Annotated in this window: 40 protein-coding genes and 1 pseudogene (1 of these 41 cut by a window edge); 35 read left to right on the top strand and 6 right to left on the bottom strand. The window is 59.9% G+C overall.

Going from position 1 to position 57671, the window contains the following annotated elements; translation table 11 throughout:
* The 3 genes from hxlA to VQ071_RS13410 all read left to right on the top strand — a co-directional run.
* Positions 1-589, top strand: the 3' portion of a protein-coding gene (hxlA, locus tag VQ071_RS13420) for a 3-hexulose-6-phosphate synthase (RefSeq protein ID WP_340514517.1). It extends 44 nt beyond the left edge of the window; the window shows 589 of its 633 coding nt (coding positions 45-633); its start codon lies off the left edge, out of view; its stop codon occupies positions 587-589.
* Between the two features lie 4 nt (positions 590-593).
* Positions 594-1151: a 6-phospho-3-hexuloisomerase gene (gene hxlB / locus VQ071_RS13415; RefSeq protein ID WP_340514516.1), complete on the top strand. Its 558-nt coding sequence runs from the start codon at positions 594-596 to the stop codon at positions 1149-1151.
* 136 nt (positions 1152-1287) lie between these two features.
* A complete protein-coding gene (locus VQ071_RS13410; protein WP_340514514.1) occupies positions 1288-1680 on the top strand; it encodes a winged helix-turn-helix transcriptional regulator in 393 nt (130 codons plus the stop codon).
* A 19-nt stretch (positions 1681-1699) separates the two neighbouring features.
* Here the strand turns inward: VQ071_RS13410 and VQ071_RS13405 are convergent, their stop codons facing one another.
* Positions 1700-2617 carry a LysR family transcriptional regulator gene (locus VQ071_RS13405; RefSeq protein ID WP_340514513.1) on the bottom strand — a complete coding sequence of 306 codons (918 nt, stop codon included), beginning with the start codon at positions 2615-2617 and terminating at the stop codon, positions 1700-1702.
* Between the two features lie 123 nt (positions 2618-2740).
* On the opposite strand from VQ071_RS13405, the gene VQ071_RS13400 reads away from it, so the two are divergent.
* The 6 genes from VQ071_RS13400 (at position 2741) to VQ071_RS13375 (ending at position 18478) form a co-directional block, all read left to right on the top strand.
* A complete protein-coding gene (locus tag VQ071_RS13400; RefSeq protein ID WP_340514512.1) occupies positions 2741-4000 on the top strand; it encodes an amidohydrolase family protein in 1260 nt (419 codons plus the stop codon).
* Positions 3993-5216, top strand: a complete 1224-nt coding sequence (locus VQ071_RS13395; RefSeq protein WP_340514511.1) for an amidohydrolase — start codon at positions 3993-3995, stop codon at positions 5214-5216. The genes VQ071_RS13400 and VQ071_RS13395 overlap by 8 nt, the downstream gene beginning before the upstream one ends.
* Positions 5217-5538: 322 nt before the next feature.
* Positions 5539-6693, top strand: a complete 1155-nt coding sequence (locus VQ071_RS13390) for a response regulator (RefSeq protein ID WP_340514510.1) — start codon at positions 5539-5541, stop codon at positions 6691-6693.
* Positions 6690-9749 (top strand): ATP-binding protein, encoded by a 3060-nt coding sequence (locus VQ071_RS13385; RefSeq protein WP_340514509.1) that lies wholly within the window; start codon positions 6690-6692, stop codon positions 9747-9749. The genes VQ071_RS13390 and VQ071_RS13385 overlap by 4 nt, the downstream gene beginning before the upstream one ends.
* 177 nt (positions 9750-9926) lie before the next feature.
* A complete protein-coding gene (locus VQ071_RS13380; protein WP_340514508.1) occupies positions 9927-17804 on the top strand; it encodes an S-layer homology domain-containing protein in 7878 nt (2625 codons plus the stop codon).
* Positions 17805-17893: 89 nt separating this feature from the next.
* Complete coding sequence (locus VQ071_RS13375; RefSeq protein WP_340514507.1) at positions 17894-18478, top strand: histidine phosphatase family protein; 585 nt, start codon at positions 17894-17896, stop codon at positions 18476-18478.
* A 30-nt stretch (positions 18479-18508) separates the two neighbouring features.
* Here VQ071_RS13375 and VQ071_RS13370 read toward each other — a convergent pair whose 3' ends face one another.
* Complete coding sequence (locus VQ071_RS13370; RefSeq protein ID WP_340514506.1) at positions 18509-18685, bottom strand: hypothetical protein; 177 nt, start codon at positions 18683-18685, stop codon at positions 18509-18511.
* Between the two features lie 136 nt (positions 18686-18821).
* Between VQ071_RS13370 and spoIIP the strand changes: the two genes are divergently transcribed.
* The 8 genes and pseudogenes from spoIIP to VQ071_RS13330 form a co-directional block, all read left to right on the top strand.
* Positions 18822-20024, top strand: a complete 1203-nt coding sequence (gene spoIIP / locus VQ071_RS13365; RefSeq protein WP_340514505.1) for a stage II sporulation protein P — start codon at positions 18822-18824, stop codon at positions 20022-20024.
* Positions 20025-20236: 212 nt separating this feature from the next.
* Entirely contained in the window at positions 20237-21793 is a 1557-nt protein-coding gene (locus VQ071_RS13360) for a response regulator transcription factor (protein ID WP_340514504.1), read from the top strand.
* Positions 21790-23493: a cache domain-containing sensor histidine kinase gene (locus VQ071_RS13355; protein ID WP_340514503.1), complete on the top strand. Its 1704-nt coding sequence runs from the start codon at positions 21790-21792 to the stop codon at positions 23491-23493. Before VQ071_RS13360 ends, VQ071_RS13355 begins: the two co-directional genes overlap by 4 nt.
* 1046 nt (positions 23494-24539) lie before the next feature.
* Positions 24540-27734: a polysaccharide lyase family 8 super-sandwich domain-containing protein gene (locus VQ071_RS13350; protein ID WP_340514502.1), complete on the top strand. Its 3195-nt coding sequence runs from the start codon at positions 24540-24542 to the stop codon at positions 27732-27734.
* 164 nt (positions 27735-27898) lie between these two features.
* Positions 27899-28861 (top strand): ABC transporter permease, encoded by a 963-nt coding sequence (locus tag VQ071_RS13345; protein ID WP_340514501.1) that lies wholly within the window; start codon positions 27899-27901, stop codon positions 28859-28861.
* Positions 28855-29715: a carbohydrate ABC transporter permease gene (locus VQ071_RS13340; RefSeq protein ID WP_340514500.1), complete on the top strand. Its 861-nt coding sequence runs from the start codon at positions 28855-28857 to the stop codon at positions 29713-29715. The genes VQ071_RS13345 and VQ071_RS13340 overlap by 7 nt, the downstream gene beginning before the upstream one ends.
* Before the next feature lie 32 nt (positions 29716-29747).
* Entirely contained in the window at positions 29748-31298 is a 1551-nt protein-coding gene (locus VQ071_RS13335; protein WP_340514499.1) for an extracellular solute-binding protein, read from the top strand.
* A 42-nt stretch (positions 31299-31340) separates the two neighbouring features.
* Positions 31341-32741: pseudogene (locus VQ071_RS13330) on the top strand (FAD-dependent oxidoreductase); the annotation flags it as partial.
* 402 nt (positions 32742-33143) lie between these two features.
* On the opposite strand, the gene VQ071_RS13325 reads toward VQ071_RS13330, so the two are convergent.
* Positions 33144-34223: a nitroreductase family protein gene (locus VQ071_RS13325; RefSeq protein WP_340514498.1), complete on the bottom strand. Its 1080-nt coding sequence runs from the start codon at positions 34221-34223 to the stop codon at positions 33144-33146.
* A 172-nt stretch (positions 34224-34395) separates the two neighbouring features.
* Between VQ071_RS13325 and VQ071_RS13320 the strand changes: the two genes are divergently transcribed.
* The 3 genes from VQ071_RS13320 to VQ071_RS13310 all read left to right on the top strand — a co-directional run bounded on the left by VQ071_RS13320 (position 34396) and on the right by VQ071_RS13310 (position 36081).
* Positions 34396-34920 carry a MarR family transcriptional regulator gene (locus tag VQ071_RS13320; protein WP_340514497.1) on the top strand — a complete coding sequence of 175 codons (525 nt, stop codon included), beginning with the start codon at positions 34396-34398 and terminating at the stop codon, positions 34918-34920.
* A gap of 424 nt (positions 34921-35344) precedes the next feature.
* The gene (locus VQ071_RS13315) at positions 35345-35749 is read left to right on the top strand and encodes an alpha/beta fold hydrolase (RefSeq protein ID WP_340514496.1); all 405 of its coding nucleotides are present in this window, start codon (positions 35345-35347) and stop codon (positions 35747-35749) included.
* A gap of 86 nt (positions 35750-35835) precedes the next feature.
* Positions 35836-36081, top strand: a complete 246-nt coding sequence (locus VQ071_RS13310) for a hypothetical protein (protein WP_340514495.1) — start codon at positions 35836-35838, stop codon at positions 36079-36081.
* Between the two features lie 298 nt (positions 36082-36379).
* On the opposite strand, the gene VQ071_RS13305 is transcribed toward VQ071_RS13310, so the two are convergent.
* A complete protein-coding gene (locus tag VQ071_RS13305; RefSeq protein ID WP_340514494.1) occupies positions 36380-36865 on the bottom strand; it encodes a GyrI-like domain-containing protein in 486 nt (161 codons plus the stop codon).
* A 97-nt stretch (positions 36866-36962) separates the two neighbouring features.
* Between VQ071_RS13305 and VQ071_RS13300 the strand changes: the two genes are divergently transcribed.
* Entirely contained in the window at positions 36963-37883 is a 921-nt protein-coding gene (locus VQ071_RS13300; protein ID WP_340514493.1) for a helix-turn-helix transcriptional regulator, read from the top strand.
* A gap of 81 nt (positions 37884-37964) precedes the next feature.
* Complete coding sequence (rpmG, locus tag VQ071_RS13295) at positions 37965-38114, top strand: 50S ribosomal protein L33 (protein WP_340514491.1); 150 nt, start codon at positions 37965-37967, stop codon at positions 38112-38114.
* Between the two features lie 37 nt (positions 38115-38151).
* Here rpmG and VQ071_RS13290 read toward each other — a convergent pair whose 3' ends face one another.
* Positions 38152-38508 (bottom strand): hypothetical protein, encoded by a 357-nt coding sequence (locus VQ071_RS13290; RefSeq protein ID WP_340514489.1) that lies wholly within the window; start codon positions 38506-38508, stop codon positions 38152-38154.
* Here VQ071_RS13290 and VQ071_RS13285 point away from each other — a divergent pair.
* Positions 38507-39322 (top strand): AAA family ATPase, encoded by an 816-nt coding sequence (locus VQ071_RS13285; RefSeq protein WP_340514488.1) that lies wholly within the window; start codon positions 38507-38509, stop codon positions 39320-39322. The two genes, VQ071_RS13290 and VQ071_RS13285, sit on opposite strands and share 2 nt — an antisense overlap.
* Before the next feature lie 60 nt (positions 39323-39382).
* Positions 39383-39856, top strand: a complete 474-nt coding sequence (locus VQ071_RS13280) for a hypothetical protein (protein WP_340514487.1) — start codon at positions 39383-39385, stop codon at positions 39854-39856.
* A 31-nt stretch (positions 39857-39887) separates the two neighbouring features.
* On the opposite strand, the gene VQ071_RS13275 is transcribed toward VQ071_RS13280, so the two are convergent.
* Positions 39888-40685 (bottom strand): Nif3-like dinuclear metal center hexameric protein, encoded by a 798-nt coding sequence (locus VQ071_RS13275; protein WP_340514486.1) that lies wholly within the window; start codon positions 40683-40685, stop codon positions 39888-39890.
* 1173 nt (positions 40686-41858) lie between these two features.
* On the opposite strand from VQ071_RS13275, the gene VQ071_RS13270 reads away from it, so the two are divergent.
* The 11 genes from VQ071_RS13270 to VQ071_RS13220 all read left to right on the top strand — a co-directional run bounded on the left by VQ071_RS13270 (position 41859) and on the right by VQ071_RS13220 (position 57554).
* Positions 41859-43445 (top strand): response regulator transcription factor, encoded by a 1587-nt coding sequence (locus tag VQ071_RS13270; RefSeq protein WP_340514485.1) that lies wholly within the window; start codon positions 41859-41861, stop codon positions 43443-43445.
* A gap of 16 nt (positions 43446-43461) precedes the next feature.
* On the top strand, positions 43462-45231 hold the full coding sequence (locus VQ071_RS13265; RefSeq protein WP_340514484.1) for a sensor histidine kinase: 1770 nt from the start codon (positions 43462-43464) through the stop codon (positions 45229-45231).
* Positions 45232-45393: 162 nt separating this feature from the next.
* Positions 45394-46287: a cation diffusion facilitator family transporter gene (locus VQ071_RS13260; protein WP_340514483.1), complete on the top strand. Its 894-nt coding sequence runs from the start codon at positions 45394-45396 to the stop codon at positions 46285-46287.
* A gap of 183 nt (positions 46288-46470) precedes the next feature.
* Positions 46471-48192, top strand: coding sequence for an ABC transporter substrate-binding protein (locus tag VQ071_RS13255; protein WP_445293291.1), 1722 nt, complete (start codon positions 46471-46473; stop codon positions 48190-48192).
* Positions 48193-48296: 104 nt separating this feature from the next.
* Positions 48297-49271, top strand: coding sequence for an ABC transporter permease (locus VQ071_RS13250; protein WP_340514482.1), 975 nt, complete (start codon positions 48297-48299; stop codon positions 49269-49271).
* A gap of 15 nt (positions 49272-49286) precedes the next feature.
* Complete coding sequence (locus VQ071_RS13245; RefSeq protein WP_340514481.1) at positions 49287-50222, top strand: carbohydrate ABC transporter permease; 936 nt, start codon at positions 49287-49289, stop codon at positions 50220-50222.
* A gap of 58 nt (positions 50223-50280) precedes the next feature.
* Positions 50281-51435, top strand: a complete 1155-nt coding sequence (locus VQ071_RS13240; RefSeq protein WP_340514604.1) for a glycosyl hydrolase family 8 — start codon at positions 50281-50283, stop codon at positions 51433-51435.
* Between the two features lie 757 nt (positions 51436-52192).
* On the top strand, positions 52193-54385 hold the full coding sequence (locus VQ071_RS13235) for an alpha-glucuronidase family glycosyl hydrolase (protein ID WP_340514480.1): 2193 nt from the start codon (positions 52193-52195) through the stop codon (positions 54383-54385).
* Positions 54386-54641: 256 nt separating this feature from the next.
* Positions 54642-55229, top strand: coding sequence for a TetR/AcrR family transcriptional regulator (locus VQ071_RS13230; RefSeq protein ID WP_340514602.1), 588 nt, complete (start codon positions 54642-54644; stop codon positions 55227-55229).
* Between the two features lie 74 nt (positions 55230-55303).
* A complete protein-coding gene (locus VQ071_RS13225; protein ID WP_340514479.1) occupies positions 55304-56506 on the top strand; it encodes an MFS transporter in 1203 nt (400 codons plus the stop codon).
* 124 nt (positions 56507-56630) lie between these two features.
* Complete coding sequence (locus VQ071_RS13220; protein ID WP_340514478.1) at positions 56631-57554, top strand: hypothetical protein; 924 nt, start codon at positions 56631-56633, stop codon at positions 57552-57554.
* Positions 57555-57671: the final 117 nt, after the last annotated feature.

Genomic DNA, 57671 nt, shown 5'->3' with positions numbered 1-57671 from the left:
GAAGCAAGTCGTCGCGGAAGTGGCGGAGTATATAGACGTTGTGGAGATCGGCACGCCTGTCGTCATCAACGAGGGGCTCAGAGCGGTCAAGGAAATCAAGGCGGCATTCCCGTCGCTGCGCGTATTGGCCGATCTGAAAATTATGGACGCAGGCGGCTATGAGGTCATGAAAGCATCCGAGGCGGGAGCGGATATCATCACCGTGCTGGGCGCGTCGGACGATTCGACGATCCGGGGCGCCGTCGAGGAAGCGCGGAAGCAAAACAAAAAAATTATGGTCGATATGATCAATGTGAAGGACATTGAAGGCCGGGCCCAAGAGATCGATGCGCTTGGCGTGGATTACATCTGCGTCCACTCCGGCTACGACCATCAGGCGGCAGGCAAAAACTCCTTCGAGGAGCTGACGGCGATCAAACGTGTCGTCAAACAAGCCAAAACGGCGATTGCGGGCGGCATCAAGCTGGACACGCTGCCGGAAGTCATCAAAGCCCAGCCCGATCTCGTCATTGTCGGCGGCGGCATTACCGGCGAGGCGGACAAGAAGGCCGCAGCGGCCGAGATGAAACGATTGGTCAGCCTGGCCTGACCGCATGGCAGCGATCAACTATGCCGCCGAGATCGTCAAGGAGCTCCAGCGGTCCGCAGCGCTAATCGCCGACGCGGAAGCCGGGACATTGGCCGACCTCCTGCTGCAAGCGAACCGTGTATTTGTCGTCGGCGCAGGAAGATCGGGGCTGATGGGACGGGCATTCGCCATGCGGCTGATGCATGCGGGGATCAGCGCTTATGTGGTCGGCGAGACGATCACGCCCGGCATCGACCAGGGCGATGTCCTGATCGTCGGGACGGGCTCGGGGGAGACGAGAAGCCTGATCCCGATGGCCCAACAGGCGAAAAGTCTCGGCGCATCACTCGTGGCCGTCACCATCGCGCCCGAATCGACGATCGGGAGACTGGCGGACGCGGTAGTGAAGCTGCCGGGCTCGCCTAAGGCTCAGGCAAGCGGCAGCTCTGCGTCGATTCAGCCGATGGCTTCGCTGTTCGAACAGACGCTGCTGATCTTTTACGACGCCGTCATCCTCAGCCTGATGGACAGACAGGGGCAAGATGCCGACCGGATGTACGGCAGGCATGCCAACCTGGAATAAGTCTCCTCGCCGGCCGTATGCCTGACCTGGTCCCCGCCGTTTATGGCGGGGGCTTTTCTTTAGTTTCCAAATGGCAGGTATAAACTTTTACATCCTGTAGTCTCTCATTGTATACTGTCGGGAGGAGGGGATGACGATGGCGACGGAGATCAAAGATCGGATCGACTTGACGACGATCAACTGCGAGAAGGAATTGACGCTGGCCGTAATCGGAGGCAAGTGGAAATTAATCATTTTGTGGCATCTCGGTCTGGAAGGGACCAAACGGTTCAGCGAGCTGAAAAAGTTGATTCCCCACATTACGCAAAAAATGCTGACCAATCAGCTGCGCGAGCTGGAGGAAGATCAGCTGGTCTTCCGCAAAGTGTACCCCGTCGTCCCGCCCCGGGTAGAATATACGTTGACGGAGCATGGCGAGAGTCTCATTCCCGTATTGAAGATGATGTACAATTGGGGCAAAAGCTACGGAGAACAGGTCATCTGGAAAGAAGGCCGACCGGGCTCCGAAGCCGCCACCGCAGACGCGTGACCGTCGCGTTCAGCCAACGCTAATTTTTTTCCTCACGCGCACGTCGCTGCATGTACGTTCCTTCTTTCCTGAACAGGTCGATAAAGTTCCGGGCCGTGTTGGACAGGCGATGATTTTTGAGCCAGATCAGCCCGAGCGGGGAAGACATCCCGACGGCCGGCGCGATTTTGTACGCCTGAACGGGGAACTTCCGGTACTGGTGAAGCAGCGACTCCGGAACGATCGACGAACAGAAGTCAGTCGCCACCAGCTCCATCAGCAGCGCGATGTCCGAGCATTCGCCCGCCATAGGCGGATGCAGACCGAGCCTGGAGTAGGCTTCCAGGATCGCATAATGCACGCCCAACCCCTGTGTGCTCGGCAGCAGGAGCCGCTCGTTCATCAGGTCCGCGAGTGTCACCCCATCGTGTCCGAACCGTTGACGGCTCCGGGAAGCGATCCAATAAAACGGTTCGGTGTACAGATGGACGACGGAGAAGTCGTCCAGTTCCAGCGGCAGCCGTACGAATGCGAATTCGATGGCCCGGTCGCGGACCAGCCGGCACAGGTGAGCGGACTCGTTTTGCTGAATTTTGTAGGTCACCTTCGGATAACGCTGCTGGAATCGATGCAAAATATCGGACAAGTCGGCAACCGAGAACGTATTGACCCCCATCGTTAACCGGCCGTTCACGCCGTCTCCGACTTCCTTCACCTCCATTTTCGCCTCCTGCATCAACTGATCCATTTGCAGCGCATAGGCGTACAACGTTTTTCCCGCATCCGTGACTTCCATGGATTTGCCGCTTCTCTCGACCAGCAGCGTGCCGAGCTCCTCCTCCATGGCCTTCAACTGCTGGCTTAACGGCGGCTGGGACAGATGCAGTCTCCTCGCCGCGGCCGATATGCTTTTCTCCTCCACAATCGCGATAAAATAGCGCAGCTGCTTGATATCCATCGTGACAGACGCTCCTTCTCATATATACGGAAATCATATGGATCGCTTATTTTTAATATATTTTTCGTTTGGCTTCCTTCATGTTAGCATACTTGTTAAGCATGCGGCGAAGGAGGAACTGAAATGGCGGAAAAGGCTTGCTGGTTGACGAATGTACGGCTGGAAACCGGCTATCGGTACGACAACGGCACCGTAGCCGGGACAGAGACGGCGCTGTTCCATATACAGATCGCAGACGGGAAAATAAGCGATATCGTTCCCGCGGACGAGCCGCTGGAGACGAATGTGCCCAGGCGGGATGCGAATGGGGCGCTTATGCTGCCCGCGTTCCGCGATATGCATATTCATCTGGATAAAACCTACTATGGCGGCCCGTGGAAGGCGCCGACGATTGCCGCGAGGGGCATATGGACGAGGCTGGAGGAGGAGCGGAAGCTGCTGCCGCGCTTGCTGCCCGTTGCCAGGGAGCGGGCGGAGAGGCTGCTGGAGTTGCTCATTCAGGCCGGCTCGACCCGTATCCGCACACATTGCAATGTCGATCCTATCGTCGGACTTAAAAATCTGGAGGCTACGCTTCAGGCCGCAGAAACCTATAAAGGAAGGGCTGCGGTCGAAATCGTGGCTTTTCCGCAGCATGGGCTGCTGCGCAGCCAATCCGTATCGCTCGTAAGGGAAGCGCTGCGGAGCGGGGCCGGCATCGTCGGGGGCGTCGATCCCGCAACCGTGGACGGCAATATCGAGAAGTCGCTGCACACGGTCATGGAGCTTGCGGTGGCTGCGGATGCGGACATCGATCTTCATATCCACGATCCGGGCCAGCTCGGCATTTTTACCTTTCAGCGATTGGCCGCGTTGACGGAGGAGGCCGGTTGGCAGGGCAGAGTCAACATCAGTCATGCGCTGGCATTGGCCGATATTCCGCCCGAAGAGGCAGGCCGGGTTGCGGAGCTGCTGGCGCGTCAGGGGATTACGATCACCTCCTCCGTGCCGCTCGGGAAGACCATTCCGATCCCGCTCTTGTCCGACAAGGGGCTGCGGATATCTCTCGGCGACGACAGCATCACGGATCACTGGTCTCCGTTCGGCAAAGGCGACAGCCTTGAAAAAGCGGGCATCCTGGCGGAGCGGTTCGGCCTCAGGGACGAACGTTCCCTCGGGCAAGCTCTGCGGTATATTACGGGCGGCGTAACCCCATTAGATCCGCAAGGGCGGCGCTTGTGGCCGAATGCCGGAGACGATGCCGATCTCGTCCTCGTTGCTGCCAGCTGCTCCGCCGAAGCGGTCGCCCGCAGAGCCGGGCGGGTCGCGGTATTTTTTCAGGGGAATCAAGTGGCCGGAGAGCTTGGAGCGCAGCATGCAGAGAGGATGAGATTCGTTGAATAAAACCTACTGGTTAACCAATGTCCTGCTGGAAACGGGATATCAAGTGGAAAACGGTATGATCGCGGGTACTCGGACCGAATGCCGTCATCTCCTGATACAGGACGGGAAGGTGGCGAAGATCGTCCCGGCAGTAGAACCCGTGTCGGATGAACATTCAGTCCTGGATGCGAAAAAGCTGCTGGCGCTGCCTTCATTCGTCGAACAGCATTGTCATCTGGACAAAACGCTGCTTGGCGATCGCTGGCGCGCGACAACACCGGCCGGCAGCATCTTTGAGCGGCTGGAGATCGAGAAGCAAGTGCTGTCTGCTGTATCGACGCCGACGCAAATGCGTGCGGAGCGGCTGCTCGATATTTATTCGAGGTCGGGCGTCACGCATGTGCGCACGCATGTCGATGTGTATCCGGAGGTCGGCTTGGACAACCTGGAGCAGGTGAAGCGGGCGCTGCAGACGTTCGAAGGGAAGCTGTCCTCCGAGATCGTTGCTTTCCCGCAGCACGGTTTGTTGCGATCCAAGTCGAAGCAGCTGGTCAGGGAAGCCCTTCGCCAAGGCGCGAGTCTTGTCGGCGGCGTCGATCCGGCCACGGTGGACGGCGATCCCGAAGCTTCCCTGCAGGAGATGGTGGAGCTCGCCGTAGCAGGCAATGCGGGCATCGACCTGCACTTGCACGACGCCGACCATCTCGGCATCTTTACGATCAAGCGATTGGCTCAGCTGACGATAGAAGCCGGCTTGCAAGGCAAGGTTGCCGTCAGCCATGCCTTCGCGCTGGGGGACATCTCGCAGGCGCAGGCGGAAGACATGGGAGCGCTGCTGGCGGATGCAGGCGTCGCAATCATTACCAGCGTACCGATCAACCGAAGGTTTCCGCCGGTCGGCCTGCTGCGCAGGAAGGGGGTCGCGGTCGCCGTCGGCTGCGACAATATTATGGATGTGTGGTCGCCCTTCGGCAACGGGGACATACTGGAACGCGCCGGACGTCTGGCCGAATTGTCGGGATGGGCCGATGAGCGGGCGTTAGCCCGGACACTGCCCTTCATCACCGGCGGCACAATGCCGTTGGACGAGGATGGCGAAGTCGCGTGGCCCAAGGTCGGAGACGATGCGGATATGGTACTCGTCGAAGCTTCATGCTCGGCCGAAGCGGTCGCGAGAAGATCGAAGCGTGCCGCTACGATGTTCAGAGGCGGGATCGCAGCGGGGACAATTGAATAGCAGCGAATGGGGGACGCGCACTGTGCGTCTCTTTTTGTTATGCCGGCCGGGCATTCGAGATTGCACGAGGGGCTTGCCGTCAAGCTGGCGGACCTGCATCGGGCGGAGCAGCCGTCCGTATAGTCCGATCGGGCCGTGCCAGGAGCATTGCAATACGAGCCGCTATGAAGATGTATACTGAAGCTTGCTGCCGGATTGACCGGGGAGCAAGCTTTCTTTTTCGAATTCGACAAAAATAAAAGAAATCATGCCTGATTGTCGAAATAGTATGTATACGAGCCTGAAGTGGTTGTCTATTAAAGTGAAGAGGAGCCTGGCCACGATGATTCGAGTGCTGCTCGTGGACGATGAAGAAGATGCGTTGGATCTGCTGGAGATATTGCTCGGCCAGATCGGGGGCGTCGAGGTTGTCGGCAGATACGTTAATCCGATGCAAGCGATCGACGCCGCAGCGCATACGGCTGTCGATGCGGTGCTGCTGGACAATCAGATGCCGGGCATGAAAGGGACGGAAGTCGCGAGAGCGATCCGGCAAACATCGCCGCACATTCCCGTTGTATTCACGACGGCATATGCGGAGTATGCGGTGGAAGCGTTCGAGATTCAGTCGACCGACTATCTGCTCAAGCCGGTCACGAAGGAGAGATTGCAGCATGCGGTCGATCGCATCGAGCAGTCGCTGGCCGCATCGTCGATGAAGGCGTTCCGGCATACGGACGCTCCCTTCGCGATCCGGTGTCTGGGCGGGTTCCATATCCAATCGCCGGACCACAGTCATTCCATGACTTGGAGAACGAAGAAGGAAAGAGAGCTTTGCGCGTATCTCGTCCACCACGAGGGAAGGCCCGTGAACACCGCATCGATCATCGAAGCGCTGTGGCCCGGATACGACCTGAACAAAGCCAAGACGTATTTGTATACTTGCTTGTCCTACTTGAGAAAAAGCCTGGCCGACTATGGCATCCCGATTCAGATCCATAAAACCGATCAAGGCTTCATTGCCGCGTGCGACGGATTGACGGCCGACGTGTCGGCATTCGAGCGTATGCTGCGCGCCGCGGTGTCAGAGGCCCACACGGATCATCGGCAATACGACCGGCTGAACCGGTTGTTCAAGGGCGAATATATGGAAGCCTGCGATTACGGCTGGGCTGCTCCCAGGCAGCTGGAGATCAAGGCTGCGTATATTCGCGCGCTTCGGGGATGGCATGCTTATTTTCATAGCCGGGGCCATGCGGCGCTCGCCGTCGACAGCATCCAGCGCATCCTGACGCTGGCGCCGGATTCGGAGGCGGACGGCCGCGAGCTGATCCAGCTGCATATGGCGGCGGGCAACCGCAATGAGGCGCTGCGCGTCTATCTCCAGCTGGAGCAAGCGGTGCGGGTCCAGTTGGGCGCGGAGCTGGAGGAGGAGACGGTCCGTCTGATCCGGCAATCGATTCATCCTGCAGAACGGCTGGCACGAGGCGTCCGATGAGAAAAAAATGGGCTGCCGTCGTCGTCACCTTTTCCATCCTTTTCGCCACCTATGGCTTGATGTTTGCCTACATTTCCAGTCAACGGCATCAGACGCCGATCGCGGTCAGCGGAGCGCTGGATCTGACTTCCTGGTCGTTCGCGCAGGACGGAGTCGTGCCGCTGGACGGAGAGTGGGAGTTTTATCCGGGCCGGCTGCTGACGCACGAAGACTTTGTGCGCTCCGCCGCTGTCTCGTCCGCGACGTCCATCCAAGTGCCCGGCACGTGGTCGAGCCGGATGAAGACGATCGGGATGGCCACATATCGTCTGCGGCTGCATCTGGGCGATACCGCCGAGAAGATGTACGGGTTAAAAACGGCGTCCGTGCAAATCTCGAATCGGCTCATCGTCAACGGAGAGACGGTCGGCTCCAGCGGGAATCCGGCGGACAAGCGGGATTACTTCGCGCTGAACAAGCCCTATGTGAGTTATTTCAAGCTGCAGCCGGGCTGGAACGAGCTTCTCTTCCAAGTTGCCAACTACGACTTTACCGGCGGCAGCGGGATCAACGACTCCGTTTTTCTGGGGACGTCCGAGCAAATCGCGGGGCTAAGGGACCGGGCGCTGACGCACGACTGGGTGACCGTTACCGCCTTTCTCATCATGGGCCTCTACTTCGTCGGGCTGTACGCGCAGCGCAAGCACGATCGTTCTCTGCTCGTATTCGGCTTGATGTGCATGTGCATCGCTATGTTCACGAGCACCAGAGGCGAGCGGGTGCTGTTCGATGCGGTCGGCGAGATGCCGTTCTGGCTTTACCTGCGCCTGCAGATGATCTCGGCGCTCGGGGGCGGCTTCGGTTTTTGCCTGTACGTGTACACCGCCTTCCGTCCGTTTTGCTCCAGAAGGCTTGTCCGCAGCACCTTGATCGCCGGATGGACGCTCGCTCTCCTGTATTTGGGCTTTGCGACCGAGATGTCGACGATGCTGTCCGTGCTGCTGCGGCAGCTGACGACGCTGTACGTTCTCTTCTCGCTGCTGTATGCCACCTACATATTCGTATTGGCCGCCCTGCACAAGGTCGAGGGGAGCCGGTACTTGCTGCTGGCGGCGATCGCCCTGAACGTACTGACGTTGAAGCAGAACATGAACATCTACTTCGGCGTGGAGGTGTATACGCTCGCGCCGTTCGAGCCGTTCCTCGTACTATTGATGCTGGCGCTGCTCATGTCGCTCCGGTTTTCGAACGCTTTCCGCAAGATCGAGGACCTGTCGGGGCAGCTGCTTAGAGCGGACAAGATGAAGGACGACTTCCTGCTGCGGACGTCTCATGAGTTCAAGTCGCCGCTTCACGGCGTGATGAACATCTCCCGGTCCTTGCTCGAGGATGCCGCACATCCGCCGACGCCGGGCCAACGGGAGAAGATCGAGTTGATCGGCGGGATTACAAGCAGGCTGTCGCAGCTTGTGTACGATATTCTGGATTTCTCGAAGCTCAAGCAGGGCGAGCTCCGCATCGAGCCCGCACCGACGGACGTACGGTCGGCCGTGGAGGTCCAGGTGCGCATCTACGCTTATCAGTGCTTCGAACGTCACATACAGCTGTCGAACCAAGTACCTCCCGGTCTGTCCGCAGCGCTCGCCGACGAGATACGGCTGAGCCAGATCATCGGCAATCTGCTGGACAATGCGGTCAAGCATACGGAGAACGGCAGCATCGTCGTGACGGCGGCGGAGCAGGGCGGCATGATCGAAGTGACCGTACGCGATACGGGAGAAGGCATCGACCCGGGCGACCTTCCCTACATATTCGAGCCGTTCAAATCGAGCGACAGCGCGGCACGGCGCGGCTTCGGACTGGGATTGTCCATCGCGAAGCAGCTGGTCGAGCTGCAGGGAGGCACGCTCAGAGCGGATTCGACGCGAGGGGGCGGCTCGGCGTTCGCCTTCACGCTGCCGGTCGCGGATCGGGGCAAGGAAGCGAGAGCGGTCCGTACGGACGACCGGATCACGCCCAAGCAGACCGAATATTCATTTGTCACGCCCTACGATTCGAATCGTCAGGGGGAGCATACCGTGCTGATCGTCGACGATCAATTCGTCAATCTGAGAGTGCTGCTGGACGCGCTTCAATCGCTCGACTACCGGGTGATCGCGGTCAAGAACGGGTACGAGGCGCTGGCGCAGATCGACGGACCGAACCGGATCGACCTCGTCATTCTCGATCTCATGATGCCGGGCATGTCGGGCTACGAGGTGTGCCAGGAGATCCGCAAGCGCTACTCGCTCCTTGAATTGCCCGTGCTGATGGTGACGGCGGCGATCCAGCCCAAGGACAAGGTAGTGGCCTTCCAGGCGGGGGCCAACGACTACTTGCCCAAGCCCTTCGATATCGAGGAGATGAAGGCGCGGATCGGCAGCCTGCTGGCGATGAAGGCGTCGCTCGCCAAAGCGATTCATCTCGAGGTGGCCTTTTTGCAATCGCAGATCAAGCCGCATTTTTTGTACAATGTGCTCAACAGCATCGTGGCCTTGAGCTACACGGATGTGGAGCGGTCGCGCAAAATGATCACGGATCTGGCCGATTACCTGCGCGGCAGCTTCCGGTTCAGCAATGCGGAGGGGCGCATCCCGTTCGACGAGGAGTATCAGCTGATCCGGGCGTATGTCGATATCGAGCAGGCGCGATTCAAAAATCGGATCCGGTTCGAGACCGGCATCGCAGAAGCCGCGTTCGGACTGCGAATACCGCCCCTCTTGCTGCAGCCGCTCGTGGAGAATGCGATCCGTCACGGCATCGGCGACCGCATCGAGGGCGGTACGGTGAATTTCTCGGCGATCGAGGCGGATGGAGAGTGGCGGTTTGTCGTCGCGGACGACGGTGTCGGCATCGAGCCGGATCGGTTGGATGGGCTGCTGGAGCGCCCGCAATCGGACGGGCCGCAGGGCGTCGGCTTGCTCAATATCAGCAAACGATTGAAGCATGAGTACGGGGTGCAATTGGAGGTGCAAAGCGATCCGGGCGCCGGAACGAAGGTAACGGTGCGAATCCCGGCTTCGTCGATGGTATCTTAGGCTCCGAGCCCATATAGACGCAACGAAGGTTCTCGCCTGACGATGGCGGGAGCCTTTTTTGCATGGAGTAAATTGTCGTTTTTTAAGGTTTCTTTAAGGTGCCGTCAGCTATGCTGATCTCATTCGAAGAACGGATGAAACTCACATATGAAGGCAGTGCCGAGAGGAGAAATAAAGATGCGTGTCTATCGTAAATTCAGTCTGATCGCAATATGCTTGCTGGTGTGCAGCGCGGCGATCGGGTGGCCGGCGGGCAGGGCCGCGGCAGCGGGCGCCTTGAAGTGGGAAAATGTGCATGCGCCGATTCACAACGCATACACCAATATCGTTGGTTTGACCTCCGTCACGTATGGGGACGGGAAATATGTGGCGGTCGGAGAAAGTGCTACGATAACGACTTCTACGGATGGTGTAACGTGGACGGGCGTTATTCATAACTTGAGTGTCACCGAGAAGTTGGTAAGTGTCGCATACGGCAACAATATGTACGTCGCAATCGGCACATCCGGCGCCGTCGTGTATTCGAGCAATGCGCTGAGCTGGACAAAAGTCAGTACGGGCATATCCGGCGGGCTGTACGAAATCCAATATCTGAACGGGAAGTTCTGGGCGACAGGCGCGAACGGATTGCTGATGTCCTCCGATAACGGCACGACATGGACGAAGAACAACGCGATCTACATTAAAGCATCGACGGCGGAGCTCACGAGCATCGGCTATGGCGGGGGCAAATATATCGTAGGCGACATTGCCGGAAAGGTGTACGAATCGACGGACGGAGGAGCGACCTGGAGCGGCGCCAAGTCCATACTGACGAATACGGCCAATATTGCCTCCATCCGGATGATGAACGGACAATTTTTCGTTACGACAGGCTCAACCAACAGCTATCGCTCTGCGGACGGTACGAGCTGGACCAGCATCGGAACGACGGATTCGATCATCGATTCGGACTATGGCAACGGCAAGTACGTATTGATGGGCTACGGAGAAAATGTGTATACGTCCACCGACGGAATCGCGTTCACGAAGCAAATCCGCAATGGCACCAGCACGACGAGAGACGTGGTGTTCGGCGACGGCAAATTCGTCGCGGTCGGCGACGGCGGCATCATTGCGTACTCCACGGACGGCATCGCCTGGACGGTAGCGACGCCGCTTATTCTCGACATGCTCGAGAACAATGGTCTGTATGTAGCCGTCGTCGTCAACAACAACAGTTTATTTTCGGCTTCGGGTGCCATCATGACCTCCAGCGACCTGCGTCATTGGACCGTACGCTTGAATACGGTCTCCGGCGTCAGCTTCTCAAGCATCGCATACAGCGGGCAGAAGTATGTAGCCGTCGGCAAAGGGGGCAAGATCTATACTTCCCTCGACGCCTATTCCTGGAGTCCGGCAACGCCGGTCACGACGGAGGATCTGAGCGGCGTCGATTATGTGAACGGCCGCTTCATGGCGGGGAGCACCAAAGGCACTTATCTGACCTCCACCGACGGCAGCGTCTGGGTCAAGAAGACGTTCCCTTCGCAACTAAGCAACTCTACGATCAAATCGTTTGCTTATGGCAACGGCGTGTATATCGCAGTAGGCACCCGCACCATTGTGTCGCAAGTAGCTTATCAAATGGCCTACTCAACGGACGGAGTGAACTGGACGGCGGTCTCGATGCCCGGCATCAGCGTCAATCTGAACGATGTCGTATACGGAGACAATCTATTCGTCGCAGTAGGCAGCAACTCGTATATATTTTCTTCTCCCGACGGACTGACCTGGACTGAACGTAAGACGACGTCCGGCATAGATCTGACGACAGTCGCTTACGGTGCCGGATATTATGTCGCCGCAGGCTATCGGAATACGATATTGTCTTCTCCCAACGGACAGACATGGACGGCGGAGAGTCCGTCCGTGTCCGTCTATGTGACGAATGCGCTGCATGACGGCAGCCGGTTCGTCATGTCCGGATACAGCGCCACGATTATGACCGCCAGCACCAGTCCGCCGTCGTTCACGAGCCAGCCGACGGACAAGTCGGTTCAGGCGGGGGAGAGCACCAGTCTGGAAGCCCAGGTCACGGGTGCGTGGACGTATCAATGGCAGGTGAAGCAAGCGCCGTCGACGACATTCGTCCCGATCAGCAACAACGGGACATACAGCGGGGCTACGACCGCGACGCTGAGCATTAACGCGGCGACGGCAGGCATGAACGGCAATCAGTATCGTCTCGTGACGAAAGGAGCTATATCGTCGGAGACGATCTCGGACGTTGCGACGCTGTCGGTAGCGGCGCCCGTTGCTGTGCCGGGCGCACCGACAGGCGTGACGGCGACGGCCGGAGACGGCCGGGCGGAGATCGGCTTCACGGCGCCTGCCAGCGACGGGGGCAGCGCGATCACGCTGTACACGGTCACGGCCAGCCCGGGCGGAGCGACAGCTACGGGAACGGCGAGTCCGATCACGGTGACCGGCCTGACGAACGGAACCGCGTATACGTTCACGGTAACAGCGAAGAACGCTGCGGGCGACTCGGCGGCATCCGCGGCGTCTGCAGGCGTAACGCCGGCAGCGCCGGAGGCGACGCCTGCGGCGGAGATCGACTATGTCGGCGAGAAGCTGACGGGTCTGGTGCCGGGTGAAGCGTACACCGTGAACGGCACGAGCGCGACGGCGGACGCGAGCGGCAAGCTGGCGCTGGAAGGCAGCTGGATCGGCACGACGCTGTCGATCGTGAAGAAGGGTAACGGCACGAATCTGGCCGACTCGGCTGCGCAGTCGCTCGCGGTACCGTCGCGGGCAGCGGCGCCGACGGGCGTGGGCAAGACGGACGAGTCGTATCCGGGTGCGGGCGACGGCACGCTGACGGGCGTGACGAATGAGCTGGAGTACAAGCTCAACAGTGATAGCGGATGGACGAGCATCACCGGCACAAAGGTAGAGAATCTGCTGCCTGGTACGTACGAGGTACGAACGAAGGCGACTGCGACGACGTTCGCAACAGTGTCGGTCACGGTGACGATCGCAAGCGTGGCTGCGACACCGGAAACGACGCCGGCGGCGGAGGTCGACTATGTCGGCGAGAAGCTGACGGGTCTGGTGCCGAATGGCAAGTACACGGTGAACGGCATGAGCGCGACAGCGGATGCGAGCGGCAAGCTGGCGCTGGAAGGCAGCTGGATCGGCACGACGCTGTCGATCGTGAAGAAGGGCAACGGCACGAATCTCGCCGACTCGGCTTTGCAGTCGCTGGCGGTACCGTCGCGAGCAGCGGCGCCGACGGGTGTGGGCAAGACGGACGAGTCGTATCCGGGCGCGGGCGACGGCACGCTGACGGGTGTGACGAATGAGCTGGAGTACAAGCTCAGCGCCGATAGCGGATGGACGAGCATCACCGGCACAAAGGTGGAGAATCTGCTGCCTGGTACGTACGAGGTACGAACGAAGGCGACTGCGACGACGTTCGCAACAGTGTCGGTCACGGTGACGATCGCAAGCGTGGCTGCGACACCGGAAACGACGCCGGCGGCGGAGGTCGACTACGTCGGCGAGAAGCTGACGGGTCTGGTGCCGAATGGCAAGTACACGGTGAACGGCATGAGCGCGACAGCGGATGCGAGCGGCAAGCTGGCGCTGGAAGGCAGCTGGATCGGCACGACGCTGTCGATCGTGAAGAAGGGCAACGGCACGAATCTCGCCGACTCGGCTTTGCAGTCGCTGGCGGTACCGTCGCGAGCAGCGGCGCCGACGGGTGTGGGCAAGACGGACGAGTCGTATCCGGGCGCGGGCGACGGCACGCTGACGGGTGTGACGAATGAGCTGGAGTACAAGCTCAGCAGCGATAGCGGATGGACGAGCATCACCGGCACAAAGATAGAGAATCTGCTGCCTGGTACGTACGAGGTACGAACGAAGGCGACTGCGACGACGTTCGCAACAGTGTCGGTCACGGTGACGATCGCAAGCGTGGCTGCGACGCCAGAAGTGACGCCTGCGGCGGAGATCGACTATGTCGGCGAGAAGCTGACGGGGCTGACGCCGAATGGCAAGTACACGGTGAACGGCGCGAGCGCGACGGCGAACGCGAGTGGCGAGCTGGCGCTGGAAGGCAGCTGGATCGGCACGACGCTGGCGATCGTGAAGAAGGGCAACGGCACGAACCTGGCCGACTCGGCTGCGCAGTCGCTCGCGGTACCGTCGCGGGCAGCGGCGCCGACAGGCGTAAACCATACGGACGAGTCGTATCCTGGCGCGGGCGATGGCACGCTGACGGGTGTGACGGATGAGCTGGAGTACAAGCTCAGCAGCGATAGCGGATGGACGAGCATCACCGGCACAAAGATAGAGAATCTGCTGCCTGGTACGTACGAGGTACGAACGAAGGCGACTGCGACGACGTTCGCAACAGTGTCGGTCACGGTGACGATCGCAAGCGTGGCTGCGACACCGGAAGTGACGCCTGCGGCGGAGATCGACTATGTCGGCGAGAAGCTGACGGGGCTGACGCCGAATGGCAAGTACACCGTGAACGGCGCGAGCGCGACGGCGAACGCGAGTGGCGAGCTGGCGCTGGAAGGCAGCTGGATCGGCACGACGCTGGCGATCGTGAAGAAGGGCAACGGCACGAACCTGGCCGACTCGGCTGCGCAGTCGCTCGCGGTACCGTCGCGGGCAGCGGCGCCGACAGGCGTAAACCATACGGACGAGTCGTATCCTGGCGCGGGCGATGGCACGCTGACGGGTGTGACGAATGAGCTGGAGTACAAGCTCAACAGTGATAGTACGTGGACGAGCATCACCGGCACGACGGTGGCAAATCTGCTGCCTGGCACATACGAAGTGCGAACGAAGGCGACTGCGACGACGTTCGCAACAGCGTCGGTCACGGTGACGATCGCAAGCGTGGCTGCGACCCCGGAAACGACGCCTGCGGCGGAGATCGACTATGTCGGCGAGAAGCTGACAGGGCTGACGCCGAATGGCAAGTACACCGTGAACGGCACGAGCGCGACGGCGGACGCGAGGGGCGAGTTGGCGCTGGAAGGCAGCTGGATCGGCACGACGCTGGCGATCGTGAAGAAGGGCAACGGCACGAACCTGGCTGACTCGGCTGCGCAATCGCTCGCGGTACCGTCACGGGCAGCGGCGCCGACAGGCGTAAACCATACGGACGAGTCGTATCCAGGCGCGGGCGATGGCACGCTGACGGGTGTGACGAATGAGCTGGAGTACAAGCTCAACAGTGATAGTACGTGGACGAGCATCACCGGCACGACGGTGGCAAATCTGCTGCCTGGCACATACGAAGTGCGAACGAAGGCGACTGCGACGACGTTCGCAACAGCGTCGGTCACGGTGACGATCGCAAGCGTGGCTGCGACCCCGGAAACGACGCCTGCGGCGGAGATCGACTATGTCGGCGAGAAGCTGACAGGGCTGACGCCGAATGGCAAGTACACCGTGAACGGCACGAGCGCGACGGCGAACGCGAGCGGCGAGCTGGCGCTGGAAGGCAGCTGGATCGGCACGACGCTGTCGATCGTGAAGAAGGGTAACGGCACGAATCTGGCCGACTCGGCTGCGCAGTCGCTCGCGGTACCGTCGCGAGCAACAGCACCGACGGGTGTAAACCATACGGACGTGTCGTATCCGGGCGCGGGCAACGGCACGCTGACGGGTGTGACGAGCGAGATGGAATACAAGCTCAGCGCCGATAGCGGATGGACGAGCATCACCGGCACGACGGTGGCGAATCTGCTGCCTGGCACATACGAAGTGCGCACTAAAGCGACTGCGACGACGTTCGCAACGGAGTCCGTGACGGTGACATTGTCGGGAACACCGGCGACACCGGAAGTAACGCCGACGGCGGAGATCGACTACGTCGGCGAGAAGCTGACGGGTCTGACACCGAATGGCAAGTACACGGTGAACGGCACGAGCGCGACGGCGAACGCGAGCGGCGAGCTGGCGCTGGAAGGCAGCTGGATCGGCACGACGCTGTCGATCGTGAAGAAGGGTAACGGCACGAATCTGGCCGACTCGGCTGCGCAGTCGCTCGCGGTACCGTCGCGAGCAACAGCACCGACGGGTGTAAACCATACGGACGAGTCGTATCCGGGCGCGGGCGACGGCACGCTGACGGGTGTGACGAGCGAGATGGAATACAAGCTCAGCGCCGATAGCGGATGGACGAGCATCACCGGCACGACGGTGGCGAATCTGCTGCCTGGCACATACGAAGTGCGCACTAAAGCGACTGCGACGACATTCGCAACGGAGTCCGTGACGGTGACATTGTCGGGAACACCGGCGACACCAGAAGTGATGCCGACGGCGGAGATCGACTACGTCGGCGAGAAGCTGACGGGTCTGACGCCGAATGGCAAGTACACGGTGAACGGCACGATCGCGACGGCGGACGGCAGCGGCGAACTGGCGCTGGCCGGCGATTGGATCGGCCAGACGTTGTCCATCGTCAAGCAGGGCAACGGCAAGACGACGGCCGATTCGTCGGCACAGTCGCTCGTCGTTGCATCCCGTCCTGCGGCGCCTGAAGTCGCGGCGGACGATGTCAACAATGCGATCCTTCATCTTGATATGACGATGGAATACGCAATGGATGGGGGACCGTTCGTCAGGTATGACGGTGCGAGCTTGCCGGATCTGTCCGGCGCGCATACGGTCAAGGTCAGATTGGCAGCCACAGGCTCGCGGCCGGCCGGGGCGACGGTTACGATCAGCTTTACCACGAATCCGGTGAATCCGTCGTATCCGAACGATGTGACGATCCCGGCCAATACGGAGCAAGCGGTAGAGGTATGGGTGAACGGCAAGGCGGAGAATGCGGGCAAGGCCTCGACCAGTGAAGTCGAGGGCATCAAGACAACCCGAATCGCCGTCGATCCCGACCGATTGCAGCGCAAGCTGGAGGCGGAAGGCCGGCATGCCGTCGTGACGATTCCAGTGCGGTCGAGCTCGGACGTCATTGTCGGAGAATTGGGCGCCCAAACCGTCAAAAACATGCAAGAACTCGAGGCTACGCTCGTTATTCAGACGGACAGAGGCAGCTACACGCTGCCAAGCCGCCAGATCAACCTCGACGATGTGGCCAGGCAGCTGGGCGGACAATCGAAGCTTGCGGACATCACAATCGAAGTGACGATCGCGGAGACGACGAATCCGATGCAACAGTTGGCGGCCAGAGCGGCAGCGGATCGCGGATTTACCGTCATTGCTCCGCCAGTCGACTTCAAGGTCGCCGGCACCTATGGCGGGAAGACGATCGAGATCACTCGGTTCACCGCATACGTACAACGCACCGTCGCGCTGCCGCAGGGTATCGACCCGTCCAAGATCACGACCGGCGTTGTCGTGGAAGCGGACGGCAGCGTCAGGCATGTGCCGACTCAGGTTCAGATTGTCGACGGAGTGTACTACGCTGTCATCAACAGCCTGACCAACAGCACGTACGGCGTAATCTGGAATTCGTTGGCGTTTGCGGACATGGAGCGGCATTGGGCACAGGGCGCCGTTAACGACATGGCATCGCGTCTTGTTGTCAATGGCATCAGCGAGACGAGCTTCAATCCCGATGCGGACGTTACGCGTGCGGAATTCGCGGCGATCATCGTGCGCGGACTCGGGTTGAAATTGAACGACGGTGCCAATCCATTCAATGACGTAACGTCCGGCTCCTGGTATGAAGGTGCGATCCGGACAGCGGCAGCGTACGGATTGATTGCCGGCTTTGCGGACGGCACATTCCGCCCGAACGAGAAGCTCACGCGGGAGCAGGCGATGACGATGCTGTCCAGAGCGATGGAAGTTACCGGACTGACAGACAAGCTGGCCGCTTCGCCGGCGGATGCGACGCTTCAAATGTTCGAGGATGCGGGAGGCGTATCCGCATGGGCGCGCAGCGGCGTGTCATACAGCGTGCAGGCGGGCATCGTGAGCGGTAGAAGCGCGCATAAGCTTGCGCCGAAGGCAAACATGACCCGCGCCGAAGTTGCGGCGATTGTGCAGAGACTTTTGCAGCAATCCGGTCTGATTTAATAGAGCGAACGGCTCGCAAGCCTGGCACAGCGTTCCGGTCTATGCCATACTAAAATCCAAGTTATTCTTCCTACGGGGGAGGAGCTCGGATGAAAAACTTATATATCGTGCGGCATTGCAAGGCGGAAGGGCAGGAGCCTGACGCCAGGCTGACCGAGTCGGGCATGCGACAGGCGGAGATGCTGGCTGCATTTCTGATCGGCCAAGAGATTGATTATATCGTCTCTAGCCCGTACGAGCGGGCTTGCCGCACGATCGCGCCATTGGCCGAACAGATCGGCATGGAGGTTGTATTGGACGACCGCTTGAGTGAGCGGGTCTTGTCGAGCGGGAGCGATCCGGATTGGCGCGATCGGCTTCGCCACACATTCGATGATCTGGATATTTGCTATGAAGGCGGAGAGTCCAGCCGTGCGGCGATGAGCCGCGCGATTCGCGTCGTCCTGGAGGCGCTGGAGCGCGACAAACAAAACATTGTGCTGGTCTCGCACGGCAACCTCATAGCGCTTCTGCTCAAGCATTTCGACGACCGCATCGGGTTTGAGGAATGGGAGGCTTTATCCAACCCGGATGTTTTCCATCTCGCATTCCCGACAGAAGCACAGCCCACAATTCAGAGAATATGGACGGACGGGTCCGAGCAGATCCCCCGCAGAGACATTGAGCTTTTTTAAGCAGAGAGGCAGACAGCCTCTCTTTTTTTGTTAACGGTAGAGACGTATCATGTCCCCAAGAAACTGCCGGAAAGCTTCTGCATAGGAAGGAGGCGCGACCACTTTGAGTGTGCCGTAGCCGCCGCCGGCGCCATGGATCGCATAGATCGCTATATTCGACAAGGCGAGCGTCTCCATATCGCGAAGCCGGATACCTTGCCGCCGCACCCTCCGCCCTGCCTCCCCGCCTGCGCTTCGAAAATTGGCGAGCAAGGCAGGAATCTGGGGACGCATGTCGAACAGAAAGATGACGAACCGGCATCCAGCCGCTCGTCATTTTCAATAAAAGGGAGGACCTGTATTGTTGCGTCATACGATCGGAAGCGCGGCCATCAGCGCTTGTCTGCTGCTCGGCTCGGCCGAGGCGGCTGCCGGGCAAACGGCTGCCCCTTCGGTGAAGGCAAGTGCGGTACAAAGCGGCAAAACGTATGTCCAGAGCACCGTTGACCGGCTGAACGTACGGACGGCGCCCAAGCTGACGGCATCGGTCATCCAGATGATCGGCAAAAGCGGCAGCTACGAGGTAGTGGACAAGCAGGACGAGTGGTTTAAAATCAAACTTTCAGCGAAGCAGACGGGTTGGGTATTCGCCGATTATATGAAGCAGACGACGGTTGACGCCAAGCCGGCGGTCGTGAAGACGAGTGCCGCGTCTGCGGTCGTTAAGATTACGGACGTGACGAATCTGCGCAAAAGCCCCAGCACCGAAGCGGATATCGTCGGCAAGGCGCAGCCGGGGCAGAACTATTCCATCCTGGGCAAGGAAGGGGACTGGTATCGCGTCTCGCTCGGCGCGAAGGGGACGGCCTATGTAGCGGCTTGGGTCGTGTCGACGAACGACGCTTCGGGAACGAAGGTGCAGGCGCCGGCGAGCGGGCGTCAGGTGTACATCTACCATACGCACAACCGGGAGTCCTGGAAAAATGTAGCCACGCAGACGAACGGCTCCTCGATCGACGACCCCAAGATCAACATCACGCTGGTCGGGGATCGGCTGGGGACGGCGCTGCAGAAAAGAGGCGTCTCGGCTCTCGTGGCGGACGACGATATTACGGAGCGGCTCGCGTTGAACAACCTCGGTTTCTCGCAATCGTACACCGAATCTCGCAAGATTGTGCAGACGGCGATGAAGACGAATGAGTCGCTGGGCTACTTTTTCGATATTCATAGGGACGGGGACGTGCCGCGCAAGCAAACGACGGTCACGCTGGGAGGCAAGACGTATGCTCGGGTGCTGTTCGTCATCGGCATGGGCAATGCGGACTACAAGGCCAACAAGCAGTTCGCGGAGGCGCTGCACGAGCGGCTGGACAAAAAATATCCCGGCCTGTCGCGGGGCGTATTGATGAAGGACAAGGCGCATGGAGACGGGGAATACAATCAATCGCTGTCCCCGCGCAGCATGCTGCTGGAGGTCGGCGGCGCCAACAATACGCTGCAGGAGTCGCTGAACACGGCCGACGCGTTCGCCGATATATTCGCCGCTTATACCGGGACGGAGGTATAAGAAGGCATAGCAGGCGGGATTCATCCGCCCGTCATTCGAGAGCCATGAGCAGCCTTTCGCGGAGAGGGGCGTCATGGCTCTTTGCCATGCACTAAAGGAACAGGGGGAAACCTTGTGTTTTCCCTGTTTTCATTTTCCCGCCGCTCGATTAAGATGAAAGCAATATCTATGGAAAATGTGGCGTCGAATCTAGCGAAGAGGACGTGGCATCCATGAATGTAATGCTCATCGAGGATGAACCCGACGCGCTTGTGGGCATGACCCGGATCGCAGCCGGACTGAACCGGCCCGATCTCACTTTGCATACGGCGGACAACGCGGAGAGCGCCATGCAGATCATCCATGCCCTGCAGCCGGAGCTTATCGTGACGGATATCATGCTGCCGAGGATGACGGGGCTGGAATTGATGGAGAGTGTCGTGGACGAAGACGGCTACAAGCCCAAGGTGATCGTCGTCAGCGGATTCAACGATTTCGAATACGCGCGCCAGAGCATCCGGCTCGGCGCGTTCGACTATTTGCTCAAGCCATTCCGTACCGAGGACTTCAAGGAGCGGATCGAGAAGGCCATCGACATGGTGCTGCTGGAAAAAAAGCTGGCGGCCGAAAACTCGAAGCAGCAGTCGCTCGCGGAGAGAGGCAATCATGCGCTGCGGAACGAATATCTCATCGAGTTCTGCACCCGCCCGACGCGCTTGGAGGAGCATCTCTATCAGCGTCTTCAATTCTGGCAGCTCGCGTGGCTCGCGGAAGCGCCGTATACGGTCATGCTCATGGACGTCAAAGGATACCCGGACGGCAAGCCCCTCCACCGGGATCATGCCCTGCAGACGTTCGCGATCGGGAACATCGTGAGCGAGCTGGCCGACGCCCGACCGCCATCCGTCCTGCTGAAGGATCCCAAAAACAGATGGATGCTCATCACGGCCTCCGACCAGCCCGAGCAGATGGCCAAGGATGCGGTGGCATCCGTCGGCAGCTATCAGCGGATCACGCTTGCCGTCGGCATCAGCGCCAGGATGGAGCGCTTCGATCAACTCCACGAAGCATACGCCCAGGCGCAGCGTGCCTATCAAATTCACTCGCTGTCGGACGAGGCGCCGATGCATTACGAGACTCCCGCGGCCTCTGCCGCCATAGCTGCCGACTCCATTCCCGAAGCGATCGCCGCCTTGATTGTCAGAGGGGACAAAGAGACGCTCAAGGACGCCGTAGCGACGTATTTCCGGCAGGCGGTCCTGCAGGGCGCGCACTCTTACAGTCATGAAGAAGTCGTCCGAATCCTGCTCGGCTTCCTCTCCCGCATTCATCTGGCGCTCAAGGATGCCGAAGGCTGGCAGCTCGAAGAGGTGCCCATGCGGGTATGGGAGGATCTCGACGAGTGCCGCACGTTAGACCAGTATTCGAACGTTCTCCAGCAGTACGTGCCGACCCTCTGCCGCAGGACGACGCACAATGCGCTCATCGCCAGGGCGATTCGAATCATTACGGAGCACTATGCGGAGGATCTGACGCTCCAGGCGATCGCCGAGCGCCTGTCCATGCACCCGGTATGGCTCAGCCAATCCTTCAAGCGGGAGACCGGGCAGACGTATATGGATTTTCTGACGGAGACGCGGCTCGCGCACGCTCGGCGTCTGCTGACCGAGAGCTCGATGAAAATATACGAAATCGCCGAAGCCGTCGGGTACCGCGATCTGCAGCATTTCGGAAATATCTTCAAAAAGCGCGTAGGCTTGACACCGAAGGAGTTCCGATACGGGAAATGAAGTGGACGCGAATCGCCGCGGGCGACCTATTCCGGAAAATGATCCTGCTCATGTGCCTCTCCGTGCTCGTGCCTTTGGGCGCGCTCGGCTACTTGTCGTACGAGCAGTCCAAAAAGCAAATCGGGTTCGTGACAACGCAATTTCTCGAAGACAATCTGCGGGTTAACGCCAAGGGAGTCGACGATTTTCTCCAGGGCGTGGAACGGCAATCCGAGAGCATCATCGGCTCCGGCGAGCTGCAGTCTTTTCTGCGGCAGCCGGAGCCGTCGGTCTATACGGAGGAGCTCACCTTCATTAACCGGATGAACGCCTTGACCGCCCGGCTGAAGGGACCTTACGAGCTCTACATCAGGCCGAAAAGCCTGAAAGCTTATCCCAACTATCGGAATCTGATGGGCCTGTCCCGCATCGATCCCGAGTCCGCTTATTTCGAGGAGGCGCTGACGAGGAACGGCCAGGGCAAATGGGTTCATCTATGGGACGAGCGGATTCGGCAGCCCGTTCATCTCTACGTGCGGGCCATCCGTTCGCTCGACGACTTCGAGCCGATCGGCATCATGGCGATCCGCGTGCCCGAATATCTCGTGCGAACCGAGCTGATCCCGCCGTCTTCCTTCAAAAACTATCGCTTCGTCATGGTCGACGACCGCAATCGCATCATCTCGCAACCATACGAAGGGGCGTATCTTGAGCCGTATCGACCGATCGAAGGCTGGTCCAGCGCGGAGATCGCCCTCCAGGACGGGGGGAAGCTGATCGCGATGCTGCCCGAGCGCGACTTGACCGGCAACATCGGACGCATCAAAAGCTTCACGATCGCCACCGTCATCGCAAGCTTCCTCGTCATTGCCTTGTTCGTGGCCATCGTCATCCGCAACTTCACGCTGCCGATCATGCAGCTGGTCAAGCATATGAAGCAGGTGCGCAAAGGGCTGCTGGAGCCTTTCCGCTTGCCACGTGCGCGCGACGACGAGATCGGCCAGCTGGTGAACGGGTACAATCGAATGACCCGGGATATGTCGGACCTGCTGGATGCGACCAAGCGGATGGAGTCGGACAAACGGCAGCTTGAGATGCAGTCGCTCATTCATCAGATCAACCCGCACTTTTTCTACAACACGCTGGACTCGATCAAATGGAGCGCGGAGCGGGCAAATGTGCCCGATATCGCCGAGATGGTGACGAAGCTCGCCAATCTGCTTCGCTTCAGCCTGAACAACGGCGAAGAGCGGACGACCGTGGGGCGCGAGATCGAGCATGCCAGAAGCTACATGGAGATCGAGCTGCTGAGGAGCAAGCGATCGTTCCAGTTTTTTGTGCAGGCGGATCCGGACGTGCTCGGTCTGGGGCTCATCAAGCTGATCCTGCAGCCGCTTGTGGAAAATGCGGTGAAGCACGGGATGAACCGCATGCCCGAAGGCAAAGGCAAGATCCGGCTGACCGTCAGACGATCCGGCGCGAGCTTGATCTTCGTCGTCGAGGACAACGGACCGGGCGCAGGCGAGCGTCAGGATATCGAGGAGGACGCCGGCATGCCGAGAGAGCGCCGTTCGGCCGAGTTCGGCCATGGCATCGGGCTGTCCAACGTCCACAAGCGGATTCAGCTCCACTTCGGCGAGCCGTACGGAATCGAGATCGAGCAGGGGAGGACGGAGGGCTTCCGGATCTCGATCCGCGTGCCGGTTCAGGAGAGCCGGTAGCGCGCGTCGCGATCGGGCGGACGGACGAGCGGACGAGGCGGACGGGCGAGTGAGCTGACGAGCAGACGGATGGGCGATCGGGCGGACGAGGCGGACGAGCGGACGAGCAGACGGACGGCGGGCGGATGAGCTGGCGAGCTGACGAGCAGACGGACGGACGGGCGGACGAGGCGAACGGACGAGCGGACGAGGCGGACGAGCAGACGGACGGACGGGCGAGCTGACGAGGCGGACGGGCGAGCGGACGAGCAGACGGACGGACGGACGGACGGACGAGGCGGACGGGCGGGCGGACGGACGAGGCGGACGGGCGGGCGGACGAGCGGACGAGGCGGACGGGCGAGCAGACGGACGGGCGGGCGGACGAGCGGACGAGGCGGACGGGCGGGCGAGCGGACGAGCAGACGGACGGGCGGACGAGCTGACGGGCGGACGGACGAACGAGCGGATGAGCAGACGGGCGAGCTGATGGGCGGACGAACGAGCGGATGAGCAGACGGGCGAGCAGACGGACGGGCGGACGAGGCGAACGGACGAGCGGACGAGGCGGACGGGCGAATGAGCAGACGGACGGACGAGTGAGCGAGTGAGCCAGCCAGCAAGCAAGCAAGCGAGCGATGCCCTCCACCCGGGCGAACCGGGGGTTCCTAGAAGCTGGGCGATTCGCGGGCAGGTGAGCCCACATTCGGCCTGGCGAAGCTTTTCGGTGGCTTGCAGGCCCCAAAGCCTGCATTTATACATGTATTTTTGGCCGGCTAACGGTGCCTGATGAAATACCTGCAAATGTGCAGGTAAATGCAAGTTGCAAGCCGGAATTTCGGCAGATGGCGTAAAATAACTGCGTTTTTGCAGTTATTCCGTTTAAAATGGCCGACATCGGCGGAAATAGATGTATATTTGCAGGCATTTGCCGCAAAGGAACGAAGTCGATAAAAATCCAATGCCAAACCTGAATATTGTCCTGTTCATCTCCGAAATGCCAACGGCTACGATGAGAATGCAATCCTGGATTGCCACATCAATCATCGGAACGGAGGCAAGGAATGATGAAAAGAAGGACATGGCTGGGCCTGCTGCTCGCAGTCGCAATGATCGCGAGTCTGTGGCAGGCGCCGGGGCAGCAAGCGCACGCATCCGGCGAGTACGATCTGTTAAGGGCCAAATGGAAGGAGATGCTGACCGGGGGGACGAGCTATAATCCGTCCGATTCCGAGATCGCGCCGAAGATCGCCTCGATCCAAGCGGATGCCGCCACGGATATGAACACGATGGACGTATCGGCGAACCGGACTAAACTGTGGTCCTTCAACGGAGCGACGAGCGGCGAGATCGCCAAGCTGTCTTACCGCAAGCTGAAGGAGATGGCGCTCGGCTATGCGACCAAAGGCACGTCGATGGAGGGAGACTCGGGCTACCGGGACGCCATCGTCTCCGCGATGGAATGGATGTATGCGAACCGGTACAACGAGACGATCGCCGAAGCGGGCAATTGGTGGGACTGGGACATCGGCGCTCCGATCGAGATCACCAATATCGTCATCTTGATGTACGACGATTTTACGTCAACGCAGCGGACGAACTATATGAATGCGATCGAGCATTATGCAAGCGCTTCCCTGTACGCGTATTCGGGCGCCAACCGGGTATGGCTCTCTTATCTGATGGCGGTACGGGGCATGATCCTGGAGGACAGCGGCAGAATCGCAGCCGGCAGGGACGGGCTGGGGGATGTCTTCGAATATGTCACCTCCGGCGACGGCTTTTACCGCGACGGCTCCTTCGTCCAGCATACGAAGTTCGCCTATACCGGCGGCTACGGCAAAGACATGCTGAAGGACATCGCCAACCTGATGTACGTGCTCAGCGGCTCGTCGTGGGCGGTGACCGACTCGCGCAAGGACAATCTGTTCAAGTGGGTGTACGACGGCGTCGAACCGCTCCTCTACAAGGGAGCGATGATGGACATGACGCGCGGACGCGAGATCTCGCGCAACAAGTTCCCGGATCATGTCGTCGGCCATGACGTGATCCAGACGCTGATCCGCATCTCGCAGTTCGCGCCGTTCGCCGACCGGCTCGCGATTCGCTCGCTCGTCAAGTACGAGATCGGGGCGGACACGTACCGCAGCTTTTACGACGATGCCAGCATCAACATGATTGTGCTCGCGCGTCAGATCATGAACGACACCGCTGTCGTCGCACGCGGCGAGCTGTCGCTGAACCATGTGTTCGCGGGGATGGACCGCGTCGTTCACGACCAGCCCGGCTTCGGCTTCGCCGTCAGCATGAGCTCGAAGCGCATCCTGCCCTACGAGCTGATTAACGGGGAAAATCGCAAGGCTTGGCATACCGGCGAGGGCATGACGTATCTCTACAACGGGGACCTCGGGCAGTTTAGCGGGGACTTCTGGCCGACCGTGGATCCTTACCGGCTGCCGGGCACGACGGCGCAAGCCGGGACTCAGACCCAGACGGCGAGCGGCCAGGGCGGCGACGTGGCCGGCGGCGCATCGCTCGGCGGCTTCGGCGTGGCGGCGATGCGCCTGACGCCCTATGCGCAGACGCTCGATGCGAAGAAGTCGTGGTTCATGTTCGACGACGAGATCGTCGCGCTCGGGGCGGGCATCGCCGCGTCGGACGGCAAAGTCGTGGAGACGACCGTCGAGAACCGGAAGCTGAACGCGGCCGGCGACAATGCGTTCACGGTGAACGGCACGGCGAAGTCGAATACGCTCGGCTGGAGCGAGACGATGACCGGCGTCAACTGGGCGCATCTCGACGGGAATGTGTCCGGCTCTGGCATCGGCTATTACTTCCCGACTCCGGCGACATTGAAGGCAAGCCGAAAGGCGAATACAGGCGCCTGGAACGCCTTGAATACGTATGTCGGATTCAACGATGCCACGCCGGTCACGCGCAACTATCTGAACCTGTGGTTCGATCACGGCACGAATCCGACGGCCGGCGACTATGCCTACGTGCTCCTGCCGAATCGCTCGGCGACGCAGGTCGGCACCTATGCGGCGAGCCCGGACATCGCCGTGCTGGAAAATTCGGCGGACGCGCAGGGTGTAAAGGAGACCGGACTCGGCGTCACAGCCGTGCAGTTCTGGAAGGACCAATCGAAGACCGTGAGCGGGATTACCAGCGACAAGGTCGCTTCGGTCGTCGTGAAGGAGACGGCGAGCGAGATCGCGGTAGCGGTGGCGGACCCGTCGCAGCTGAATACGGGGACGATTCAGATCGGATTGAATTCGCCTGCGGCCTGCACGATCGAGAGCGATCCGGGCATCGTCGTCCAGCAGACCTCGCCCGGCATCCAGTTCACGGTTGACGTGAACGGCAGCCAAGGCCAATCGTTCGTCGCCTCGTTCAAGAAGAGCGGCACATGCGGCGGGACGCAGCTGACGACGTACGAGTCGGAGAGCCTGCCCTTCGATTCGTCCGGCGACGTGTCGCAGATCGTCCACTCCGACACGCCGGCCAGCGGCGGGAAGTGGAGAAAGTATGCTTCGAACGCTGTGGGAGATTACGCGGAGCACGCGCTGGATGTGCCGCAGGCCGGCACGTACAACGTCTCCGTGCGCGGCAAGCTGTCGACCGACCGGGCGACGGCCCAGTTGACGGTGCAGGGCATCGCGGTGGGCGCGCCCGTGGACTTCTACAAGTCCGGCACGGCGTCGTTCCAGACGATCCCGGTCGGCACGATATCGTTTGCTGCCGGCGGTCCGAAGACGTTCCGCTTCACCGTCACGGGCAAGAACGGCGCCAGCACGGACTATGTGCTGCCGCTCGATGCCATCGTTCTGGAGCGCACAGGGCCGGTGCCTGCCGTATCGCGACAGGAGGCGGAGCTGCTCACCTCGTCGAGCTCCGCCGGCGATACCGTAGTCGCCGTCAACGACGGCGGGGCGAGCGGAGGCAAGATGTCGAAGCTGAACGCGAACGCGGTGAACGATTATGTCTCTTATGCCGTCAACGTAGCCGCGCCGGGCACGTACCGGATCTATGCGAGAACGAAAAATTATTCGGATCGCGGCATTTATCAGCTGTACGTAGACGGTGTCACACAAGGTACGCCCGTGGACCAGTACGCATCCGGACAGACGTTCAAGACGACCAGCCTCGGTACGGTCAACTTCTCGTCGGCCGGCACGCGCACGTTTAAGTTTCAGGTGACAGGCACGTCGGGGACCGGATACGTGCTCGTATTCGATCGGCTTGAATTGGTGCCGGAATGATGACAGGGCGCCTATAGCCTTCCGTTTTTCCGACCAGGACGCTCGCGGCCGCCGCGAGCGTCCTTTTCACTAAAAGACCAGGAGTAAACACTTAGAACCCCCTGTTCAAACGAAAGTCCCCGGCAGGTAACATGGAGTCAGAGAATGAAAGAAGGAGTGACCCCATGAATACGGTCGTCAAAGCCGTTCCCCGAGCAAGCCGCGCGCCGAGTGTCCCGCTGGCCCGATTCGGCAGAGCGGTATGGAAGCACAAAATTTTATACTTGTTCCTGCTGCCGGGGTTGATCTATTACCTGACCTACAGGTATACGCCGATGCTGGGCGCGATTATCGCGTTCAAAGACTACAACATCATGGACGGCATCGCCAAGAGCCCCTGGGCCGATCCCTGGTACAAGCATTTCCGAACCTTTTACGAATCGCCGTACTTCTGGCAGCTGCTCACGAACACGCTGCTCATCAGCTTATACAAGCTCCTGTTCGGCATGATACCCGGCATCGCCCTCGCCGTGCTGCTGAACGAGATCAAGAACAAGGTGTTCCAGCGGTTCGTCCAGACGGTCACCTACTTGCCCCACTTCTTGTCCTGGGTCATCATCTACGGCATCTGCGTCGCCTTCCTGTCGGAGACCAACGGGCTGGTGAATCACATGATCAAGGAGCAGGGCGGGCAGGCCGTCAACTTCCTGTCTTCCACACAGTGGTTCCGCAGCATCCTCGTCGGCTCCGAGATCTGGAAGGATACCGGCTGGAGCGCCATCATCTACCTGGCCGCGATCGCGGGCATCGACCCGGCGCAGTACGAAGCCGCGAGGGTGGACGGAGCGGGCAGGATGCGCGGCATCTGGCATGTCACCTTGCCGGGAATCCGGAGCGTGATCGTCCTGCTGTTCATCCTGAAGCTCGGCCAGATGCTGGACGCGGGCTTCGACCAGATCTACATCATGTACAACATTCAAGTGTATCCGGTTGCGGACATCATCGACACCTGGGTGTTCCGGACGGGACTTGAGCAATTGAACTTCAGCATCGCGGCCGCCGTCGGGCTGTTCAAGTCGCTGGTCGGATTCGTGCTTGTCGTGTCGGCGAACCAGGTCGCCAAGAGATGGGGGGAGCAGATATGGTAACGGGCATCAAGGATCGGGTGTTCGACTGGACGGTCATCGTCATTCTGAGTTTGTTCGCGCTGGCGATCATCTTCCCGCTGCTGTACGTCGTGTCCGTCTCGCTGACGCCGTACAGCGAGGTGCTGCGCAACGGCGGGTTCATCATTATTCCGAAAAAGCTGACCTTCGACGCGTATGCCGCCTTCCTGCACGATTCGCTCATTCCGCGAGCATACGGAGTTACGATCTACATTACGGTCGTGGGCACGTTTCTCAATCTCGTATTCACTTCGTTGATGGCGTATCCGCTCAGCAAAAAGTATTTGCCCGGCCGCAAGCCGCTGCTGTTCTTCGTGACGCTGACGCTGCTGTTCAACGGCGGTGTCGTGCCTACCTACCTGGTCGTCAAGGGGACGGGGATGATCAACTCGCTGTGGGCGCTCATCATCCCCAGCGTCATCTGGACCTTTAACCTGTTGATCGTGAAGACGTTCTTCGAGAATCTCCCGACGGAGCTCAGCGAAGCGGCCCGGATCGACGGCGCCGGCGAGGTGCGCATCCTCACCCGTATCGTGCTGCCGCTGTCGATGCCCGTGCTCGCTACCGTGGGCTTGTTCTACGCAGTCGGCCACTGGAACGAATTTTTCCAGGCGGTCATGTACATCAACGACAACAACTTGAAGCCGCTGCAAGTCATCCTGCGCTCCATTCTGGCCAGCGCCCTCACGCCGCCGATGGATGCGGAGGACGTCCTCCCGTCGCAGTCGCTGCAGATGTCCGCGGTCGTACTCTCGGCGCTTCCGATTCTCGTTGTTTACCCGTTCCTCCAGAAGTACTTTACGCAAGGGATGCTTCTGGGCTCGATCAAGGGTTGACATAGACCATCACTACGAAAAGGGGAAATCGTATGGGACTGAATACAAAATGGGGCATGGGGCTGAGCTGCATGCTGCTGCTGGGCACGGCGCTGACCGGTTGTGCGTCGGGCAGTAACGACGGAAAAGCGGGCGGCGACGCCGGCCAGGCTGCGGGGGGCAAGGGGAACGCGGCGCCCGTCAAGCTGAACTTGTTCGTCAGCGGCACGAATCTGCCGGCGCCGCAGGAGGACTTCATTCTGCAAAAGCTGAACAAGGACTTGAACATGGATCTCTCGTTCAACGTCGCGGCGCCGACCGAATACGAGCAGCAGCTGAACGTTAAAATTGCGGGCGGCAGCGCGCCGGATATTTTCTCCGTATCGAAGGCGCAGCTGCAAAACTACGTGAAGCAGGGCATCCTGCTGGACCTGGACCCCTATCTCGACAAGATGCCGAACGTGAAGAAGATGCTCGGAGAGAACGACCTGAACAAGACGCGCGTCGACGGCAAGCTGTACGGCATTCCGAAGCGCGCTTATCTGCCGATGGCCACGTACTGGATTCGCAAGGATTGGCTGGATAAGCTGAAGCTGGAAATGCCCAAGACGATCGACGACTTCGCGAACGTCGTCAAGGCGTTCACGGAGCAGGACCCGGACGGCAACGGCAAGCGGGACACGTACGGCCTCACGGGCAGCGGCATCGGCAGCCCGGACGCGGTGAACGCGCCGTCTACGTTCGATCCGATCTTCTCCGCCTTCGGCGTCGCCACGCCCGGCCAGTTCATGATCAAGGACAATCAGGTTGTCTACTCGACACTGCAGCCGGAGATGAAGGACGCGATTGCCTACATTCGCGATCTGGTCGAGAAGGGCTACGTGGACCCCGAGTTCATGAGCAACGTCATGACGCGCAGCCAGGAGAAGGTGTTCCAGGGCCAAGCGGGCATCGTATATCTCAACTGGGCCGAGATGTCCAAGGACGAGTTCGTCAAGCAGTACAAGGCGATCAATCCGAACGCCGAATGGGTGCAATTGCCGGCGCTGACCGGTCCGGGCGGCACCTACCAGGGCAGCTTCGATATCGGCAGCACGGGCGGGCGGTATGCGTTCCCCAAGCAGCTGGCCGACGATCCGCAGAAGCTCGACAAAGTGCTGGCGTACATCGACTATATTACGGCGGGACCGGGGTCCTTCCTGGTCATGTACGGCTTGGAAGGCGTTCATTTTAACTTCGAAGGCGATAAGGTCGTCCCGACCGACCGCATCTCCGAGACGGGCTATGCCTTCAACCATCAACTGACGGGACGCGACGAACGCAACTATCTGACGACGAAGTTCCCGAAGCAGCAGGCGCTGATCGACTTCGCGGCCGGCGAGCCGCGCATCGAGACGTACAACGAGATGATCCCGCTCCCCGCGGACTTCCCGCTGGCGGACAAGACGAGGTTCGAGATCGAGGAACTGACGAAGTTCGTGTTCGGCAACCGTCCGATCGAGCAATTCGATGACTATACGAAATCGCTGCAGTCGCAATTCGGGCTCGATGCCTATCGCCAAGCGGCGGCCGACACGCTGAAGTCGCTCGGGTATTTGAAATAACGGGAGGGGGGCTGCGCGCAGCCCCTTCTCCATGTACAGCGTACAGCAAAGGAGTGCAATCGGATGATTATAGAACCGGCTCGAGAAATTCCCGTCTGGCACGAGGCCGACATCTGCGTGCTCGGCGGCAGCTGCACCGGCGTGTTCGCCGCAGTCCGCGCGGCGAGACTGGGCGCCAAGGTCGTCATCGTCGAGAAGCAGAATGCGTTCGGAGGCGTCGCAACGTCGGGGTTGGTCAACATATGGCATACGCTGTACAATACTGAATTTTCCAGGCAGATCATTGCGGGGCTGACCTGGGAGACGATCGAGAGGCTGGAGCGGGTAGGCGCCGTCGCGGAGGAGCAGAAAAGCCATTCGGTCGGTTATGTGCTCAATACGGAGGAGCTGAAGATCGAGCTGGACCGGATGGTCGTCGAGAGCGGGGTCAAGGCTTATCTGCACACGATGTTCGTCGCCCCCCATGTGGAGCATGGCGAGCTGCAGGCCATCGTCGTGGAAAACAAATCCGGGCGGGGCGCCATTCGCGCCAAAGTGTTCATTGATGCGACCGGGGACGGCGATCTGTGCGCGCGGCTGTCGCTGGCGCATCGCATGGCCGCCCATTTTCAGCCGTCGACGACTTGCGCCAAGATCGCGGGCTGGGGGGCAAGCGGCGATACGCAAGACGATGTGACGGGCAGCGACAGCTTGATCGGTCTTGACCTGAAGCAGGCGCGGATCTCCCATCGCGAGGAGTTCGAGCTGCCCGAAGGGTTCGGCTGGGGGCGGCATGTGCCGGGCACCCGGGACGTCTACATGTATGCGGGCACGCGGATTTATCATGCGAACAGCGCGGACGGCGACGACCTGACGCGCAGCGAGATCGAAGGGCGCAGGCAAGTGCGCGCCGTCATGGACTTGATCCGCAAGTACGGTCCGGACAACCGCCTTGCACTCGTATCGCTGCCTTCCTACATCGGCACTCGCGAGACGCGGCACATCGATTGCCTGTATCGGCTGCAGGGCGAGGATGTGCTGTACGGCAAGCCGTTCGACGATGCGATCGCCTACGGCAGCTACCGGGTCGATATTCATCACCAGGACAAACCGGGTCTGACGTTCAAATATTTGAACGGCGAACAAGTGTATGTCCGCCCGGGCCACCCGAACGAGACGGGCAGATGGCGCGGCGCGCTGGCGGCCGATCCGACCTACTATCAGATTCCGTATCGCTCGCTGGTGCCGCAGGGCCCCTTCGGCAATGTGATCGCGGCCGGACGGATGATCGATGCGGACGAGGAGGCGTTCGGGGGCATCCGGGTGATGGTGAACATGAACCAGACTGGCGAAGCGGCCGGCGTCGCTTCTTATCTGGCGCTGCACCGTTCGACGGCGCTGGGAGACGTGGACGCGGCCGACCTCCGCAGGGAGATGAAGGCGGGCGGCTCGATCATACTCTGAATCGCTTGAGAGGAGTCGGACGAATCATGCGTCCGGCTCTTTTTGGAGGGTCGGAAAGTATGCATGTGGCGGAGATTCGCAGGCGGATAAACGCCTTTTCGGCGTAAAGGCGCTTTCGGCGGCTTGCGGGATGAAAAGCCTGCATTGGTACATGTATTATTTATCGGCTCGCGCGACATGAGGAAATACCTGCAAATGTGCAGGTAAATGTACAGCGCAAGCCGGAAATGGAGCCGATGGCGGAAAATAACTGCACTTTTGCATCTATTCTGTTTAAAAGGGCCGACACCGGCGGAAATAGATGTATATTTGCAGGCATTGCGGCAAAGGAACGGCGCGGGCTGGCCGGAGGTACGGCAGGCCCTCATTCGCGTGCGGAGCGACGGCAAGCTCGCTGTCGTATCAGCAATGCGTAATATTAACAGCCGGAGACACCTGATTCGCCGAGGCCGAAGGGGAAGGCCGACGGTCGCCTCCGAGCGCCAGCACCGCCACAATCCGCTCCTGCGGCCGAACGCCGAACAGTTTGCATTGCTCCGCGTCATAGATCCATGCCGGCATCGATCGCCGGACGGGCCACGGCCCGGAGGCGGCCAGCAATTGAAAGTTCTGGACGAGGCAGCATACCGCCGCGTAATCTTCCTCGCGCTTGTGGGGGTCCGGCTCCTCCTTGGCTACGACCAGCAAAAACGCCGCGGAAGCATCTCCGTCCAAGGCCCGAAGCCGATCCGCCGCTTCGCCGTCCCCTGCATAAACAAATCGCCAGGGTTCACGCAGCCCGTCGTTGGGCGCCCATACCGCATCGTTCAGCAGGGTCAGGACGCTTTGCGAAGATACCCTTGGCGAAGCTGTCTTGTGTGCAGAGCCACTTTGCGAAGATAGCCGATGGGGGGCCGCATCCCCGCTCACATCGCCTTCCAAAGCCGTCCACTTCTGCTCTGCAGGCGTTCTTTTGCGCGCTCTCGGCACCTTTTCAAAGTACCCGATGCTCAAAATGCCGGCGAATCGTTCGCCTATCCGCAGGCCGATTTCCGCTTTGAATCGATCGCTGTTCAGCATCGGATCGGTGTACCACAGCATGCCGAGCCCAAGCTCCCAGCCCAGCAGCTGAACGTTTTGCATAATGCCGCATACGGCCGCATAATTTTCGTCGCGCTGCCGCTGCGTGCTGCCGGACTCCGCGATGAAGACCAGGTGGGCCGGCGTTTCCGTCACTTGCTTTTTGATCAGATCGAGCATTTTGCCCGGCAGGAGCTTGCCGAGCGTACTGCCCTTCACCTTGGCGATCATGCTGTCCGCCAGGCTGTGACGACCCTCCGGCGTGTCATAACAAATACTGCGCCATTGCGGCGCTTCCTCCGTATCGGCCTGGTACAGCGCCGCGGCTTGGTTCACCAGGGAATCGATTGTTTTCTGTGCGACCGGCGTTGTCTTATATTTGCGAATAGATCTGCGTTCTCTTATCGTCGCGGATACGTTCAAGCGAATCGCTCCCCCTCGGATGGCGGTTATTGCTCCCGCTAAATTGTTCACAGGTAAACTATAAATGCGATGGTTATAGTCTGTCAAATTGATTTTCCAAAGCTTTATTAGTTGTGATATATTGTTTATATATAAACGATTATCCGGAAGTTACAGTAGGGAGCGATTTGGCATGACGAGCACGTCCGATGGACTTAAACGATTGCTGCACAGCCGTCTTCACCACTATCTGCATGTATTCGAGTCGACAGTCTCCACCGAGATAGCCGCGTTTGCCGACCTCGCACGGGTGAAGGGCATCTCGTCGATTCCCAGCCATATGACGAGCGTTCACGTCATCGATTGCATCGGACGTCACGAACCCGTCAACAACACGTCGATCGCGGAAAAAATGAACCTGTCCAAGGCGAGCATTACGAAAATAAGCGCCAAGCTGCTGAAAGAGGGGTTCGTTAAGCGCAGCCAGCTGAACGACAACAAAAAGGAAGTGTACTTCAGCCTGTCGGCCAAAGGCAGGCAGATTTACGAGGTGCACGCCATGATGCACGACAAAATCGAGGAATCCTTTATCCGTGCGCTGGACGCCTTTTCGGAGACGGAGCTTGCGGCATCGCTGAAGTTTATTCAGACGCTGATCGATCAGACGGGCGACTTCTTGAAAGAGGGCGGAAGCGGGGCGACGCATATGGATGACTGATTCCAATCCGATCGCATTATTGAGCAGGGGGAGCGGTTCCCGCAAACCTCTACACCCCCCGCTTTCTTCTCCCCAAGATCGTCATCCCGCTGTCGCAGCCGCGGCCAGGGGGAAGACGGCAATCCCTGATTCGAATGTCATGAGGGTGCTTCCCGGATGTCAGAGGACATCCTGTATCTGCGTATGCAGATGCGTTTTTGCCTTGCAGGAGTCTTCCTGCTGCCAGCGAAAAAGTAAGCGATGCTTTTTTTTAGAAATAAACGCGTCAATGCTGTGGATTGTGGATGTCCTTATTCGTTGTGTGAGTGGCAGGTCAAAAGGACAGAGGGAAACGCGATGAGCAAGGCTACTTCCAAAAACGGCACGCCAATCGCCAACGATAAGCTGGGAGCCGGGGCGCCGCGGGGCTGCGATCAAGCTGTTCATGCGCGAAGGCGTCGGATTGCCGGCTTCGCTCGTGGCCATCATGCCGCTCATGCCGGCCTGGTCCAAGCTCAAGGCGGTCGCGCACACGCTCCCGTACGACACGCGGCTGACGATCGATCAGCAGCAGGGCGACCAGGCTGCGCTGGACCGATGGTCGACCGTCCGGACGCCGACGCTGGTCGCGGCGGGCGGCAAGAGCCCGGCCTGGATGCGCCATGCGATGGAGACGCTGGCGCAGGCGCTCCCGCATGCGCTCCCGCAGGCGCTCCTGCATGCGCGGCATCAGACGCTGCCCGGTCAGACGCATATTGTCAAGCCCGCCGCTTTGGCGCCCGTATGGGCGCAATTTTTTTCGGCAGAAACCTGGTCTTCATTAGGGAACGCGCGTGGAGCCGAATCGTAATCGACCGTCCGAGAATCGGGCGGATCGTGTCCGTGATGACATACGGATAAATCCCGGGCACGCCGGCCGAACTCAACGGTAAAGTGATGCATATGGTGCTTGAGGCTGCGGGCGGGAATGTGCTGCTGCTGTCCGATGCGCTCGGTCCCGCGAGCGGCGGGCGTGCCGTATCGCTGGCGCTCGCCTTCGGCAGAGAGCCGAGGCGCGAGGCGTTCGGGCAGGTGGCAGACGGCGGGAGGGTTCAATATCCGTTCGAGCCGCAGCCTTGGGGCGCCCACGATGGCGAGCTTGAGGACAAGTACGGCGTCCGCCGGCAGGTCGTGCAGCAGTAAGCTGCGTTCAAGCGTGGGCAGACTGTCGGCGCCGATCGGGCGCGCCGAAAGCCTGCATTCGTGCAGGCTTTCGGCGGGGCCGTTAGAGCTGAGGCCCACAAACCTGCATATGAGCATCTTTTTAGCCGCAAATGCCGAATTCCCGCGCGTAAAGAAGTAAAAGCCTGCAGATTCGCATCTTTTACCGTCCAAGGCAAGCCTTGCACGGAAAAAAGATGTAAATTCGCAGGCTTTCGGCCTTGCCGCACTCACAGTTACGCTATACGGCAGAGATGGGCCGCCCGACCGCTTCCCTGCCCTACCTTTTCCGAACCGGCACCCACACCTCTACCTCGGCATCCGCCGGATTGCCGTTCAGCAGCACCTCCGCGACCGGCCCGCCGGTGTATTCATATTCGTATGCCTCGCTCAGGACCGAGCCGAACGCTTCATCCTCCAGCCTATCGAACGCGAGCCGCGACAGCCCGCCTTTTTCCGACAGCACCAAGTATTCGCCCTCAGCGAAGTGAACCTCGTCCGCCTGCTCGGGCAGCGGCCGGGAAGAGATAACGCCTGCATAGTAGCGGACGCTGCCGTCGTCGTCCTGCGCGACAGCGGCGCAGCCATACGGGCTCTCCGCATACGGGCGAAGTCCTGCCAGGCTGCCGGTTTCGATCATACTTTTGAAAAAGACCGTCTTCTGGCCCGAATACTGCGGCGCATGGATGCCTGTCCCGTCGTTCAGCGCGGTTTTAAAACCGATGATGCGAAATGCCGCTTTCCGCTCGATGGTGCGGTTGCTCATGAAATGCTGCCTCCTAATCGTTAATGGGTGTCTGCATATCGAGCATAAGCTATCAACTATGACAACTGTATGGCATACTTGATGCGGGGGTGGCGTATTGAAAATCGATCGCTTGATGGCGTTGATAATGCTGCTGCTGGAGCGCGAAGTGGTCAGCGCACGGGAATTGGCCGAACGGCTGGAAGTGAGCCGCAGGACGATCTATCGCGATATCGATACGCTGACGATGGCGGGGCTGCCAATCTTCACGCAGGAGGGCGCGACGGGCGGCATCGGGCTGATGAAAGCTTATAAGGTGGACAAGCTGCTGTTCACGCAGCGCGATATCCAGACGTTGGCGGCCAGCTTGAACGGCTATCGGCAGCTGTTCGGCCACAAGGAGCTGGCATACATCGTAGAAAAGCTGAACGCCATTCATCGCGAGAGCGGCACGGGGACGCCGGAAGGGAAGTTCGCCGTCGATCTGTCGCTTAACCGGGGGAACGAGTCGCTGCGCAGCTCGCTCAGTCTGATCGAGACCGCGATGAATGAGGCGCGTTGTCTGGCCTTCGACTATGCGGACCGGGACGGACGTCTCAGCGCCCGCAAGGTCGAGCCGTACCAGGTCGTCTTCAAAGCGGGCAGCTGGTACTTGCAGGGCTACTGCGTCGACCGGGCGGATTACCGCATCTTCAAGCTGGCACGGATGAGCCGGCTGCAGGTGCAGCGGGAGGCGTTTGCGCCGAGGGACTTCAAGCCCTTGCCGATGGACGGGGGCGCATGGATGAGCGGGGAATGGGTGGAGGTCAAGATCCGCATCCATCGTTCGGTGGCCGATCGGGTGATCGAGCGCTTCGGGGAGGACTACATCCTCGAACGGGGGGACGAGACCTGTCTCGCCAAGTATTCGATTGTCAACAATTCACACGGCTACGACAAGCTGCTCGCGTTCGGGGACAAGTGCGAAGTGGTGGAGCCGGTTGAAGTGCGCAGAGCGTTGCGGGAGTACGTGTCCAAAATATTGGCGCAGTACGGATGAGGCTTGCCTTGTTGACAGAAGCGGGAGGGAAGGAGTAATCTGTTTGTTGTGTAATTATTACTATTAAAGGAGGCGAGTTTTATGCGCGTCATTGTTACGCTTGCATGTACCGAGACGGGGGACCGGAACTATACGACAACGAAAAACAAAAGAACCCACTCGGGACGCATCGAGATGATGAAGTATTGCCCGCGGCTCAAGCGGCGCACGCTTCACCGCGAAACCCGCTAAAGAATATGCCGGGCTGGCCGGGCGATTGAAGCCGCGGTCAGGCCCGGCGTACGGCGGATCGGCGTTGCCAGCCATCTCGAATAATCGTAATTATTACATAAAGAGGAATTGGCTTGAACAGAAAAACAAGAAAGCTATGGATCGCCATGACCGCTGCGGTCGTGCTGTTAACCGGCTGCGGGGCAAGCCGGAATGCGGTCCCGCAGCCGGCCTCTGCAACTGCGCCGGCTGCTGCAGCTGCATGGCGCATCATGCGGCCACCCTCCCGGTCGGCGCGGTCACGACGCTGATGGGCGCCCCCTTTTTTCTGTATCCTTTGCTCAAGGCCGTGGTCAGGAAATAAGACGAACAGCCCACAATGTAACGAAAATCTGCGAAGGAGCACGCGCATCATGAGCAAAAGCAACTCTTCCGTCCGTCTGCCCCGCGCGAAAGGGATCGATATGGCGACCTGCTACACGCCGAAGGAGTGCGCCAGAAAAGCCAGACATATCGTATTACCGCCGCACAACCGCACGATCGTGGAACAATTTATCGCGATATTGGGTATGAAGGATAAGTTCGCGCTTTACGAGGTGCCGATTCCCAACAAGATCGTAATGTTCGGTCCGCCGGGCACCGGTAAAACGTTAACCGCTTATCATATCGCGCAGCGGCTGGCGCTTCCTTTGGTTGTGGTCAGGCTGGATGCGATCATTCACAGTCATCTGGGCGAGACGGGGAGCAATGTGGGCAAAATATTCGAGCATGCGCAAGCCTCGCCCTGCGTCCTGTTCCTCGATGAGTTCGATGCGCTCGCCCGCACGCGCGACAGCAGCGACGAGGTCAAGGAGATGGCCCGTGTCGTCAACACGCTGCTGCAATGCCTGGATGCGTTCGACGGGGACAGCGTGCTGATGGCGGCCACCAATCTCGAGTCCGAGCTGGATCGGGCGGTCTGGCGGCGGTTCGACACCAAGCTCGCGTACCGGATGCCCGACGATTCGTCGCGCGCTGAATATATCGGGCTGCTGCTCGGCGGCTTCGCGCAGCAGGCGGGCGTCGAGCGGGCGGCGGCGGAGCTGCTGCGCGGGTGCAGCTATGCCGATATGGAGCAGATTCTGATGAAAGCGAAGCGGAAAGCGATCATCGAGGATCGGCCGTTAAATGAAGCTCACATGAGAGAGGCGTATGCCGAGTACAGACCGGTCCCCGAGCGGCAGGATTAAAGGGTAGCGATGGGCACGCCGGAAGGATACACTGTTGAAGTGCGGCAGGAGGGGATGGACATGGCTGATGCAGGCCAAAAGGATGCGCGCGAGGAGATCGTCAGCGAGCATACCGAGCGACAGTGGCAGAAGCGGCGTCTGGAGCTGGCCGAATGGACCGAACGGCCGAAGGTCAGGCAGCGCGCCAAACAGACGGCGTGGCTCGGGCAAGCCGAGGTCGACGCGGAGCTGCTCGGCGCGCTGACGCAGCTCAAGAGAATAGGGATCGAGACGGAGCATTCCTGCGCCGGCGTCAGCGTGCTCGACGAGCCCGAGGACCACTCGCTGTATGCCTATATTACGCTGCACGCTTCCCCGCTGGCCGATCGATTCGTACAGGCGGCGATGGCGTATATGAAGCGGCGGCTGTTGGTCACATTCGAGCCAGCGCGCAGCCGCTACGATTGTTCTTCCTTTCTGATCGGACACAACCGTTCCTTCTGTCTGCTGATGGAGAAGTGCGCGCGGGAGTTCGCGGCAGGATTGAAGTTGTAAAAGGATTTGTTGGAGTATCGGCGGCACGCAGCTACATATACCGAAGCGCCGGACGTCCGGCCAGCCAATGGACGGGCAGTCCGGGGCAGGCCTGCCGCAGCCGCTCGGCCTCCAGTTGCATGCCGGGCTCCTCGCTCTCGGCGTGTCCGATGAGGAGCAGCGACTTCGCGGCACCCGAATGAACGGCGTCCCGCATGTATTCGGGCGTCTCCCATTCGGGCCCTTCGCCGGCGACGATCAAATCCAGCCGATGCTCGCGCAGCAGCGAGACGGCGAGCTCGCTCCCGCCGCGGTAGCCGGCGAATACACCGATCCGGCGGCAGGTCATGCCGGGATCGCCGGCGAACCTGACGCCGGGCAGGCCGAGCCGTGCCCGCACATGTGCAGCCGCCGCATCCGCACGCATCGCCGGGACGGCGAGCACCGCCGCGGCCGGCAGCATGCGCTCCAGATGGCGCTCCCAATCGAGCGCCCGAACCAGGCCGAGCGTGATCGGATCGGGGGACGCGCGATGGCAATAGTCGTGATGGCGGTATACGGTGACGCCCGATTGGCGGATAAGGGCCTGCTTGTGCGCGAAGACGGGATCGTCCTCCGGCAGCTGCGCGGGCGTCCGGTGACTGTAGTAGACGCCTTCGTGTGCGATCAGCAGATTGGCGCCGAGAGCGGCCGCGCGTTCTATCACCTCGAGCGAAGGCATAAAGGCGACCGCGACGCCCGCGACCGCGGTGTCGGGACTGCCCGGTCCGAGCAGCGTGTCGACCGTAGATTCGATGGGCGCCACGTCGCCGCGCAGCCGATCAATGATGTGTCGGATGGTGATCGTCATTTTGCATCCCCGCTTTCAGCCGGATTCCGGACGCCTGCCGCACCGGAGCGCTCCCATTGTAGCAGATCCGCCTCCCCGCTTCACCTGTACAAACCATTGAACGGCACTGGCATTGTATAGCTGCGCCGCTGCAAGCGGGGGAGGGGGGGCGCATTGGCTGCGGTGCGCTAGCGGAACTTTTTTCCGCTATCGTGCCTTTTGCACGTTGGCTGCGTCGCGCAAGCGGAACTTTTTTCCGCTAAGGTACCTTTTGCACGTTGGCTGCGTCGCGCTAGCGGAACTCATTTCCGCTATGGTGCGTTTTACATGTTGGCTGCGTCGCGCTAGCGGAACTTTTTTCCGCTAAGGCGTGTTTTGCACGTTGGCTGCGTCGCGCTAGCGGAACTTTTTTCCGCTAAGGCGCTTTTTGCACGTTGGCTGCGTCGCGCTAGCGGAACTTTTTTCCGCTAAGGCGCTTTTTGCACGTTGGCTGCGTCGCGCTAGCGGAACTCATTTTCGCTAAGGCGCCTTTTGTACGTTGGCTGCGTCGCGCTAGCGGAACTTTTTTCCGCTAAGGTGCGTTTTGCACGTTGGCTGCGTCCCGCTAGCGGAACTTTTTTCCGCTAAGGTGCGTTTTGCACGTTGGCTGCGTCGCGCTAGCGGAACTAATTTCCGCTAAGGCGCTTTTTGCACGTGTGCCGCGGCGCGCTAGCGGAACTAGTTTCCGCTAAGGCGTGTTTTGCACGTGTGCTGCGTCGCGCCAGCGGAACTAATTTCCGCTAAGGCGCTTTTTGCACGTTGGCTGCGTCGCGCTAGCGGAACTTTTTTCCGCTAAGACGCCTTTTGCACGTTGGCTGCGTCGCGCTAGCGGAACTAATTTCCGCTAAGGCGCCTTTTGCACGTTGTCCGCGTCGCGCTAGCGGAACTTTTTTCCGCTAAGGTGCCTTTTGCACGTTGGCTGCGTCGCGCTAGCGGAACTTTTTTCCGCTATCGTGCCCGCCGCTCGCCCCTCCGTCGCCCGTCCCCTGCACCCATCTTTAATTATCGAAGAAGCTTCCATACTTTTAAAAGTGCGTATGGGACGGCGATAGGCTACAATAAGAGCAGCGCATCGTAAGTCAGAGCATAATCCGGTTTAAACGGCAAAATTGAAAGCGATTGCAAACGGCGCGATAGCCGGGCGGGGAGGGTGCCGTGAGAAAGATTATCCTGGTCGACGACGAAATGTTCGCCCGCAAAGGGCTCGCGGGCTTGATCTCGTGGGAGCAGTACGGCTTTGAGGTGGCGGGAGAGGCGGAGGACGGGGAGGAGGCGCTGGCGCTGATCGAGCGGATCGCGCCCGACGTCGTCGTCACCGATATCCGCATGCCCGTGCTGGACGGTCTCGAATTGATCCGCGAGGCGCAGGAGCGCGGATACCGCAGCACGCGCTTCATCATCATCAGCGGCTACGGCGACTTCAAGTACGCGCAGCAGGCTGTGCGCTTCGGCGTGCAGGACTATCTGCTGAAGCCGATCGACGAGCACGAGCTCGTCGACTGCCTCGTCCGCATCGGCGAGCAGCTGCGGGAGGAGCAGGCCCGCGCCGAGGCCGAAGACGCGCTGCGGCGTCCGTCGCTGTTCGAGGCGCTCCTGGCGGGCCGGGCGGAGGAGGGGGCGCTGGACGCAGTCAGCGACACGCTCGGCTGGCCGGCGGACTTGCAGTACCGCTACTATGCGGTCGAGCTGAACGACACGCCGCCCGAGGAGGACGAGGCGGCGGCGCTGCGCCGCGCGGGCGAGGTCGAGCGGGCGCTCGCCCGCGCCGCCCGGAGCGCAGGCGCTGTGCCGCCGCCCTCCGGCGAGCCGTACGTGCACTACCGGAGCACGTACGAGCTGGGCCTGCTCGTGCCGGGCGCGACCGATGCGCGCTCCGCGAAGGCGCTCGGCGAGCGGCTGGCCCGGGCGGCCGGCTGCGGCGAAGGCGCCACGCCTCGCGTCTATATCGGCGAGGCCGTCCACGGGCTGCGGCTGGCGCGGCAGTCCTATCTGGCCGCGCAGGAGACGCGCAAGCACAAGTACGCGCAGGACGGAGAGCGGGTGCTGCTGTCCGAGGACGTCCGCGACGCCGCCCCCGGCCGCCGCGAGGTGGATGCGGCGCTGTACGCGGCGCTGCTGGAGGGGCTGGAGGAGCATCGCCTGGACGCGATGGCGGATACGGTGGACCGGCTGCTCGCCGCCTTCCGCGAGGAGCGCTTCGCACCGGACGCCGTCGCCGCGGCCGTCTCCCGCGTCGTGTACGGCGCGACCGGGATCATCCGCACGATGCAGGGCGATGAACGCAAGCTGCAGACGATGAACGCCGTGGCCGCCTGGCAGGAAGCACCGCGTACGCTCGCGGGCCTGCGGGCGCTGCTCGTCGCTTTTCTGACCGAATGCGCCGGCTACGTATCGTCGCTTCGCGATGCGATCGGCAAAGGCGACATCGCCAAGATCAAGACCTATATCGATCACCATTACTGCGAGAACATCAGCCTGAAGAGCATTGCGCAGCGCTACTATATGAATCCGGTCTATCTCGGACAGCTGTTCAAAAAGACGTACCAGGTGTACTTCAACGATTATGTGCTCCAGCTGCGCATTCAGGAAGCGAAGCGCCAGCTGCGCCAGACCGACAAGAAGGTATACGAGATCGCGGCGAGCGTAGGCTTCGGCAATGCCGACTACTTCGTCACCCAATTCGAGAAGGTCGAGCGGAAGACGCCGACCGAATATAAAAATGCCATGATTGAAAAGCTGTAACCGGCGGGGGTAGGCAATGCGAGCGATTCGGAAGTCGGCGTTCAGCTTGAACAACATCAGGCTGCGCAACAAGATGCTGATCGTATACTTTTTGTCCGTCCTGATCCCGGTCGTGCTGACGAATGCGATCTTCTACAACATCACGACCAACAACGTCAAAAAGCAGAAGATGAGAGACATCTCCCTGGCGATCGAGGAGATCCGCAACGACTTCATGACGCAGGTCAACGTAGCCGTCGGGATTTCTGCGGTCATTTACAACGATGCCCTGCTGATTGAATACATGGACAAAAATTACATCATGCCGTCCGATTACGTATACAGCTATCATTCCTATATTATCAGCATGCTGAACAAATACAGTCCCGTCTACGATGCGATCCAGCGGATCACCCTGTACTCGAACAACGATACGCTCATCTACGGCGGGCAAGTCGAACCGGTCACGGAGCGGACGAGAGAGCAGACATGGTACCGGCTCATCCACGAATCGGCAGTATCCGTCCCGATCGTGCTGAAGACGGTCCCCGACTATCCCGGCGCGACCGGAGAGATGCTGAGCGTCGTCCGCAAGATCGGCACCGGCGAGGATGCGCAGGCGTGGGAAAAGTATATGAAGATCGATCTTCACCCGGAAGCGATCAAGGAGATGTTCCACAACGTGACGCTGGAGGGCGACCTGTTCCTGCTGCAGGGAGACGCGGTGCAATATGCGACCACGTCGGGCTTCGGGCTTGCCGCGCAGACCGATTTTTCTGCATCGGAGACTTCCAAGGACACGATCGAGATCGCCGAGGACTTCGACAATGTCCCCTACCTGTCCGACTGGCGGATCGTGGGTCGGTTCAAGGAATCGGCGGTGCTCGAGGAGGTGCGCAAGTCCAAGTACTTCGTGCTGTATCTGGCCGTCCCCAACGTGCTGCTGCCGACGCTGCTGATCATCTGGTTCACGCGGTCGCTCAATTCGCGGCTGGTGCGGATTCTGAAGCATATGAAAAAGGTCAAGAACCATTCGTTCGAGACGATCGACCGGCAGGACGCCAAGGACGAGATCGGACAGCTGACCGCCGAGTTCAATCGGATGACCCTGCAGATCAAGTCCCTGATCGACGACGTGTACATCGCGGATATTCAGAAGAAGGAGCTGCTCATCAAGCGCAACCAGTCCCAGCTCCACGCCCTGCAGAGCCAGATCAATCCTCATTTTTTGTTCAACTCGCTGGAGACGATCCGCATGCGCAGCCTTATGAAGAAGGAGGAAGAGACGGCGCGCATCATTCACAGCATGGCCAAAATATTCCGCAAATCGCTGGCCTGGGGCAAGGATTGGGTGACGATCCGGGACGAGCTCGATCTCGTCGCCTGCTTCCTCGACATCCAGAAGTACAGGTTCGGAGACAAGCTCGAGTATCGCATCGAGGCCGACGAGTCTGTGCTGGGACTCATGATTCCGAAAATGACGCTGCAGCCGCTGGTCGAGAATGCGAGCATTCACGGCATCGAGAAGCTGAAGGAGGGCGGGCTCATCCGCATCGCCATCCGTCAGACCGGCGAGGGTCTCGTCTGCACCGTGCAGGACAACGGAGCGGGCATACCGCCGGACAGGCTGGAGGCCATCCTGAGCGAGCTCGAGCAGAGCGAGGATATCGGGGAGAGCGTCGGCATCAAAAATGTGTATTACCGGCTGAAGCTGTACTACAGGGACAAGGTCGACTTCGAGGTGAGGAGCCAGGAGGGAGAAGGGACGGAATTCCGCATTGTGGTGAAGGAGGACGCTTCCGCGTGATGCTGATCGCCCGGTGCGGGGGGACAAGCTTTTTTGTGCGGCGCAACTTTGTTGCGAGCCGACATGTTTGTAGCCCCGGCGAAAAAACGTTTCTCTGGACCCACTCGGATGCCGCTTGCTAGTATGAGTGGTACTGGGTGAGGGAGAGAGGTACTGCGAGGAATGGATCAGCAGCAAAGGTACGATAATCTGAAGCTGGGAGAACGCGGCGCGATCATCAGCATCGCGGCCTACATCGTTCTGTCGGCTCTAAAATTAATCGTCGGTTATGTCGCGGGGTCCGAAGCGCTAAAAGCCGACGGCCTGAACAACGCCACCGATATCGTCGCGTCGGTCGCCGTCCTGATCGGACTCCGGCTCGCGCAGAAGCCGGCCGATCACGATCACCGGTACGGCCATTGGAAGTCGGAGACGATCGCATCCCTCCTCTCTTCCTTTATTATGGCCGCTGTCGGCCTGCAGGTGCTGTATGCCGCCGTGCGATCGGTATTCGGCGGGAGCGGCGAATCCCCGGATCCGATCTCGGTGTGGACAGGTATGCTGTGCGCGGTCGTGATGTACTTCGTCTATCGGTACAACAAGCGGCTCGCGAGCAAGGTCAACAGCCAGGCGGTCATGGCCGCGGCGAAAGACAATCTGTCGGATGCGTTCGTCAGCATCGGTACGGTAGTCGGCATCGCCGGCTCGCAATTCGGTCTGCCGTGGCTCGATCCGGTCACCGCCATCGTCGTCGGCCTTCTCATCTGCAAGACGGCATGGGATATTTTCCGCGACGCCTCCCATCATCTGTCCGACGGGTTCGACGCGTCGACCATTCAATCCTTCAAAGAAGCGATTATGGAGGTTGAAGGCGTGGAGGCCGTCAAGGATATCAGGGCGAGAAATTACGGCAGCAGCGCTGTCGTCGATGTGGTCGTGCTCGTCGATATGGAGCTCAACTTTGCGGAAGCGCACGAGATTGCCACGAGCGTGGAAAATAAACTGAAGGAGACATCGGAGGTTTACGAGGTGCATGTTCATTATGAGCCTGTCGATCTCTCGGAGATGCTGTCCTGACATGCCGCAAGGCAAGCCCCGGCAATCGGTCGCCGGGGTTATTTTTTTGACCGCAATTTCGCATCCTTAATAAATATCCTAAGTACAATCTTTAGTTTACCCGGTAAACAAACTATAATATTCAAACTATAATGAAAGTGCTTACAAAAAAACAATCGATTCAAAGGGAAGGGGTTCGAGCTCGTGAAAAAGAAGCTTCTGACCGCCGGCATGGCTGCCACATTGGCCGTCTCCATGGCTGCATGCTCTAGCGGCAATAAGGGCAGCAATTCATCTCCCGCCGCTACGGATGGCAATGCATCGTCGTCCTCAAGTGCATCCGCAACGGCAACGGCGTCGGAAAAACCGCTCGATAAAGTTACGTTTACATTCTTCAACGGCGTCGCCGGGGAAAAGGACTTGAACACGAACGAGACGACGATCGGCAAAATGCTCGAGGATCAGACCGGCGTAAACTTCAAGATCGAGCATCTGGTCGGCGACTTGAATACGAAGATCGGCACGATGATCGCTTCCAACCAATATCCGGACGTCATCATCCCGGATGCCGCGATCGAGGAGGTGCTGAAGGCGGGCGCCTTCATCCCGCTCGACGATCTGATCGAGCAATACGGTCCGAACATCAAGCGCGTCTACGGTCCTTACTTCGAGCGCATGAGAGCCGATTACGGCGGCAAGATCTACTTCCTGCCATTCGGCCCGCAGGTGGGCGACTACGTAGCGGATCCGAATATTAACCAAGGCGCATTCTGGGTGCAGCGCCGCGTGCTCAAGGAAGCGGGCTATCCGAAGATCAAGAAGCTGGACGATTATGTCAAGCTGGTCGAGGACTACGTCTCCAAGCACAAGGACGAGAATCTGACCGGCATGCTCACACTGACGCATGACTGGCGGTTCTTCGCTACCTCGAACCCGCCGATGCATCTCGCCGGCTTCCCGAACGACGGCAACGTCATGGTCGACATCTCGACCAACGAAGCGAAGACGTATGCCGGCTCCGAGAACGAGAAGCGCTGGCTTAAGACGCTCAACGATCTGAACGGCAAGAACTTGTTCGACAAAGCTTCCTTCGTTGACAACTACGACCAATACATCGCCAAGCTGACCTCGCACAAGGTCGTAGGCTTCTTCGACTACGGCTGGCAGATCGGCAACGCGATGAACGTGCTGAAGGATGCGGCGAGAAAAGATCAGTCGCAGGACGACTTCGTCTACTTCCCGCTGCCGGTCACCTTCGACGGTACGCATGATCAGTACCTCGACCCGCCGGGATGGACCAGCAACCGCGGCGCCGGCATCACCAAGAGCGCCAAGGACCCTGCCCGTATTATTCAATACTGGGACAACCTGCTGACGGACGACAACCAAGTGCTGAAGAGCTGGGGCATCAAAGGCGAGACGTACGAAGTGGACGACAAAGGCCGCTTCTACCGCACGGCGGAGCAGATTGCCAAGCTCGACGACGCGTTCAACGAGAAGTTCGGCTTCAAGACGTACGATTGGGACTGGCCGCAATACGGCACTTCGTCCACGCTCGCAGACGGCAACGCAGTGGCGCCTGGCTTCCAGCCGGAAGTGTTCCAACTGAGCCTGACCGATGGCGACAAGACGATCCTGGACAAGTACGGCGTGCAGACCTATGCACAGATGTTCGACAAGCCTGAAGACCGTCCGTGGTTCCCGGCCTGGAGTATTCCGAAGGAACAGGGTTCGCCGCAGCAGATCTGGGAGACCAAGAAGGACGATCTGCTGAAGAAGTACTACGCCAAGCTCGTGCTCGCCAAGCCGGCGGACTTCGAAGGCGTATGGGCCGACTACATGAAGGAATTCAACAAGCTCGATACGGCCGGCTATGAGAAATGGTACACCGAGCAAATCAAGAAAATCGTAGAAGTAGCCAAGTAAAAAACGGTTTTCGATAGGAGGGCAAAGCCGGCTGAACGCGCTGCTTCATGCTGACGGCCGGCTTTCCCTTTTTATTCTTTAGCCCGACGGAAGGAGCAAGTAGGATGGAGAACAACACCGCGCTGCCAACGTCGCCGTCGACGTCAAAGCCAGAGCCGGGCGGGCTGAAGCTGTTTTTCAAAAGACTCGTATCACAGCGCATACTGGTTCTGATGTCCGTACCCTTTGTCATCTGGCTGTTCGTTTTCAAATACGTGCCGGTATGGGGATGGACGATCGCCTTCCAGGATTATCAGCCTTCGCTGGCATTCAAGGACCAGCAATGGGTCGGTTTTTCGCATTTTCAGTCGCTTTTCTCGGAGGACCGCTTCCTGATCGCCCTTCGCAACACGCTTGCGATGAGCGGCATCAATCTCGTACTCGGCTTCGTGACGGCCGTATCGCTCGCCCTGCTATTGAATGAGGTCCGCAAGGTCGCGTTCAAGCGCGTCGTGCAGACCGTCAGCTATTTGCCCCACTTTATCTCCTGGGTCGTCGCCGCAGGCATCATCCAGACGATGCTGGCGCCGGACGGCGTCGTTAATGAACTGCTCAAGATGTTCGGTGTCATCGAGAAGGGACAGGAATATCTGTTCCTCGGCAAGGCGGAATGGTTCTGGGGTATCTTCGGCGCAAGCTCCGTGTGGAAGGACGTAGGCTGGAATACAATCGTCTATCTGGCCGCTATCAGTGCCATCGATCCCGCGCAGTACGAAGCGGCGGAGATGGACGGTGCGGGCCGCTTGAGACGGATGTGGTATATCACGCTGCCGGGCATCAAGCCGGTCATTGTCGTGCTGCTCATCATGAACATCGGCTATTTGCTGGAATCGGGATTCGAACCGCAGTACCTGCTCGGCAACGGCATGAACGTCGATTATTCCGAGAACATTGACATATTCGTACTCAAATACGGCCTTCAACAGTTCAACTTCCCGCTCGCAACCGCGGCAGGCATGTTCAAGACGGTCGTCAGCTTTATTTTGCTTTTCTCGGCCAATCATATCGCCAAGCGATTGGGACAAGACAGACTGTTCTAGAAGGAGGGGATCCGCATGGCGAACGCGGCAGGCGCTTCGCGGCAGGCCCGCAGCTCGCGCCGGCATTCTTCGGTCGGCGACCGGGTGTTCGATATTTTAAACTACATTTTCCTCACCTTGCTCATGGTCGTGACGCTGTATCCGTTCCTGAATACGCTCGCCGTATCTCTGAACGCCGCGAGCGATTCGATCAAGGGCGGCATCCATCTGTGGCCGCGGCAGTTCTCCGGCGAGAACTATAGATTCGTCTTCAACGAAGCGACGATCTACAACGCGACGCTGATCTCGGTGCTGCGCACCGTCGTCGGCACCGCCGTCACGGTGTTCGCGTCGGCGATGGTCGCCTACACGATCAGTCGGCAGGAATACGTGCTGCGCAAATTCGTCACGATCGCTTTTATCATCACGATGTACATCAACGGCGGTCTGATCCCGAACTACTTGCTCATCCGGGACCTGGGGCTGATCAACAGCTTCTGGGTTTACATTCTGCCGGGCATCATCGGCGTGTTCAATCTGATCATCATCCGCTCCTTCATCGAGCAGCTGCCCGAGAGCGTGATCGAGTCGGCGCGGATCGACGGCGCCGGGGACTTCCGGACGTTCATCAACATCGTGTTCCCGCTCTGTCTGCCCGTGCTGGCGACGGTGGCGCTGTTCACGGCCGTGTATCAATGGAATTCGTGGTTCGACGTATTCCTGTACAACTCCTCCAATGTCAAGCTGAGTACGCTGCAGTATGAGCTGCAGAAAATATTGCAAAACTCGAACACGACCTCAAGCGCGGAAACCGCGTTCGCCAACTCCGGTTCGGGTTCTTCGGTCAAGGTATCACCGCTCTCGATCCGGGCGACGATGACGATCGTTGCGGCGGTCCCGATGATCGTCATCTACCCGTTCCTGCAGAAGTACTTCGTGAAGGGTATGACCGTCGGCGGCGTGAAGGGATAAGAGAAGGGAGACAAACGCGATGCATAGCGGCAAGGCGACTGGTTCGCAGGAACAAGAGATGCGCGCGGGAAGCGGCGGCAATGGCGCCTTCGGCACCGGCATCTATCCGAACCTGTTCGAGCGATACGGCTATGCGCCGGAAGAGATCGAGGACAGGCTGTCGGATGCTTGGCACAGACTGTTCGGCGACGACGAGCGAACACGGATCTACTATCCGTCCGGCGACGACATGGGGTATATGCTGGACACCGGCAACCTCGACGTGCGGACCGAGGGCATGTCCTACGGCATGATGATGGCCGTGCAAATGAACGACAAGGCGCTGTTCGACCGGCTGTGGCGCTGGACATGGACGTACATGCATATGAAGGAAGGCCTGCATGCCGGGTACTTCGCCTGGTCGTGCGCGCCCGACGGGAAGAGGAACTCTTCCGGCCCGGCGCCGGACGGCGAGGAGTACTTCGCGCTGGCGCTGTTCTTCGCTTCGCATCGCTGGGGCGAAGGCGAGCCGCCGCTGGACTACGCGGCCAAGGCGCGGGACATTCTGCGCGCCTGTCTGCACAACGGCGAGGAAGGGCTGGGCTACCCGATGTGGAATCGGGACAACCGGCTCATCAAGTTCGTACCGGAATGCGAATACAGCGACCCGTCGTATCATCTGCCGCATTTCTACGAGCTGTTCGCGCTGTGGGCGGACGAGGCCGACCGGCCGTTCTGGCGGGAGGCCGCCGCGGCCAGCCGGGCGTACCTGCCGCTGACCTGCCATCCGGAGACAGGGCTGTCGCCCGAATATGCTTTTTATGACGGCGCGCCCAACGACGAGCGCGGCTACGGCCACTTCTACAGCGACTCGTACAGGGTCGCCGCCAATGTGGGTCTCGAAGCCGCCTGGTTCGGGGCGACGCCGTGGATGACGCACGAGGCGGAGGCGATCCTGCGCTTCTTCGCGGACAAGGACCCGGCCGACTACCGGCGCTACCGGATCGACGGGACGCCGTTCGAGGAGCCGTCGCTGCACCCGGTCGGCCTCATCGCGACCAACGCCTGCGCTGCGCTGGCCGCGCCGGACGGGCCGCATGCGCAGGCTGCCGTCGAGCGCTTGTGGCGTACGCCGGTGCGTGAGGGGGAGCGCCGCTACTACGACAACTGCCTGTACATGTTCGCGCTGCTGGCGCTCAGCGGGCGGTACCGGATCTGGATGCCTGCCGCCTGAAGCGCGGCGGGCCCGGCGGAGCGGCCCCCAATGTTGTCAGGTTAAGGATCCTGTCGCTCCCCGGCGCGTGGTCTTCATGAGTGTATTGTCCTTGGTCTGTTTGTTGCGTATGAACGAGCGATCCTGGACGACAGGGATGCGGCTACGTTGAAGTTCTTCCCCAAACCGTTCGTGCAACACAGCCTTGAAAGGGGAGATAACTGCCAAACCGCAGTTATTTCTCCTGCGCCAGGACATCTGGCGGCGATAACTGCATTTATACAGTTATTTTCGAGTCTGAGCCGGATGGCGGTCGATTTTCGCGAGATTAACTGTATATTCGCAGCTATCGCTCCGAAAAATGCCGCCACCACGGAGATTAACTGTATATTTGCAGCTAACCTGACAACATTGGAGCGGCCCCTGCCGTGGCGGCAGAGGCCGGCGCAGGTGGCGCGAGTGCGAGAGGAGCGGCGGTGACAGGCGGGCGGACCGGCGGTATCGTACCGCCGATCCGCCCGCGTACAGCCTGACCAGTACATGCACCGCGCAGCCGAACCGGCGGTATCGTACCGCCGATCCGCCGCACGTACAGCCTGCCCAGTACATGCACCGCGCAGCCGAACCGGCGGCGAATCGGTTAAGGCCGGCGATGATCGTGTTCGGAGCAGCGGTCGCTTGCGGCAAGGAACGATGATCGCGGCAAGTGAGGTAGCAAGGTTCTGAGTCTCTGTTGCCGGAGACTCTTTTTATTTGCAACGGGGAGGGAGCATGAGCGATGGTAACCAATCATACGGCGAACGGGGAATATGAGCAGGCGTGGCTGAGCTACGAGTTGATCGGAGACGAGGCGCTGCGCGCCAAGCATGCAGCGGTGTGCGCGAGGCTTGAAGTCCGGGGGATGGGCGCCGAGCTGACGTCGGCGCGCCTCGAGCTGCGGCGTGCGCTCGCGGGCTTGCTCGGGCGGCTGCCGGCCGAGGTGTCGGCGGACGAAGAGAGCGGCGCGCAGGAGCCGGCAGGGCCGGCGATCGTCGTCGGCCTCGCGGACGCCGTGCGGGCGGAGCGGCCTGCGGCGGCGGGGGAGGCCGGCTTCCCGGACAACGGCTCGCTTGGCGATGAAGGCTATGCGATCTGGTCGGGTGCGGACGGCAGCGTCTACCTGCTCGGAGGCGGCGCGCGAGGCGCGCTGTACGCGGCGTTTGGCTTCATCCGCCTGCTGCAGACGGGCGCGGAGCTAAGCGAGCTCCGCATTGTTGAGCGGCCCGCGTACCCGCTGCGGATGATCGACCATTGGGACAACGCGGATGGCACTATCGAGCGCGGCTACGCAGGCGGGAGCCTGTTTTTCGAAGCGGGCAGGCTGGGCGGGCGGATCGGCCGCATTCGCGATTATGCGCGGCTGCAGGCGTCGATCGGCATCAATGCTGTCGCCATCAACAACGTCAACGTGCATGACGAGGAGACGCGTCTGCTCGCGGGTGATCGGCTGGCCGATGTGGCGCGGGTAGCCGACGTGCTGCGCGAATACGGAATCGCGCTCTATCTGAGCGTCAACTTCGCCGCTCCGATCGAGCTCGGCGGGCTCGCCACCGCCGACCCGCTGGCGCCAGCGGTCGCAGCCTGGTGGGGGGACACGACCGCCGAGGTCTGCCGGCGGATCCCCGGCTTCGGCGGCTATGTCGTCAAGGCGGACTCGGAGCACCGGCCGGGGCCGTTCACCTACGGGCGGGATCACGCGGACGGCGCCAATATGCTGGCGGATGCGCTCGCCCCGTTCGGCGGTACGGTCGTCTGGCGCTGCTTCGTATACAATTGCCGGCAGGATTGGCGGGACCGGCGGACGGATCGCGCGCGCGCCGCCTACGACCACTTCATGCCGCTCGACGGCGCATTCCGTGACAATGTCGTGCTGCAGATCAAGCACGGGCCGATGGACTTTCAGGTGCGGGAGCCCGTGTCGCCGCTGCTGCTCGGCCTCCGGCGCACGCAGATCGCGCTGGAGCTGCAGATTACCCAGGAGTACACGGGACAGCAGCGTCATCTTTGCTACCTGCTTCCGATGTGGAAGGAGGTGCTGGACTTCGACGCCGGCGCCGGCGTCACAGTGGCGGACGCGGCGGGCGGCGCCGGTGCCGGACAGAATGCGGCGGACGGTCAAGGCGAGGCTGGCAATGAGGAGGAAGCTCCTGGCGGTCATGACGGGACTGGCGTTGGGGAGAATGCGGCGCGCGGGAAGCGGGTCTGGCGCGGCGGTCTGGCTGCAGTGTCCAATGTCGGTACCGACGCCAACTGGACCGGTCACCTGCTCGCGCAGGCGAACTGGTACGGCTTCGGCCGGCTGGCCTGGGATCCTTCGGCATCCGCCGAAGCGATCGGCCGCGAATGGATCAGGATGGCGCTCGGTTCGGATGCGAATGTCGAGGAGACCGTTATCACCATGCTGCTCGATTCGCATGCTATCTACGAATCGTACACGGCGCCGCTCGGCGTCGGCTGGATGGTCAATCCGGACCACCATTACGGCCCGAACGTCGACGGCTACGAGTACAGTCCGTGGGGCACCTACCACTACGCGGACCGGGACGGCATCGGCGTCGACCGGACCGTCGCGACCGGGACGGGGTATGCCGGACAATACCCCGCCGCCGCTGCAATGTACGAATCACCGGACACATGCCCGGACGAGCTGCTGCTCTTCTTTCACCATGTGCCCTACGACAGACGACTCAAGAGCGGCAAGACGGTCATCCAGCATATTTACGACTCGCGCTTCGAGGGTGCCGAGCGGGCAGCCGGGCTGCTCGCATCATGGGACGGCATCGCAGACAGGCTCCCGCCGCGCGTCTATGAGGAGGTCCGCACCCGGCTCGCACACCAGGCCGAGCATGCGCTGGAGTGGCGGGATCAGTTGAACAGCTACTTCTATCGCAAATCCGGCATTCCCGACGCGCTCGGCCGGACGATCTATTGAATGCTGCTCGCGGCGAATGTGACAGTTAGAGCGCAGGCGTTGCGTTTGCGTGTGGGGCGGGATCGCCTCCCGCAGTGAAGGCGATGGGGTTACGAATCGGCTGCTCCAACTTTAATAGCCTGACCAAGAAGGCCGGAGCTCTTCCGGTCTTCTTTTTATACACATGGCGCGAGCTGCCATTGCAAGGCATTCCGTTGTCGGCTATAATACTGAATATTCATTCAGCATCTTTCAGAGACCGATCGAGGTGATTCCCATCAACAAGAAGCAGCAGCAGACCGAGCAGACGAAGAAGAAGATCGCCGATGCGGCCAAGGCGCTTTTTATAAAGAAAGGCTACAAAGCGACCGCGATCGAGGAGATCGTGAAGGCGACCGGGTGCAGCGCGGGCAACATCTATTACCACTTCAAGAGCAAGGAAGGGCTGTTCCTGTACTTGATCGAGGAGTGGGATCGGGAGTGGGAGGAGACGTGGCTCGCGAAGGAGGCGCTCTATGCGACGACGGCCGACAAGCTGTACGGCATGGCCGAGCATCTGGCGCACGAGCAGCTCAATCATCCGCTGACCAAGGCGATCGACGAGTTCTTCAACAATGCCGAGAAAGGTTCGGAGGTGGAGGAGCGTATCGTACAGATGGTCCAAGGTTATGTTAACTTCAACAGGCAGCTGCTCCAGCGCGGCATCGACGCCGGAGAATTCAAGGCGGCGGACGCGACAGGGCTCGCGATTATCCTCGACAGCCTGCTGTTCGGGCTCAGTCAGCATGCGAGGCGCATGAACCGTGAAGCTGCGCTAACCGCCTACCGACTGGCGGTAGACGTGTTCCTGCATGGCATCGCCTGACCGGCGACTGCTTTTTTTTGCCCACATCTAGAATGAATATTCAGTATTTGCAATCGATTTGGAGGAAGTTACGTATGGCTATCTTCGCCAAGCATCACGGCGCATTGCCGATCTTAATGTTGAACCTGTTCTTGGTATTCACCGGCATCGGCCTTATTATTCCGATTATGCCGAGCTTCATGAACGAGCTGGGCGTGAACGGGAGTATGATGGGGCTTATGGTCGCCGTCTTCTCGCTCGTTCAGTTTCTATTCTCGCCGCTGGCCGGGCGCTTGTCCGATACGGTCGGCCGCAAACGGATGATCGTCATCGGCATGTTCTTGTTCGCCGTCTCTGAAGGGCTGTTCGGCATCGCACATTCTCCGGTGCTCATGTTCGTCTCGCGGGCGCTCGGCGGCCTCTGTGCAGCGATGATCATGCCGGCGGTCATGGCTTATGCGGCGGACATCACGACGGACGAGGAGCGCGCAGCCGGGATGGGGTACGTGAACGCCTCGATCACGACCGGCTTCATCATCGGTCCGGGCATCGGGGGTTATCTCGCAGAGTTCGGCATTCGCGTGCCTTTCTTTGCAGCCGGAGTCGGGGGCGTCGTCGCGGCGTTTGTAACTTTACTTTTCCTCAAGGAATCTGTTCCGTCAAAAGGAACCCGGGAGGTTCAAGCCAAGGTTGCGGAGAAACGCAGCGGTCTGCTGACCCAACTAAAGTATTCATATCGCGAGCCGTACTTTTTAAGTCTGATCATCGTCTTCGTCATGTCGTTCGGGCTCGCCAACTTCGAGACGATCTATTCGCTGTTCGTCGATCACAAGTTCGGCTTCGATCCGAAGGACATCGCCTTCGTCATCACGTTCGGCTCGATCGCCGGCGCCGTCGTGCAGCTGACGATCTTCAGCTGGCTGCTCAACCGGTTCGGGGAACAGCGGGTCATCTCCGCCTGTCTGCTCGTCGCCGGACTCTTCGTCCTCTTGATGCTGTTCGTGCACAAGTTCTGGCTCATCTTCGCCGTCACCTTCGTCGTGTTCCTCGCCATCGACATCCTGCGCCCCACGATCGGCACCCAGATGTCCAAGCTGGCCGAGGGGCAGCAAGGCTATGTGGCAGGCTTGAACTCGGCCTTCACGAGCCTCGGCAACATCGTCGGTCCGATCGTGGCAGGCGTGTTGTTCGATATTGAGATTAATTCGCCCTATACGCTCGCAGCCGTGGTGCTGCTCATTTGTTTTGGGGTGTCGCTTAAGGGGCGGAGCAGAGCGGGGAACCACGAGGGCGGTTAGATTTTCGATTTTTGTCTCCGATTGTCCTTTCCTGTTACGAAACAGACAAGATATGGTTATATACTTTATGATCATTCATCAGAGAGGACGGGGTATTTTGAAAAAAGCAGGATTGCGCATTTCTATGCTCGTTATCTTATTCGCGTTAGTATTCCAATCTACGCCGACGAATGCCGCGACCGCGAGTTATGCAGATCGGTTGTACTCGCCGATGTTCATTAACAAGATCGGAGAGTTCTACTTTATCGCCGACTCCTGGAATCACAGAATTATTTATAGCCGCGATGTGAAGCTGCCGATCAAGCGTTGGAAGGTGATGGACAACGACATCGCCGCTCCTCACTCGATCGCCGGCAACGGTACGATCTTCGTCGCCGAAGACACCGGCAGGGATCGCTTGTTTGTCTACACCTTGACCGCCAAGGGCTTCGTTCGGACGCAGGTGATCGACAATATTAAGGGCAGACCGCATAAAACGGTCTACGATCCTTCGACCCGCAAATTTTATGTGCTCACCTCCGAGACGCAGAACATATACACGCTGTCTTTGAAAAACGGCAAAGTCGTAATCGATAGCAAAAAGAACCTCCCCTATCTGGAGGCCGCCTATGTCCGGTCCTTCTCGATTATCGACGGCATGATGTATTTTGTAAGCGGCCCGAATCAAATTCTGGTAGCCAATTACAAAGACGGCACCTTCTCGCTGCAAGAGAAGTACGACGTGCCGGCAGGCTACAGAGCGATGAACGATATTAAAAAAATCGGCTCTTACTACTACATCACGGTGTACTCCAAACAGTTCATTCGGCTGAAGGACTTGTCCGATTTTAGCCAAGCCGAAAATATTTACAATGTACTGGGCTTCAAGGGCGTGCCCTATTACATGTCGTACTTTGACGGCAGAATCTACATCACCGAGATCGATTCGTATTCGGCCATCCGTTCGTTCAAGGCGAGCGGGGACGAAATCTCGAAGATCGAAGTCATGCACGACTACGGCGCGCCGAATGCGGCGGTATTGAACCGGAAGAAGATACTGGGTACGTAATGGAAGCATCCGCAGCCTTGCGGCTGCGGATGCGGCTGAATGCATGGAACTGAGAATCCCCTTGAACGGAATGTTGCGTTCGAGGGGATTTTTGTGCTGCGGATGAGCCGCGAATGC

The sequence above is a fragment of the Cohnella sp. 56 genome, assembly GCF_037963805.1.
In the GTDB taxonomy this organism is placed as follows: domain Bacteria; phylum Bacillota; class Bacilli; order Paenibacillales; family Paenibacillaceae; genus Cohnella.
This window is presented reverse-complemented; position numbering and strand designations above follow the sequence as displayed.

What these genes read in the sequence shown, in the direction of transcription:
- hxlB (WP_340514516.1), top strand. Translation starts at nt 594, where the DNA reads ATGGCAGCGATCAACTATGCCGCCGAGATCGTCAAGGAGCTCCAGCGG.
- VQ071_RS13410 (WP_340514514.1), top strand. Translation starts at nt 1,288, where the DNA reads ATGGCGACGGAGATCAAAGATCGGATCGACTTGACGACGATCAACTGC.
- VQ071_RS13405 (WP_340514513.1), bottom strand. Translation starts at nt 2,617, where the DNA reads ATGGATATCAAGCAGCTGCGCTATTTTATCGCGATTGTGGAGGAGAAA.
- VQ071_RS13400 (WP_340514512.1), top strand. Translation starts at nt 2,741, where the DNA reads ATGGCGGAAAAGGCTTGCTGGTTGACGAATGTACGGCTGGAAACCGGC.
- VQ071_RS13390 (WP_340514510.1), top strand. Translation starts at nt 5,539, where the DNA reads ATGATTCGAGTGCTGCTCGTGGACGATGAAGAAGATGCGTTGGATCTG.
- VQ071_RS13385 (WP_340514509.1), top strand. Translation starts at nt 6,690, where the DNA reads ATGAGAAAAAAATGGGCTGCCGTCGTCGTCACCTTTTCCATCCTTTTC.
- VQ071_RS13380 (WP_340514508.1), top strand. Translation starts at nt 9,927, where the DNA reads ATGCGTGTCTATCGTAAATTCAGTCTGATCGCAATATGCTTGCTGGTG.
- VQ071_RS13375 (WP_340514507.1), top strand. Translation starts at nt 17,894, where the DNA reads ATGAAAAACTTATATATCGTGCGGCATTGCAAGGCGGAAGGGCAGGAG.
- VQ071_RS13360 (WP_340514504.1), top strand. Translation starts at nt 20,237, where the DNA reads ATGAATGTAATGCTCATCGAGGATGAACCCGACGCGCTTGTGGGCATG.
- VQ071_RS13355 (WP_340514503.1), top strand. Translation starts at nt 21,790, where the DNA reads ATGAAGTGGACGCGAATCGCCGCGGGCGACCTATTCCGGAAAATGATC.
- VQ071_RS13350 (WP_340514502.1), top strand. Translation starts at nt 24,540, where the DNA reads ATGAAAAGAAGGACATGGCTGGGCCTGCTGCTCGCAGTCGCAATGATC.
- VQ071_RS13345 (WP_340514501.1), top strand. Translation starts at nt 27,899, where the DNA reads ATGAATACGGTCGTCAAAGCCGTTCCCCGAGCAAGCCGCGCGCCGAGT.
- VQ071_RS13340 (WP_340514500.1), top strand. Translation starts at nt 28,855, where the DNA reads ATGGTAACGGGCATCAAGGATCGGGTGTTCGACTGGACGGTCATCGTC.
- VQ071_RS13335 (WP_340514499.1), top strand. Translation starts at nt 29,748, where the DNA reads ATGGGACTGAATACAAAATGGGGCATGGGGCTGAGCTGCATGCTGCTG.
- VQ071_RS13320 (WP_340514497.1), top strand. Translation starts at nt 34,396, where the DNA reads ATGACGAGCACGTCCGATGGACTTAAACGATTGCTGCACAGCCGTCTT.
- VQ071_RS13315 (WP_340514496.1), top strand. Translation starts at nt 35,345, where the DNA reads ATGCGCGAAGGCGTCGGATTGCCGGCTTCGCTCGTGGCCATCATGCCG.
- VQ071_RS13310 (WP_340514495.1), top strand. Translation starts at nt 35,836, where the DNA reads ATGCATATGGTGCTTGAGGCTGCGGGCGGGAATGTGCTGCTGCTGTCC.
- VQ071_RS13305 (WP_340514494.1), bottom strand. Translation starts at nt 36,865, where the DNA reads ATGAGCAACCGCACCATCGAGCGGAAAGCGGCATTTCGCATCATCGGT.
- rpmG (WP_340514491.1), top strand. Translation starts at nt 37,965, where the DNA reads ATGCGCGTCATTGTTACGCTTGCATGTACCGAGACGGGGGACCGGAAC.
- VQ071_RS13285 (WP_340514488.1), top strand. Translation starts at nt 38,507, where the DNA reads ATGAGCAAAAGCAACTCTTCCGTCCGTCTGCCCCGCGCGAAAGGGATC.
- VQ071_RS13290 (WP_340514489.1), bottom strand. Translation starts at nt 38,508, where the DNA reads ATGATGCGCGTGCTCCTTCGCAGATTTTCGTTACATTGTGGGCTGTTC.
- VQ071_RS13280 (WP_340514487.1), top strand. Translation starts at nt 39,383, where the DNA reads ATGGCTGATGCAGGCCAAAAGGATGCGCGCGAGGAGATCGTCAGCGAG.
- VQ071_RS13275 (WP_340514486.1), bottom strand. Translation starts at nt 40,685, where the DNA reads ATGACGATCACCATCCGACACATCATTGATCGGCTGCGCGGCGACGTG.
- VQ071_RS13265 (WP_340514484.1), top strand. Translation starts at nt 43,462, where the DNA reads ATGCGAGCGATTCGGAAGTCGGCGTTCAGCTTGAACAACATCAGGCTG.
- VQ071_RS13260 (WP_340514483.1), top strand. Translation starts at nt 45,394, where the DNA reads ATGGATCAGCAGCAAAGGTACGATAATCTGAAGCTGGGAGAACGCGGC.
- VQ071_RS13250 (WP_340514482.1), top strand. Translation starts at nt 48,297, where the DNA reads ATGGAGAACAACACCGCGCTGCCAACGTCGCCGTCGACGTCAAAGCCA.
- VQ071_RS13245 (WP_340514481.1), top strand. Translation starts at nt 49,287, where the DNA reads ATGGCGAACGCGGCAGGCGCTTCGCGGCAGGCCCGCAGCTCGCGCCGG.
- VQ071_RS13240 (WP_340514604.1), top strand. Translation starts at nt 50,281, where the DNA reads ATGCGCGCGGGAAGCGGCGGCAATGGCGCCTTCGGCACCGGCATCTAT.
- VQ071_RS13235 (WP_340514480.1), top strand. Translation starts at nt 52,193, where the DNA reads ATGGTAACCAATCATACGGCGAACGGGGAATATGAGCAGGCGTGGCTG.
- VQ071_RS13225 (WP_340514479.1), top strand. Translation starts at nt 55,304, where the DNA reads ATGGCTATCTTCGCCAAGCATCACGGCGCATTGCCGATCTTAATGTTG.
- VQ071_RS13220 (WP_340514478.1), top strand. Translation starts at nt 56,631, where the DNA reads ATGCTCGTTATCTTATTCGCGTTAGTATTCCAATCTACGCCGACGAAT.